Here is a 57,416-nt window from a genome sequence, read left to right as displayed (position 1 = left end):
CTTCCTGTTCAAGGGCGTGCTCGATCCGAAGGAACTGGAATCGAAGACGGGTCTTTCGGTATTCGCGACGATTCCGGACAGCGAGCGTCAGAAGGAACTCGCGAAGCGCATCGCCGAGAAGAAGCCGGAACAGCTCGCGCTCGCCTCGCGTTACCCGACCGATCCGGCTGTGGAAGGCCTGCGCATGATGCGCTCGTCCCTGCAGTACGCCTTGATGGATGCGCCGAACAACGTCGTGATGCTCGCGGGTCCGCTGCCCGGCATCGGCAAGTCGTTCGTCTCCGCGAACCTGGCGACGCTGCTCGCCGCCGGCGGCAAGCGCGTGCTGCTCGTCGACTGCGACCTGCGCCGTGGCCACCTGAACCAGTACTTCGGCCTGCCGCGCGGCAAGGGTCTCGTGGATGTCGTGAACGGTTCGGCCACGCTCGAAGAGACCGTGCATCGCTCGGTGCTGAACAATCTCGACTTCGTCCAGTGCGGCTTCTATCCGCCGGACCCGGCCGAGCTGCTTTTGTCGGACGCATTCACGGAATCGGTGAATCGCGCATCGGCGGAATACGACATCGTGCTGCTCGACGCACCGGCCATTCTGGCGGTGTCCGACACGGCGATCATGGCGCCCGTCGCGGGCTCGATCTTCCTGGTTGCGCGTTATGGGGATACGCGTTCCGGGGAAATCTCGGAGTCCGTGAAGCGGCTCGAACAATCGGGCGCAAGCGTCACCGGCGTGTTGCTCAACGGCTTCAAGGTGCACTACGGCAACTATGCCCAGGCGCGCCAGTACGGCGGCTACGCCTACGCTGCCTACAAGGCCGACAAGGAAGACTAGAGACTGACTCATCCGGCATTTGCTTCAGCTGGACCCCGAATCGAACAGCAGTACTAAATAAACGTCCTGAGTTGCATAACGAGGAGAAGTGAATATGTTCTCGCCGCAAGAGTTGAAACTCGGCATTGTCGGATTGGGCTACGTTGGCCTGCCGCTCGCCGTCGAATTTGGCAAGCGCCATCCCGTCGTGGGCTTCGATATCAATCGTGCGCGCATCAACGCGCTGCGCGAAGGGCGCGATGTCACGCTCGAAGTCGACGATGCCGAGCTGGCTTCCGCGACCTTCATGCAGTACAGCGCCGATGTAGAAGACCTGCGCAGCTGCACCGTGTTCATCGCGACCGTGCCGACACCGATCGATCACTACAAGCGTCCGGACCTGTCGCCGCTGATCGGCGCATCGACGACCATCGGCAGCGTGCTCAAGAAGGGCGACGTCGTCATCTATGAATCGACGGTTTATCCCGGCGCGACCGAAGAAGAGTGCGTCCCGGTGCTCGAAAAGATGTCGGGCCTGAAGTTCAACGAAGACTTCTTCGTCGGCTACAGCCCCGAGCGCATCAACCCGGGCGACAAGTCGCACCGCCTGCCGGACATCAAGAAGGTCACGTCCGGCTCGACGCCCGAAGTGGCCGATTTCGTCGACGAGCTCTATCGCGGCATCATCACGGCCGGCACGCACAAGGCGAGCAGCATCCGCGTCGCCGAAGCGGCCAAGGTTATCGAAAACACGCAGCGCGACGTGAACATTGCGCTGATCAATGAACTGTCGATCATCTTCAACAAGATGAACATCGACACCGAATCCGTGCTGCTCGCGGCCGGCACGAAATGGAACTTCATCCCGTTCCGCCCGGGCCTCGTCGGCGGCCACTGCATTGGCGTGGATCCGTATTACCTGACGCACAAGGCGCAGGCGATCGGCTATCACCCGGAGATCATCCTCGCCGGGCGCCGCCTGAACGACAGCATGGGCAACTATGTCGTCTCGCAGCTCGTGAAGACGATGACCAAGCGCGACATCGCCATTTCGGGTGCGCGCGTGCTCATCATGGGTCTCACGTTCAAGGAGAACTGCCCGGACCTGCGCAACACGCGCGTGGTCGACATCATCGCCGATCTCAAGGAGTACGGCGTCCAGGTCGACGTGTACGACCCGTGGGTCTCGAAGGAAGAGGCGCATCACGAGTACGGCATCGATCCGATCGATCAGCCGGCCAAGGGCGTCTACGATGCGGTCGTGCTCGCGGTGGCGCACAAGCAGTTCGCCGATGAAGGCGCGGAAGGCATTCACGCCTACGGCAAGTCGCAGCACGTGCTGTGCGACCTCAAGTACGTTCTGCCGCCCGAGGCGAGCGACATGCGTCTCTGAGGTTCGGTGGCATCGGCATTGACCGGTGCAGGCCGTCGCACAACATCGCCGCGGTTCGGCTCCCGGAATTTCGGGGGTTGCCCGCGGCGATGTCAACCGGACGTTCGGAGTTCGCAATGAAGATGCCCAAGGTAGTTCTGTACGCCAACACCGATTGGTATCTGTTTAATTTCCGGCTTTCGTTCGCTCGCAAACTGCGCGACGCGGGTTTCGAAGTCATTCTGTTGTCACCCGACGGCGAATACGGCCCGAAGCTGCGCGATCAGGGTTTTCGCTGGCATGCGGTGCCGATGAACCGGCGCAGTCTGAATCCGCTGCGCGAACTGGCGCTCGTGCTCTGGCTCGCGCGCTTCTTCCAGCGCGAAAAGCCGCAACTGGTGCACGGCTTCACGATCAAGAGCGCGGTGTACGGCTCGTTCGCGAGCAAGCTCGCAGGCGTGCCGGCGCGCGTGAACGCGGTCGCGGGGATGGGCTACGTCTTCACGAGCCGCGATCTGAAAGCGCGTATCTTGAAGCCGGTCGTGCGCACGGTGATGCGCTCGGCGCTGAACGGCCGCGACAGCATTCTCGTCCTGCAGAATCCGGACGACATCAAGCTGTTCGAAGCCGCGCGCATCGTCGAGAAGCAGTCGATTCGTCTGATCAAGGGATCGGGCGTCGATCTGACGCGCTTCAAGGTGCGCGAGGCGTCGCCGGACGATGCGGCCAAGCCGCTGCGCATTCTGCTGGCGGCGCGGCTCGTGTGGGACAAGGGCATCGAAGAATATGTGGAGGCGGCGCGCATGCTGCGCCGCGAGAATCGCACCGTGCGCTTCCTGCTCGCGGGTTCGCCCGACGACGGCAACCCGGCATCGGTGAGCACGGCGATGGTGCAGGGCTGGGTGAAGGAAGGGCTCGTCGAATGGCTCGGTCATGTGAGCGATATGCCGAAGCTCTTCACGGAAGTGGATGTGATGGTGCTGCCGAGCTATCGCGAAGGCTTGCCGAAAGCGCTGATCGAAGCCGCGGGCTGCGCGCTGCCGCTCATCACGACGGACGCGCCGGGCTGCCGCGAAGTGGTCAGCGAGTCGGGCGTGGATGGTTTGCAAGTGCCGGTGCGCGATGCACGCGCGCTCGCCGATGCGATCCGCCAGCTCGACGACGACCGCGCGCTCGCGAGAAAGCTGGGCCTCGCCGCGCGCGAGAAGGCACTGAAGAATTTCGACGAACGCATCGTCATCGAGAAGACGCTCGCCGTGTATCGCGAGCTGGTTCCCTCGATCGCGATCGAAGACGAGCGCCGCGAACACGCCGCGCCCGTCGGCAAATTTGGAGACTTTCATGTCTGATCGTTACGAATCGATCCGTCAACAACTGACGCGCACGCCGCAGAAGTGGCTCATTACCGGCGTCGCCGGGTTCATCGGCTCGAATCTGCTCGAAGCGCTGCTGAAGCTCGACCAGGACGTCGTCGGGCTCGACAACTTCGCGACCGGGCATCAACGCAATCTCGATGAAGTGCGCTCGCTCGTGACGCCCGCGCAATGGGCGCGCTTTCGCTTCATCGAAGGCGATATCCGCAATATCGACGATTGCCGCACCGCGGTGACAGGCGTCGCGCACGTTCTGCACGAAGCGGCGCTCGGCTCGGTGCCGCGCTCCGTGAACGATCCGATCACGACGCACGAAGTCAACATCAGCGGCTTTCTGAACATGCTCGTCGCCGCGCGCGACGCGAAAGTCGAGAGCTTCACTTACGCCGCGTCGAGCTCGACGTATGGCGACCATCCGGGCCTGCCGAAAGTCGAGGATCGCATCGGCCAGCCGCTTTCGCCGTATGCGGTGACGAAGTACGCCAACGAGCTGTACGCTTCGGTCTTTGCGCGCACGTACGGGTTGAACGCCATCGGTCTGCGTTACTTCAACGTGTTCGGCAAGCGCCAGGATCCGGACGGCGCGTATGCGGCCGTGATCCCGAAGTGGACGGCCGCGCTCATCGACGACGAACAGGTGACGATCAACGGTGACGGCGAAACGAGCCGCGATTTCTGCTTCATCGACAACGTGGTGCAGATGAACATCCTCGCTGCGCTCTCCGAGCCGCAAGCGCGCAATCAGGTCTACAACGTCGCGGTCGGCGATCGCACGACGCTCAATCAGCTCTATGACGGCTTGAAGCGCGTGCTCGCGGACAACGGCGTCATCAACGAAGGCAGCCCGGTGTATGCGCCGTTCCGCGCGGGCGATGTGCGTCATTCGCAAGCGAACGTCGATAAGGCCGCGCAACTGCTCGGCTATGCGAGCGCCATTCCGCTCGCCGACGGACTCGCGATCGCGATGCCGTGGTACATCCGCTTTCTGTCGCAGCGCCGCGTGCCGGTCGAAGCCGAACTCGCGACGAGGCCCGCATGAAAATAGTCGTTTTCATCTACTCGATGCACGGCGGCGGCGCTGAACGCGTCACTGCCAATCTCGCGAACGAGTGGGCGGCGCTCGGCTGGGAAGTGACCGTCGTCACGCTGACAGCCGGTGAAGGCGATGTCTATCCGTTTCATCCGGGCGTGAAGCGCCTCGAGCTGGGGCTCGCGGGCGGCGTCGAGGGCGGCGGCTTCGTGCGTACGCTGATGTCGAACGCGAAGCGCGTGCTCGCGTTCCGCAAGGTGTTGCGCGAGACGAAGCCTACTGTCGCGCTCGGCGTCATGGCGACGGCCAACGTGCTCGCCGTGCTTGCGGGCATCGGGCTGCCGTACAAGATCATCGCGAGCGAGCACACGCATCCGCCGCGCGCGCCGCTCACGCCGTTCTGGGAGCGTCTGCGGCTCTTGACGTATCGCTTCGCGGACAAGGTCGTCGCGCTCACCGACGAAACCCGCGACTGGATCGAAACGCATTGCCGCGCGACAGACGTCAAGGTGATTCCGCCGCCGTTCACGCTGCCTATCGCGCGAACGAATCCGATCATCGAGCCGAAAAGCGTCGTGAAGGACGGGCGCAAGTTGTTGCTCGCGGTCGGACGGCTATCACCCGAAAAAGGTTTCGACAGCCTCATCGATGCGTTCAGGAAGATTGCCGGCGCGCTGCCGCAATGGGATCTGGTGATCGTCGGCGAAGGGCTTGCGCGTGCGAGTCTCGAACGCCGTGTCGAAGAGGCGAAGCTGCGCGGCCGCGTGTTTCTGCCTGGCCGCGCGGGCAACGTCGCGGACTGGTACGAGCGCGCCGATCTCTACGTGCTGAGTTCGCACTTCGAGGGCTTCTCGATGACGCTCGTCGAAGCGATGGCGAGCGGCTGCGCGGCCGTGAGCTACGACTGCGATTCGGGTCCGCGCGTGATCGTCACGCACGGCATGAACGGCCTGCTCGTGAACCCGGTCGGCGATGCGAGCGCGCTCGCGAAGTCGCTCGAATCGCTGATGAAGGACGACGCAGAACGTCATCGCATGGCGCTGTGCGCGACGTCGGTCAACGACACGTTCGCGTTGTCGAAGACCATCGCGCTGTGGCAGGAAGTGTTCGAAGAGTCGGGCGTGAAGGTGCCGCGTCGCGCGGAACTCCACGTACCCGCAGCCGGACGATGAGGAGCCACGACCGATGAAGATCATGCTCGTGGTCAGTTCGATGGGAAGCGGCGGCGCGGAGCGCGTCGCGGCCTCGCTCGTCAATGCGTGGGCGCAACGCGGCGATACGGTGACGCTCGTCATCACGTATAGCGGCCGTGGCGCGTGCTTTTATCCGCTCGCGCCGAACGTGCGCTGCGTCTTCCTCGCCGATCGCGTGAAGGCCGGCGCGCGCATGCTGCAATATCCCGCGCGCTTTCGCGCGCTGCGTGCGCTGATCCGCGAAAGCGCGCCCGATGTGGTCGTGTCGTTCCTCTCGAACGTGAACATCACGACGATTCTCGCGACGCGCGGCCTCGGCATTCCGGTGATCGCGAGCGAGCACATCGATCCGTCCGCCGACGGCCGTTCGCAGCTCATGAGCCAGATGTGCCGCTTCGTTTATCCGAGCGCGGACCTGCTCACGCTGCTCACGGACAACATGGAGGCATCGTTCAGGAAGATGGTGCCGCGCGTGAAGCGCATCGAAGTGGTGCCCAATCCGCTGCCGGACGAGTTGTTGCTGTTGCAGCCCGAAACCATCGAGAAGAGCGCGCGCAAGCGGCTCGTCGCGGTCGGGCGTCTCAACACGCAAAAACAGTTCGATCTGCTGATCGATGTATTCGCGACGCTCGCGCCCGAGTTTCCGGACTGGGATCTGTGGATCTGGGGCGAAGGCCCGGAGCGCGCGGTGCTCGAAGCGCAGGTCGCGCAACTGAAGATGAACGAGCGCGTGCTGATGCCCGGCAAGACGACGACGCCTTGGGAAGAGATGGCGCGCTCGGATGCGTTCGTGCTGTCGTCGCGCTACGAAGGTCTGCCGATGGCGATGCTCGAAGGCATGGCGCTCGGCCTCGCGACGGTCGCGTTCGACTGCAAGAGCGGCCCGCGCGAACTCACGCGCGACGGCCAGGACGGTCTGCTCGTGCCTGCCGGCGACAAGGCCGCTCTGATCGATGCGCTGCGCCGCGTGATGTCGGACGAAGCGTTGCGCGCCGAGCTCGGACGCAAGGCGGCGGCATCGGTACGGCAGCGTTATTCGTCGCCGGCGATCCTGCGTCAGTGGGACGCGATCTTCGCGCAACTCGGCGCACGCTCGCGCGGCGGCGAAGGCAAGAGCACGGCTTATGCGCGTGCGGTGACGGGAGAGAAAGCGTAATGGTCGACCGGCGACAAGTGATCCGCTCGCTGCTGATGGGCGCCGTCGCCAGTGGAGCGGGCGTCGCCGGCTTCGACGCGCGCGCGGCGCAGAAACGCGATGTCGTCACCGACAAGTCGTTCGGCGTGAAGGGCGACGGCAAGACGAACGATCGCATCGCGCTGCAGCGGGCCATCGATCAATCCGTCGATTCGACCTTGCTCATCACGGGCAAGTGCCGTATCGACGACAAAGGGCTCGACCTGCGGCGCGATAGTCACCTGCGCTTCGCACCGGGCGCGTCGATCAAGCTGCTGCCGCACGATACGTCGTTCTATTCGATCTTCCGCATCTGGGACGTGAGCAACGTGCTCGTCGAGAACGCGGTGCTCGACGGTAGCAAGGAGCTTAACGCCGCGAAACCGGCGCTGCGTGAAAACGGTCACGGCATGGGCTTTTCGATTGCGGGAAGCACGGAGGTGACGCTCATCTCGCCGAAGACGATCGGCTGCTGGGGCGATGGCATCTATATCGCCAACAGCTACAACGTCGCGTTTAAGTACAGCAGCGGTATTCGCGTGGTGAATCATCATGCGGACCGCTGCCGCAGACAAGGCGTGTCGATCATCAGCGGACGCAACATCGTGTTCGAGAATCCGCTGTGGGAGAACATCGGCGGCACGCAGCCGGAAGCGGGGCTCGACGCGGAGCCGAACAGCAACGCCGATATTCTCGAGAACATTCGCATCGTCAATCCGACGACGCGCAATTGCCGGTACGGGATCATCGTCTGGCTGGAGGAGATCGTCGGGCCGATGCCCAAGCATGTCGATATCGGCATCACGAATCATCGCGACGAAGGCGCGAGCGATGCCGCGTTCGCCGTGTCATCGCTCAAGCTGAATGGGCGCAAGGTGTCCGGGCAGATCGCGAGTCATTCGCCGACATGGGTGAGTCCGAAGATGTCGACAGTGGAAAGCATCGATTACGACAAGGCGGGACCGAAGATCATCGTCACCAACCTGAGGCTCGTGCCATGAAAGCCGCGCCCACACACAATAACTAAAGCGGAAAAAAGGCCAATACGATGCAAGCAACGACAATGAACAATACGGCGCAGCAAAGCGCACAGAGCGCGCAGAGCGAACCGATACGACGCATGACCGGATTCGCGTACTTCATGACGCCATCCGGCTGGGCGTTCCTTGTGCTCGCGGCCACGGCGCTCTCGATCGTCGCGTTCCGCGAGCGCAGCGTCGGCCTGATCTTCGACCAGGAAGCGTACATCCAGTACTTCCGCTCGACCGACTGGCACTGGCTCGTGCAGTTCTATCAGAACCGCGAGTCGGATATGGGCTTTCTCATCAGCCTTATCACGGAAGAGCTGGGCTGGCGCTCGTGGGTCATCCTCCTCAATGCGTTCGGCGTGTCGCCCGAAGGCGGCATCCGCATTACGGTGGTGCTGCTTAACCTGGTCGTGATGTATTCGCTGTTGCAGACGCGCAGGCCGCTCATCGGTCTCGTTCTGTGGCTCGTGATTCCGTATGCGCTCGCTACGGTCGGTCTGTTCCAGATCCGCCAGGGCTTCGGTCTGGCCATCGCGATGCTCTTCGCGCTGCGCTTCAATAAGCCGACCATCGGCATGGGGCTCGCGAGCTTCGTGCACACGACCTTCGCGGTGCCTACAGCGTTCCTGATGACCGCCGGTTTCATCGGCGAGCAAAGGAAAGCGCGCGCGCTCGTCGCGGTGAGCGTGGTGGCGATCGTGCTTGCGTCGGCGGCGAAGTTTCTGTTTGCGACCTACGGCGGCCGTCGTATCGACGAGTACTCGGGCTATCAGGAAAACTTCACGATCAAGCTGCTGTCGCTGCTGCTGTTCTACACGATGGCATCGGTCATGGTGCTCTACTCGACGTGGCGCGCGCAGGATACGCAGCGTCAGCGCGCATTCACGCGGCTGTCGATCATGCATGTCGGACTCTTCGTGTATCTCGTCGTTGCGTTCTTCGTGTTTCCGTTCGCGAAGGGCCGCGTCTGGTATTGCGTGCCGCTGCTGCTGCCGTTCCTCGCGCCCGAGATCAAGTTCAAGAACGCGATGGTTCTGGTCATCACCTTCGGCGTGTTCGTGGCCGTCGCAGCCGACGCCACGAAGAGTTATTTCGAAGGCGTCTATCACTACTTCCTGATGCCCTGACGACGATGTCCTACTTCCTGATTTCGCTCGATTTCGAACTGATGTGGGGCGTGCGCGACCATCGCTCGATCGCCACATACGGAAAGAACATTCTCGGCGTGCGCGAGGCGATTCCGGCGATGCTCGACATGTTCACGAAGTATCGCGTGAAGGCGACGTGGGCGACGGTCGGCATGCTGCTGTTCGATAACAAGAAGGACCTGCTCGCGAATCTGCCCGACGTCCGGCCGACTTATACCGATACGAAGCTGAGTCCATACGCCAACGGTTATCTCGATTCGATCGGCGATAACGAAAAGAGCGATCCGTACCACTATGGTCTGTCGCTCGCGCGTCGGATCGTCGATACCGAAGGCAGCGAGCTCGCGAGCCATACGTTCTGCCATTACTACGCACTCGAAGCAGGGCAAAACAAGGCGCAGTTCGCCGCCGACATGGAAGCATCGGTCGCATCGATCCGGCGTCTCGCCGATCCGCCCGCGAGCATCGTGTTTCCGCGCAATCAGGTGAACAACGCGTATCTGTCGGTGTGCGCGGAGCAAGGGCTCGTCGCGTATCGCGGCACGGAGCGCAGCTGGATGTATCGCGAAACCTCGCGCGCCGATGAAGCGGCGATGCGCCGCGCGGCGCGTCTCGTCGATACGTACATCAATATCTCAGGCGATCACGCGTTCGATCCGCGCCCGTCTCGCGGACTCATCGACGTGCGTTCGAGCCGCTTCCTGCGTCCATATGCGCGCAACAAGCGCGCGCTCGAATGGCTGCGCATCCATCGGATCAAGCAGTCGATGACGTCGGCGGCGCGCACGGGGCGTTCGTTCCACTTGTGGTGGCATCCGCATAACTTCGGTGCGAATCTGGCCGAGAACCTCGGCGTCCTCGAAGCGGTGCTGAAGCATCACGTGTACTTGAGAGAGACCTACGGCATGCAGCCCGCGACCATGGCGGAAGTCGCGCGGGCGACGCAATCGGAAGAAAGCCGGCTTGCGGAGATGGAATTCGGTTTGTTCGTATGACGAAGTAATCAGGAAAGACAAGACGCTAGAAAATAACCCGCACCGCGGGCGCGATGCAATGGCGATGTCCATTGCATCGCGCTGGCGCGTGCGCGGCAAAAAAGAAGTTCTTGGGGGAAGCGCGATGAACTTTCGTAACGACATCAACGGCCTGCGCGCGTTCGCGGTTCTCGCGGTCGTCCTTTTCCACTTCGATGTGCCCGGCTTCAAAGGCGGCTTTCTCGGCGTCGACGTGTTCTTCGTGATCTCCGGTTATCTGATGACGAGCATCATCTTCAGACGCCTTTCGAAGGACAGGTTCTCGGTGCTCGAATTCTATGGCGATCGAGCGCGGCGCATCATTCCGGCGCTCGCGTTTCTTTGCTTCGCGCTCGGTGTGTTCGGCTGGCTGATATTCCTGCCTTCCGAGTTTCGCGCGTTCGGCAAGGCGGCGGGATCGAGCCTCGGCTTCTTTTCGAACATCGTTTACTGGCGCGAAGCGGGTTACTTCGATACGCGCTCGCATCTGAAATGGCTGCTGCATACGTGGTCGCTTTCCGTCGAGTGGCAGTTCTATCTGCTGTATCCGCTCGGCATTCTGCTCGTGCGCAAGCTCTTCGGGCGACGCGGGACGAAGATCGCGCTCGTCGGCGCCGCGCTCGTTTCGTTCGCGGCGTGCGTCTATCTCTCCGATCCGACGAAATGGCCGACGGCCGCGTTCTTCCTGCTGCCGACGCGCGCATGGGAAATGATCGCGGGCGGGCTCGTCTATCTGTTCCCGTTGACGGCGGGCAGGCCCGTGCGCCGCACGCTGGAATGCATCGGCCTCGCGATGATCGCGTACGGCGCGGTCATGTTCAACGAGAACAACGAATGGCCGGGCTACCTCGCGCTCGTGCCGGTGCTCGGCACGGCGTTCGTGATTCTCGCGGCGCGCAGGCATTCGATCTTCACGGGCAATCCGCTCGCGCAGTTCATCGGCAAGATTTCGTACTCGGTCTATCTCTGGCACTGGCCGTTCGTCGTCGCGCTCACGTACTTCGACAGGGAAGGTTCGCTGCGCTGGCGCGCGGCCGCGATCGCGGGCGGCTTCGTCATGGGCTATCTGTCGTATGCGCTCGTCGAGTCGAAGACCAGGAAGCCGCCGGCGCGAGACGAGGCGCGCGCCTTTCCGCGCTTCATCACGCTGCGTCCGATTCTCGCGTTCACGCTGCTGCTGGCAATCGGCGGCGGCAGCATCTATGCGAGCCAGGGCGTGCCGAATCGCTTCGACCGTTCGGTGTTCATCGCCGATAGCGAGACCTACGACACGAATCCGCATCGCACGAAGTGTCACATGATGATCGATCCGTGCGATGTCGCCAACAAGCAGAAGGAGAGCCGCGTCGTGGTGCTCGGCGACAGTCACGCGGAAGCGATCGCCGAAGCGGTCGTCGACGCCGTGCCGAACGGCAAGCCCGATGATGTGCTGCTCATCACGATAGAAGGTTGCCCGACGATCTACGGCATTCGCCGCGGCAATGGCGATTGCTTCGATCAGGACCGCAAGTACATCGATATCCTGAGCCGCGATCAGAGCGCGAAGACGCCGGTCATCATCGCGAATCACTGGTCGCAGTACTGGTCCGGTCCGACGATGGACGACTTCGCGTTCGTCAATCCGGAGCAGCCGGCGCAGACATCGACGCCGTTCACGACGGAGTTGTATCGCGAGCACTTGCTATCGACCGTTTGCCGCATCTCGAAGATTCGCCCGGTCTATCTCGTCGAACCGATTCCCGAGTTCGACTTCAACGTGCCGCTGACGCTCGCGCGCGAGAAGATGCGGGATCCGAAGGCGCCCGATCTGTCGATCACCATGTCGGATTACGTTCAGCGCAATGGCGCGTTGCTGCAGGCGATGCATCAGGCACACGATCAATGCGGCATCCATCTGCTCGACCCGCGTCCGTTCCTGTGCCCGGACGGCAAGTGCATGGGCTCGCACGATGGCCGGCCGCTTTATTCCGACTTCCATCACATGAGCGAATACGGCAACCGCTTCCTCGTGCCGATGTTCCGGCGCGTCTTCGAACAAGGTTGAAAGCAGGTGCTTATTGCGGCGTGCCGGTATCGTGCTGCGCGTCGTTGCCGGTGAACGGCGGCGCATAGCGCGTCCAGAAGATATAGCTCGCGAGCACCGCGATCGCGCCGATGCCGGTCGCGAGCAGCACGCCCTGCGCGCCGTAGTAGCGCACGAGAATGACGTTGCCGATGATCTTCGTCGCGAAGCCGATCAGCGAAATGACGGAGATCGCGCGATAGCGTGTCTCGCTCGCGAACAGCTGCACGAGCACGCACATGCCGAAGTAGAACGGCACTTGCAGCAGCCCGTAGCGAAAGAGCGTGGTGACGGCGATGGTGTCGTCGGCCGTGAACGCGCCTTTCTGAAACAGCAGCTTCACGACGTACGGCGCGAGCGCATACGCGAGGATGCTGCCGGTCAGGCCCAGTACGGTCATGATGCCGGACCACTTCAGCGCGGTGCTGCGTGCGCGCGCATGATCGCCGCGATGAAGAATCTCCGCGAGAATCGGCAAGGTCGCGCGCGTGATCGCAAGCGCGCCCATGCTGAGCACGAGCGAGAGCAGCCGGTTCGCGTAGCCGAGCGTCGCGATGGCGCCGTCGCCTTGCTGCGCCATGAAGTACTGATCGATCGGAAGCCACAGACTCGCGACGACCGCGCCGATCGTGAGCATGCCCATCGAGCGGATCGTCGATGGCCACTGCTTCGCGCGCATCGAAACGCGCGGCCGGGCGGGCATCGTGTCGGCGCGCCTGGCGAGCACGCGCAGCCACGCGGCCTGCACGACGAAGCCGAGCGACGTCCCCATGACGAGCGGAAAAATCGATTCGTTGTTGCGCGCGGCAAGCACGAAGACCAGCAGGCCGATGGCCGGCACGCATTCGAGCAAGGTGTTGATGTGCTTGCCCGACGCCTGCAGCCGCGACGACGAAATGCAGATCGTGAAGGTCAGCACACCGACCGGCGTCATGCTGATGATCATCGCGCGGCACATGTCGCGTGTGGATTCGGCGAGACTGCCCGCGATGACATCGGCGAGATGAGGCCAGAAAAGCCATAGCAGAAGCGACGAGCCGAGGCCGAGCACGAGGCCCACGCCTTCCAGCTCGCCGAGAAAACCGTTGCGCTGCGACTTGTCTTCCTGAAGCGAGACGAGCGCGGGAACGAGCAGCACGGCGAGCACGTTCGTGAGCATCGTCGGCAGCCAGGTGACGAGCGTGAGCGCGAACTGATAGGCGTCGACCGTGCCGCTGATCCCGTAGCGATACGCGATCGCCATTTCCTTCGACGCGCCGATGCACTTCCCGGCGATCACGAAGATCAGCAGGACGACCGCGCTTCTTGCGATTCTCTTGTGATCCTGATGCACGCCGCCGAGACGTCGTCTCACCGATTGCACTGCTGCGCTCAGCACGGGTCCTCCTGCGTGGGAGCCTTTCGCCGCATGGCCTGACGTCGAAACGAAAGCGCCATGCGACAGAAATCACGCGAAGGCCCGCGGCTTTCGCGTGAGAGAGGAGAGCGTGCACCAAAACGGGCGGCGTGACTGTTCGCTAAGGCACCTCGCCATGCCGAAGCCGGTCCTTCATACCGCGCCTGTCTGCCACGGACGCATGATGTAGCGCGCCGCCCGCTCGGGCGTGGCGTCGTCGGTCAGAATGCGCGCCGGGCAGCCGGCCACCGTGACGTTCGGCGGAATATCCTTCGTCACGACGCTGCCCGCGCCGATCGTCACGTTGTCGCCGATGGTCACGTCTTCGATGATGCAGACGTTCGGCCCGATATACACGTTGTTGCCGATGGTCGCCGCCTTGCCGTGATTCGATCCGATGGTCACGCCCTGCGAGATGTTGCAGTTCGCGCCGATGACCGCCGTCGGGTTTACCGCGATCGTGCCGATATGACTGATATAGAAGCCCGGCCCGATGCGCGTGCGCGGACTGATCACGAACCCGAAGCGGCGCTGCTTCAGACGCACGATGTGGTTGAGCACGAGGCGCATGGGCCGCGACGACGCGGCGCTCGCGAGGCGCAGCCAGAACATGTAGTTGAACCCTTCGTTCAGCATCAGTTGCTCGAGAAGGAGCATGACGCTGTACTCGCCCGTATAGCGATAGAGATCGCTTTTGATCAGATCAAAGGTTTTCATCGCGGTGTATCCGCTGGTCGTGTGATTTCTTGTAATACCTCCGGCCGGAATCGGCCGTTCCCCCAACTGTGCTGAGCGCACCAAATCCGAGACTAGTCTTTCTGTCCAACCGGATCAGTGCGAAACGGAACATATGACCGGCTGGCAATCGAAACGATTCCAACTTTCGCCCGTTTTGTCTGTTGAATAAACCCGTTTCTTTAATCAGATCATTAGCGTTTCGGTCGAATCCCAGGCTGCGCGCGGGATTCAGCGGAAAATGATCCGATTCGTAAAAACCCGATAAGGGTAAGCCCTGTAGGGTCTTTCGTCTTTTGAATGAAAAAAGTTTTTGGACCGCACTTACAAAATCCGATTCGTCGGATGAAATCGTTTAAAACGGTGCTTACTTGAATGTAATGTTGGGACTGCAACCGTGCAGAAGCGGCAATTTTGGTGCGCGTCTGGATAATCGTCGGCGGACTGACCGGTCAATAAGGCGAAATAATGGGCGGATTGTTGCTCGTTTCGGCATACGAAAGGCGGTCTGCAAGCCCCGCCGGGCCTTCCGAGACGATAGGTCACATTCTTGGCGGGTGAACGGTCGTGTCGTTATAATCGATTCTTCAGATGATTATTAGTCATCGTACCTCAACTGGTTTGAAGTGGTGTTATTCATCTACCGTATTAACATTAAAAAAGCCGTAGATTAATTTGCTCGCCGCCGATTAAAAGCGGAAATGCACAGCAATAAAGACGCGAAAAAGCAAAATAATAAGTTACAAGCGTACATTTTGTAACAAGTGCCGGGTAGAAACGCCTCGTAACAATCTGTAGGATTTAAAAAAGACGGTAATTACTGCCGTCAGACTTCAGCGCTTCATCAGCCCGTTCGCGGGCCAATCAAGCGCGGGGTTGAGTGGGTACTTCCGGATTATCTGGCTCTCCCGACTCTGGTTCGTCCAATCCCGAAGTCGTCATGTTTTTCGCCGAGATGCCTTTCGGAGTCGCCGTGTGCGGCTGTCGAGCGCTGAGCGGCGCAATCGTTTGCGCCTGCTGAATTTGCGTTGGTCATCTCACGCCCATAAAGAAACGTTGCGTGCGGCCGTAGTCGCATGAACGGGTCCGCCCGTCGACAACGCACAACCAACTCGGAAAGACAATGCTTTCGAACAACACTCAGGCAGACACCCAGGCAGACAACACCGTCGTCGACACGCGTATCGCAACCCGTCGCAAACTCCTGACCTCGCTTATCGCGGGTAGCGGCGCGTTTGTGCTCGCCGCATGCGGCGGCGGCAGCGACAGCGCGGCCCCCGATTCGGTCGCCGATCGCTGGAGACGCCGTAACACCGGCAGCGGCGCCTCGACGGCGACGCCCGCGAGCTCGGCTTCGTCGGCAAGCGCCACGACGACCGCCAGCGCTCCGGCCGCGGCAAGCTCGACGAACGCCGCCAGCACGAACACCGCAGGCACCATCAACGCATCGTCGTTCGGCGTGAAGGCCGACGGCTCGACCAACGACCGCGCCGCGCTGCAAGCCGCCATCGACGGTTCCGTCGGTCAGATTCTCCTGATCTCGGGCCAGGTCCGCATCGACACGACGGGTCTCAAGCTGCGCACGAACACGCACATCCGCTTTGCGTCGGGCGCTTCGATCAAGCTGCTCCCGCACAACGCCGACATCTACCAGATGATGCTCATCGAAGACGTGAGCAACGTCATCGTCGAAAACGCGTACCTCGACGGCAGCAAGGAGCTGAACTCGGCTTCGGGCGGCGAGCACGGCATGGGCTTCTCGATCATCGGCGCACAGAACGTGCACCTGATCGCGCCGACCACGATCAACACGTGGGGCGACGGCATCTACATCAACGACAGCCAGAGCAAGAAGAACACGCCGACGTACAACCTCGTCGTCGACAACCACAAGGCCGACGGCTGCCGCCGTCAGGGTGTGTCGATCATCTCGGGCGACACGATCACGTTCAACAGCCCGATTTGGCAGAACATCACCGGCACGGCGCCGGCTTGCGGTCTCGACTTCGAACCGAACGACAACTCGGCCGTGTTCAAGAGCATCACGATCAACAGCCCGACGACGGCGAACTGCAAGGGCGGCGGCATCAACGTGTGGTTCGGCTCGCTGCCGGGTCCGATCAGCAAGACGGTCACGATCGCGATCAACAACCACGTCGACACGACCAGCCCGGGCGGTTCGTTCGCGGTTCAGGGTCTGTCGCTCGACGGCTACATCGTCAACGGCCAGATCAGCAGCACGAATCCGAAGTGGAAGTACCCGCTGATCGTCGAGCAGTGGGACAACGCGGGTCCGCGCATCAACGTGCAGAACCCGACGATCGTCAAGTCGTAATCGGCGATGAAATGAAAAACGCCATGCGGATGAATTTTCCGCATGGCGTTTTTTGCTTTTCCGCGCCGCCTACTTGAGCCAGTTGAGATTCACGGAATTGGCGATCGCCTGCAGCCCCGCCTGATTCGGATGCAGATGGTCGCCGCTGTCGTACGCACCGAGCATGACAGGCGGATTGGCCGGATCGCCGAGCGCGGCGGCCTGATCGAGCACGGCGTCGCAGCCGCTGTCGGGCGTCGCGACGAACGCGTTCACCGCTTGCCGCGTCGCTTCGATGTCGGCCGTCCACGGCGACACGCCCTCGAACGGCGTGAGCGTCGAGCAGATCGCCTTGACGCCCGCCGCGTGCGCGCTCTGCGTCAGTTGCGCGAACGCGCTGTTCAGGCGCGCGGCCGTCGGCGGCGATCCGCCGATCAGGTTGTTGACGGCATCGTCGGAAATGATGACCCACTTGACGTTGTACTTGTCGAGCACGTCGCGCTGGAAGCGCGTGAGGCCGGCATCGCCCGCGTCGTTCGTGAAGAAATCGTTGCCGGCGATACCCTGATTCAGCACGCCGACCGTCATGCCCGCCTGCTGCAGACGCGCGGCGAGCAGGTTGGGCCAGCGGCCGTTCGTGTTCGGCGGCGAATCGATGCCGTCCGTGATCGACGCGCCGAACGCGACCACCGCGCCCGTCGCACTGGCGTTCTGCACGACGACGTCGGTGAGGAAGTAATACGACTGCGCGCCGAGCGCGTTGACCACGCCGCCCGCGAATTCGGTGTCGGCGCTGACATCGCCGGGCGCGACGTACACGTCCTGCAGGCCTTCGGCGTGACCGGTGGTTTCCGATGGCGTCTGCTGCGGGAGATAGGCGCTGACGACGATGTCCGACATCGCCGGCACCGCGATCGCGATCGGATCGCTCATCTCCGTCTTGCCGGGCGGAATCGTCACGAAGGGCTGACCGTTGAAGGTGACGGCCCGGTCGCTGCCCGGCACGGTGCGTTTGCCGTCGGCGCGCAACGCGACGCGCACGTCGCCGATCACGAGCGGCTCGCTGCCGTACTGATTGGAAAACTGGACGCCGGCGGCCGTCCCGCCGATGCTCGTGTGCACGATCTGCCGGATCGTCTGATTATTGAAGCCGCCGCCGCCGACGATCATCGGCGCGGTGCTCCAGGTGCCGGTCCACGGCAGGGTAGCGCTGATGTTCTGCGCAAAACTCGACGACGTAAGCGGCAAGGCGAGCGCGGTGGCCACGAGGGCTCGCTTGAGGCGAGGAAATCGCTTGTTCAACTTGTTCTCCGAAACCAGCCTGGAATGAGATAGACGTCTCGCAGTGCGCGAGACTTTTGGCGGGCGCATGTGGCCACAGCGCGCCGGGGTGCGCGGCGAAATCTTTGAATGCGTTTGTTTCGCCTTGGTGAATCGGAGCACCATTTGTGCGCGTGCTCTGTGCGCGCGCGCTCATTTCGGCCGATAGGCAAGTCTTTCGTCGCTAGCTCGCAACTAACTGTCTACGCAAGCACCCGCCTTTGTTCGCGGGCGGCGTAAGCGTTTACGGTTGCACGTCGGAAGCGGGCGCCGGAGAGCTTGCAGTTTCGCCGGGCGTGGGCAGGATCGGCGGCATCGTCGTAAACACTGGCGGTTGCGGCGGCTCTTCGGCCACTTCGGCGGCGGGCTCCGAAGGCGGCCGCTTCGGACGCACCGGATGCTGCGCCGCCGTCTGCGCGGTTTTCGGCTTGCCCGGCTTCGGCGCTTTCGAGAACGTCTCGTCGAACCAGGTTTTTGCGTTCGTGAGCATCGTTTGCCACATGCCCGGCGCTTCCTGCGTATCGAAGCGCGCGCGGGCATCGATCAGATGCGAACGCAGCGAACGCTGCATGAAGTCGCCGACGATCGGCAACGCGCTGTGCGCGCCTTGGCCCCAGTAATCGCTGCGCAGCGTGACGCGGCTGTCGTTGAAGCCGACCCACGCGCCCGCGACGAGTTGCGGATGCATCAGGATGAACCAGCCGTCGGCGTTGTCCTGCGTAGTGCCGGTCTTGCCCGCGACATCCGCGCGAATGCCGAAGCGCGTGCGGATCGTCGTGCCGGTGCCGCGGTTGATGACGTCGCGCATCACATCGACGAGCTTGCGCGTCGCATCGACGGACAGCGCGCGCTCGGGCGTGCTCTCGAACTGCGCGAGGACTTCGCCGTCCTTGTTCTCGATGCGCGTGACGAGCAGCGGCTCCATATAACTGCCGTCGTTCGCGATCGTGCCGTACGCCGACACCATTTCCCTCAGCGTCACCGGGCTCGTGCCAAGCGCGAGCGACGGCACCACGTCGAGATGACTGTCGCGCACGCCCATGTCACGCGCGAGCCGCGCGACGCGTCCCGGACCGACTTGTTCCATCAACTGCGCGGTGATGCGGTTCTTCGAATACGCGATGCCGTCGCGCAGGCTCACGGGACGGCCCGACGGCGGCGAGTCGTCGGTCGGGCGCCAGATTTCGTCGCCGCGTATCGGGATTTCGACGGTCTGATCGACGATCGTATCGGCCGGCTTCGCGCCGCGCTCGAACGCCGCGCCGTAGACAAAGGGCTTGAAGGTCGAGCCGGGCTGGCGGCGCGCCTGCGCGACGTGATCAAACGGATCCTGCGTGAAATCGCGGCTGCCGACCCACGCCTTGATCTGCCCGTTGCGCGGATCGAGCGCGACGAACGCGGCCTGCACGCGCGTCTTGTCCTCGCACAGCGCCTGCATGAAGGCGCGGTCCGAGCCGAGTTTCTTGATGGCGTCGGCGTCGTTCGCGCCGCCCGTGCGCAGCGCGCGGTATGCGTCCGTCTCGCGGATGAACGCGTGCCCGAGATCGGCGTTCGCGTTCGCGCAAGCGGCGCGGCCGCCCCACGCCGCGTTGGCGATCGATTGCAACTGGTTGCCCTGCAGCGCGAGCGCGTTCGTCGCCATCGCCTGCAGACGCGAATCGATGGTCGTGCGCACGACGAGGCCATCGGAATAGATGTTGTAGTCGTTGTCGTCGGCCCAGCCGATCAGCCATTTGCGCAACTGCTGCGCGAAGTGCGGCGCGCGGCCGGGCTCCTCCGTCTGCCGCTCGAAGTCGATGCGCAGCGGACGTTTCTTCAGCGCGTCGAGTTTGGTCGCCGGCAAGTGGCCGAACTTGACCATCTGCCCGAGGACGATGTTGCGCCGGTCGAGCGCGCGCTCCGGATTGATCACCGGGTTGTAGTAACTGTTGCCCTTCAACATGCCGATGAGCGTCGCGCTTTCGAGCACGTCGAGCTGGCCAGCGGATTTGTCGAAGTAAGTGCGCGCGGCCATTTCGATGCCGTACGCGTTGTACAGGAACGGCACCGTGTTCAGATACGTTTCGAGAATCTCGTCCTTCGAATAGAGCGCTTCGATCTTGAACGCCGTGATCGCTTCCTTCAGCTTGCGCGTGAGCGTCTGCGAGCGGCCGATTTCCTCGGGATACAGATTGCGCGCGAGCTGCTGCGTGAGCGTCGAGCCGCCTTGCCGGTCGCCCGAGAACGTGCGCAGCGCCGCGCCCGCCGTGCGCCGGAAGTCGATGCCGTGATGCTGATAGAACCGCCGGTCTTCGGTCGAGATGAGCGCGTCGATCACCTGCGGCGAAATCTGCTTGAGACTCACCCATTCGCGATGCGTCGGCTTGAATTCGGCGAGGAGCTTGCCGTCGGCGGAATAGATCTGCGCGGGCTGATCGACTTTTGCACGGCGGATATCGCGGATACCGGGCGTGAACGGAATCAGCACCAGCACATAGATAAGAAAGAGCGCCGGCAGAAGGAGCAGCGAACGCGCACGCAGATGCGGACGCAGCCGCGATGCGAGGCGAGCCAGAATCGCCTTGGCCCAGGCTTTGAAATCAGACGCGGTCACAACGAAACGGGATGCCCGGACATGGAAAACCCTGAATCGTAGCGTAATTTTTCAGCAGGTCTTTCGCAAAAGTGTCGCCGACGCTACACCGCCCGCGTTCCCGCCGATTCGCCGATTGGAAACGCCGTCGTCGAAAGCACCTCACGCAACACGACGAACGTGCGGATCTGCCGCACGCCCGGCAGATAGAGCAGCTTTTCGGCGTGGAGCCGGTTGAAGCTTTCGCTGTCGCGCGTGCGGATCAGCATGAAGAAGTCGAATTCGCCGGTCACGACGTGGCATTCCATGCAGCCGGGCACTTTCTGAGCGGCTTTCTCGAAGGCGTCGAAGGAATCGGGCGTCGAGCGGTCGAGAATCACGCCGATCAAGACGAGCATGCCGGCATCGAGCGCTTTCGGATCGAGCAGCGCGACGGTCGCGCGGATCAGCCCCGCTTCGCGCAGCCGCTCGACGCGTCGCAGACACGCGGGCGGACTCAGATTGACCTTCTCCGCGAGCGCGACGTTCGAGATCGACGCATCGCCCTGCAACTGACGCAGGATCGCGCGATCGACGCGATCGGTCTGGACGCTTGCCGGATGCGGGTTTGGAGCGGATGCGGTTTTTTTCATTGCTTCAACAGGCTCTTGTGCGAAATAAAAGTTAGCGAACAGCGTCTCGCGTCCAAAAACGTTAGGCCGAACGGCATTTTTTCGCAACCCGATCCGTCACGAGAATCTCTACGATTCTGTCCATGCAGTCCCACCATCACGAGGATGCCGACATGAATCTGCAACGTTTTCCCCGCTATCCGCTCACGTTCGGACCGACGCCCATTCAGCCGCTCAAGCGCCTGTCCGCGCATCTCGGCGGCAAGGTCGAGTTGTACGCGAAGCGCGAGGACTGCAACAGCGGCCTCGCGTTTGGCGGCAACAAGACGCGCAAGCTCGAATATCTGATTCCCGAGGCGATCGCCGAAGGCTGCGACACGCTGGTTTCCATCGGCGGCGTGCAGTCGAATCAGACGCGCCAGGTCGCCGCGGTCGCGGCGCATCTCGGCATGAAGTGCGTGCTCGTGCAGGAAAACTGGGTCAATTACTCCGATGCCGTCTATGACCGCGTCGGCAATATCCAGATGTCGCGGATGATGGGCGCGGACGTGCGCCTCGTCGCCGATGGCTTCGATATCGGCATCCGCAAAAGCTGGCAGGACGCGATGGAAAGCGTGCGCGCGGCGGGCGGCAAGCCGTTTCCGGTGCCGGCGGGTTGCTCGGAGCATCCGCTGGGCGGCCTCGGTTTCGTCGGCTTCGCGGAGGAAGTGCGCGCGCAGGAAGCGGAGCTGGGCTTCAAGTTCGACTACATCGTCGTTTGCTCGGTGACGGGCAGCACGCAGGCGGGCATGGTGGTCGGCTTCGCGGCGGATGGGCGCGCGCGGCGCGTGATCGGCATCGATGCATCGGCGAAACCGGAGCAGACGCACGAGCAGATTCTGCGGATCGCGAAACACACAGCGGAACTCGTCGATCTCGGCCAGGACATCACGCGCGACGACGTGATTCTCGATACGCGCTTCGGTGGCCCCGAATACGGCCTGCCGAACGAAGGCACGCTCGAGGCGATCCGTCTGTGCGCGCGGCTCGAAGGCGTGCTGACCGATCCCGTCTACGAAGGCAAATCGATGGACGGCATGATCCAGATGGTGCGCAACGGCGAATTCCCCGAAGGCTCGAAAGTGCTCTACGCGCATCTCGGCGGGGTGCCCGCGCTCAACGCGTACAGCTATCTGTTTCGCAACGGCTAGAACGCGCTGCGGAATGCGTCGAACAATGCGGCGACGCGTTCCGACGTATCCGCTTCGAAGACTGGCATGCGCGAGCCGAGCATGTGCGTCAGGATCGGCGGCGCGGGATCGCCGGGGCGCAGGATCGCGAGAATCTGCGCGCGGAGGTTTTCATCGACGAGCGCGGCCGTGTCGCGGCCGAGAAGCGCCGCGCCCGCGATATCCGGATCGTGTCCGTGGCGCTCGACGAGATCGAAGGCATCGGCATAAAGACGATCGAGGTTGCCGGCTTGGGCGTAACGCGCCATCAGAAAGAGCAGGTCGATCGCGTCCTTGCGGTCGGCGGCGTGCCGGTCTTGCCACGCGATGATCTTCAGCATCGCCTGCGCGGGCAGCGAAGCGACCGGCACGACGAGATCGCGCGTGACGCGCACGGCGAGCGCCGCATCGAGCGCCTGGCGAAAACCCGCGACGTTCATCCGCACCGAACCATCCGGCGGCCACGCGATTTCGCCGTGCGCGTCCTGCACGCCGCCGAAGGGCACGATATCGAGCCACGTGCGCTCGCCGGTCTGCGGCGCGTTGAAATTCAGCCGATGCGCCGAGCCTTTCGGCGCGGTGAAATGCCCCGACGCGACGAGCGCTTGCCGCAGCGCGTCGTGGCCGGTCCAGCTTTGAATCGAGATGCCGATATCGACGTCGGCGGTGGCGCGCGTCGCCTCGATGTCGTGGACGTGCGTGAGCAGGATGTCGCGCGCGCTCGCGCCGCCGACGAACCACGCGATGTTCGTCGCGTGCGACGCGGCGACGACTTCGCGCAGCATCGCGGAAAAGACGCCGGCGAGCGGGCGATGCGGCAGCAGTTCAAGCGGCAAGATAGCGTTCACGCAGCATCCTGGCGGTTTCGAGATTGCGCGGGTCGCCGCTCGCGACGAGATCCGCATAGACGATGAGCGGCGCGACGACGTTCGGCGGAAGACCATCGACGGGCGCGAGCGCCACGGGCGCGCGCAGGAATTCGACGTTTCCGGCGGGATCGGGCCGCAACCGCGCCGCCTTGATCCATTCGCGCGGCGCGGCGTCGGCGCAATACGCGGTGACGGTCGCGGGCTTCAGGTATTCCGTGAGTATCGCTGCGGCCGGCTCGCCGCCGAACTGGCATTGACCCGGCAGGCCGGGCACGTCGCGCCACCAGTCGTTCGACTCCGCGCGATAACGCCCGATCAGCAGCGATTCGCGCAATTGCCGCGGATACAGCGTCACCCATTCGTCGATGAGCCGTTCCTTGTCGGCGAATTGCAGGCCGGCGCCGTCGGGCCGCTCGAATACATCGCGATGATCGATGAGCGCCCGCACCGCGTTTTGCACCGTGCCGTGGCTCACGCCCGCGTGTTGCGCGATATCGCGATAGCCCCGTTGCAGCAGCGCGGGCGTGATGAGCAGGGCGGCCGTGACGCGCAACGTCGACTTCGTCCAGGTTTTCGAGCGGCGCGCCTTGCCGTGCGCGACGCGCGGACGGCCCGACACGATCACGATGACGCCATCGCCTTCGATGACGCTCGCGTTGCCGGCGAGATCGAGGGCATCGACGTTCAGATCGCGGCAGGCGCGGACCATGTCGGGTGAGAGATGCGCGGTAACGAGCGCGGGTTTCGCGCCGCCGTTCTGCGCGACCGAGGCGCTGAACGCGGATAACGCGCTGAACCGGTCGATGTTTTCCCGCACGATGACAGGGCGCTTGAAGCGCGCGCCGCCGACGCGGAATTCGATGGCGGCGTCGTAGCCGCCGCGCGCGGGTGGTTTGACGCTGCGTGCGGCGAAGCCGGTCGCCTCCGTGAAGGCGGCTGCGGCGGCTTCGGCGAGTTGGTCGGTGGGTGGCATCGGCGGGTTGGGCGTCCAATTTTGGTCAGTGTACACGAAACGTGGACAGACATAAAAGTTGGACGGAGTTCGTCTTGCCGAAATCCACTCTAAGAATCATGAGGTGCGGAATCCCTACCCGACACCGCATTTCCCCTTCACGCCAATCAAAGATAACTACAAACGTAATCCAGCGTTTCCGTCACGTCGATATCGAATCGGCTTTTGCCCGGCACCGAGAACGATTCGCCCGCCTTATACGTCTTCCACTCATCGCTGCCGTCGAGCCGAATACGGCACTGGCCTGCCTGCACCTCCATGAGCTCGGGCGCGTCGGTGCCGAAGTTGAGCGTGCCCGGCAGGATCACGCCGAGCGTTTTCCTGGTGCCATCGGCGAAGAGAACCGTGTGCGACACGCACTTGCCGTCGAAGTAGACATTGGCGCGTTTGATGACGGAAACCTGATCGAATTGCGTTGCGGCGGTCATGATGATGGTCCTTTGGACGGTTGCGAGGGATGGTCCGCCATCATACAAAAAAGGCGATGCGACTCACATCGCATCGCCTGTTTCGAGCCAGCAGGAACAATCAGCGATTCACGAGCCGTTTCGGCATCAGGATCCAATGCAACCGCATGTGGAGGCAAGACAGTCGCGAGAGCGTTTCAGGTATAAATCGCGATTGTCAGAGTTCCAAAACCGATACGATAGAATCGCGAACCAACTTCTGCTCGCGTTGGCAACGTTAGCGATCTTTCGCTTCATCTATTTATTCGCCGGTCAATAGCTAGTTCGGACAGACCCATGGCAATAGCGATTCGAGGCGCTGGCATGCCCTTCAAGACATGCTGACGCTGTCGGCATACGGAGGATTGTTTCTTGCCGCATTCGGCGCAGCCACCCTTCTGCCTCTTCAATCGGAGGCTGTGCTTGTGGGCTTGCTGCTGAGTAAAAGCTATTCAACTGCAACGTTGATACTGGTCGCGACGATCGGCAACGTGTTGGGTTCACTGGTCAATTGGGTTTTGGGGCGATACATCGAGCGCTTCAAGAGCCGCCGCTGGTTTCCAGTGTCAGATGAGAAATTGGACCGCGCGCAGCGCATGTATCAACGTTTAGGGAAATGGTCGCTCTTGCTTAGTTGGGCGCCCGTCATTGGTGATCCTCTTACTCTCCTGGCTGGGGTGATGCGTGAGCCTCTTCTGCCATTCGTCGCGTTGGTCACGGTTGCGAAGCTCGGACGTTACCTTGTCTTGGCGGCTGTGACGATGCGATTGATCTAGATCGGTCGGCATCTTCAGATGTGTCCGCGCGCTGCTACCCAGGCGACGCCGGGAACGCTTGTCTCGACGTAGTCATGGGGAATCGCCTCGCCTTTCTCCGAAGGCGAGGGGCTGCAACATAATGGAATCAGTCGAACATGTCGGGCTGCGTGGCGACGAGATCGTTCCAGATCGTCTGGAAGTGCAGCCAGCCGATGTAGTCGCTGCCCACATGCTCCCGGCTATAGCGCGCGCGGTCTTCGGGCACGAGCTTGGGCGTGATGCCGGTCGCTTCGATCATCAGTTGTTGCTGGCAGCAACGCTCGAGCGCGATGAACCAGAACGCCGCCGAATCGATGCTGTGGCGGCTCGCCGTGAGTAGGCCATGATTCTGATGGATCGCGGCCTTCACGCCCTTGAACGCATTCGCGACCTTGTTGCCGCCCTTCACTTCGACGGCGACCTTGCCGGCTTCATCGCCGATCACGACGTGGTCTTCGAAGAACGCGCACGCGTCCTGCGACATCGGAATGAGCGGCTTGCCGAGCGCCGCGAAGGCGGTGCCGTAGACGGTATGCGCGTGGCACATCGCGACGATGTCCTGATGCTGCTCATGCACGGCCGCGTGCAGCACGAAGCCCGCGCGATTGACCGCGTAATCGCCTTCGACCACGTTGCCCTGATGATCCGCGCAGATCAGGTTAGACACCTTCACTTGCGCGAAGTGGACGGCCATCGGATTGGTCCAGTAAAGCGACGGATGCTCCGGATCGCGCACGGTGAGATGGCCCGCGAAGCCGTAATCGAAGCCCTGCAGCGCGAAGGCGCGGCACGCGGCGACGAGGCGCTCCTTCAGGTACAGACGATGTTCCGCGTGGCTCGCAAACGTGGGCAGCTCGGGGAAGATCAAGCCTTGCTGCTCCGGCTGATAGATCGATACGCGGCCCTTGAGATCGATGGCCTGATCGGCGGTCTTTGCGGGGGTCTCCATGACGTCGCTCATCTTTTCGCTCCATGCGGATAGAAGTGGGTATGTCACGCATGGTGCCGGTAGCGATGCTTGCGCACAAACGAAGGTTGTTCAACGTGGCATGAGTCACATTCATGCGCCAAAGGTTTGAAGCGGCTGCCGAATTCGAAATTCGCCGAGGTTTAGACGATGCAACATTTTTCGCCGCGCCGCGAAACCGCGACGGTTCACGTCCGCATCCTGTGCCAAGCCTTTGAGAATCCCGCGGACGCCTGTCGCATAAGGCTTTCGCGCGACTCCGCATCGGGGCCTTAAAAACGACGCGCATCGCCGTTAACCACCTTTGCAACATTTTTAGCGTGCGGGCTGTTTCTGCTACGACAAGGCTTTCGAGCCTCCGATTGGCTTCGTTTCGCTAGATGAGCGCATCGGCGGAGCCTGCTCTGACAAGACATTCGCCAGACGAAAACGTTTGGCGTTCTGCCGCCATCGCCCGAGATCCGTCTGAAGGTCGCTTTTCACGGGTGAATCAATTTTCTTCGTACTTGAGCGCACGTTCTCCGCGCTTTGCGTGGGGAATCGCGCAAAGTCCTGTTGGTATAAGGATTGGCGTTCGCTGGCACACCTCTCGCTAATGTATGACCACGCACGAACATCGCTGCGGTATCAAACAAGAAGAAGCAGCGGGTTCGTACTACGGGGCTGGACGCAACAGGTTCGATGTATGCCATCAGATGCATGCGCGAATCCTGTTGCGAGCCAGAAGAAATCAAAAGCGCGAAGCGCAAACGCACGAGACTAAGAAAAATGTTGACACTTCAATCCGATCTGCACGGCAATCATCTGTTGGGCGCGCTTCCGGCGCAGGAATGGCAGGCTATCGCACCGCATCTCGAGCTGGTCCAGTTGCGCACGGAGCAGTTGTTGTGCGATTCCGGGCAGCGCATTCACCACGTGTATTTCCCGACCACGGCGATCATTTCGCTGCTGCATACGATGGAAGACGGCGGTTCCGTTGAAGTCGCGGCGGTGGGACGTGAGGGAATGTCGGGGGTTCCGGTGCTGACGGGCGGCGACACGATGCCGACGCGCGTGCAGGTGCAATGTGCGGGCTTTGCGTATCGCATGAGCGCGGGTGCGTTGCGTGAGCACTTCGGCCGTTCCGACTTTCTGCGCCGCGTGATGTTGCTGTACATGCAAGCCCTGCTGACGCAAGTGGCGCAGACGGCCGCGTGTAATCGTCATCACTCGCTGTCGAAGCAACTGTGCCGTTGGTTGCTGATTCAGACGGATCGCACGCCGTCGGATCAACTGCGTGTGACGCAGCAGATGATCGCCGATATGCTCGGCGTGCGCCGTGAAGGTGTGACGGAGGCGGCTGGCAAGCTGCACGATGCGGGGCTGATTCATCATAGCCGTGGGTGTATCAAGATTCTCGATCGTGCGGGACTCGAGGAGCGGGCTTGTGAGTGCTATGGCATCGTTAAACGCGAGTTTGATCGGATGTTGCCGCGGCGTGCGGCCGAGGCGTTGGCTTAAGCTGTTTTTGGTTCTGTCGCTGGATCCCGCTTTCTTAGTGATCTATTGGCACTGCCCCTGTGCGGGGCGGCAGTCACCTTCTTTGCCGTCGACCAGAGTTAGCGCTTTAGTGCTTACTCTGGTCCTGTGCAAAGAAAGCAACCAAAGAAAGCAGCTTTTCAGGCCCGCGGTCACACGCACGTTGGGTAATTCTCTCGTCGCGGATGGCACTCGCCTAAAGAGTGCCCTCATCACAATAACGGGGCTTGGATCGCGCACGGTCTGACGAGCTAGTTTTCCAAGGACACTGGTTCAGCACGAAAGAGCTTCGGCACAGCGCTACGCGCTGCCGCCGGGTATGCAAGGGAAACCAAGGGGGCGGCGATTGCAGTGAGATGGAGACGTTAGTAGAGAAGCACGCGCGGACCCGATTGACCGGTCGGCCGCGAAGCGGGCCGGAGCTATTTGGTGCTGAACCCATTTGTTATGTGGTGCGATGTGGCAGACCGTGCGCGAGCCAAGCCCGGTTGGGCCTATGAGGGCACTCTTTAGGCGAGTGCCGCCTAGGACGAGAGAACTACCCAAATTGCGTGTGACCGCGGGCATCAGTAGCTGCTTTCTTTGCTTACTTTCTTTGCAGCAGCAAAGAAAGTGAGTGCCGCCCCGCACAGGGGCAGTGCTAATAGACCGACGCGAAAGCGGGATCCGGCGAAAGCGAAAGCACGGCGAACAGAGGGCGATTCAAACTTCAAACAAGAGCCCGACTAGCCCGCCCCCGCAACCAATTGATGCTGGCAAAGAGCAGAACAGCAAACACGATCAGCATCGTAGCAACAGCAAGAATGGAAGGATCGATGGAATCGCGAATACCGCTCCACATCTGCCGCGGCACGGTTCGCTGATCCGGCCCGCCGATAAAGAGAATGACGATAACTTCATCGAACGAAGTAGCAAACGCGAACACGCTGCCGGTAGCCACAGCCGGCGTAATGAGCGGCAAGGTCACGCGCCGGAAGGCGATCCACGGCGTCGCCCCGAGCCCCGACGCCGCACGCAAGAGACTTTGATCGAAGGACAACAACGACGCCGTCACGGTAATCACGACAAAGGGCGTGCCAAGCGCCGCATGCGCGAAGATCACACCGGGATAAGAGTTGACGAGCCCGAGCGGCGCAAAGATCAGATAGAAGCCGGCCGCGACAACGACAATCGGCACGATCATCGGCGAAATGATGATCGGCATGATGACCGAGCGCAGCGGAAACTGCGAACGCGAAAGGCCGAGCGCTGCAAGCGTGCCGAGACACGTCGCGATCAACGTCGACGCCGCACCAATGCCGATGCTGTTCAAAAGCGAGCGCTGCCAGTCGGGACTCGTGAGCGCCTGCTCATACCAGCGCAACGAAAACCCCTGCAACGGATAAGAAAAGTAGGATCCCGAATTGAACGACAAAGGGATGATCGCAAGAATCGGCGCGACGAGAAAGAACAGCACGAGCGCGGTATGCACGCGCACCCATCGGGAAGCGATGCGTTCGGTCAGCACCCTGTTGCGTGATTCCGTCATGGAAGAATGGCCCCTTAACCGAAGCGCAACCGGTCGATGCCGACGATGCGGTTGAACAGGAAATAGAAGATCGCGGTGAAGATCACGAGGTACGCCGAGAGCGCGCCCGCAAGCCCCCAATTGAGCTGCGTATTCGTCTGCAGCGCGATGAGCTGACTGATCATTTCATCGCCTGCGCCGCCGAGCAGCGCTGGCGTGATGTAGTAGCCGAGCGCGAGCACGAAAACGAGAAAGCATCCCGCGCCGACACCCGGCAACGTCTGCGGTATGTACACGCGCACGAACGCGGTGAACGGATGCGCGCCGAGCGATTGCGCCGCGCGCAGATAGACCGGCGACACGCCTTTCATCACCGAGAAGATCGCCAGAATCATGTACGGCAGCAACACATGCGTCATGCCGATCAACACGCCCGTGCGATTGAAGATGAGCGGCAGCGGATGCGTCGCGAGACCGAGTCCCATCAAGAGGCCATTGATGACACCGCCCGGCTGCAGCAACACATACCACGCAGTCGTGCGTACGAGCAGCGACGTCCAGAACGGCACGATCACGAAAAGCATCAGGCGGTTGCTGCTTTGCGTCGGCAGATTCGCGAGCAGCCATGCGACCGGATAACCGAGCACGAGGCACAGCAGCGTGACGGACGCGCTGATCGATATCGTGCGCAGAAACGCCTGTCGATACACCGACGAGTTATCCGCCACGAACGCGACGTTGCCTTGCGGCGTCACTTGCGCATCGACGGCGGCAAGCAGATAGTCCGGCGTCGGCGACGTGGCCGCGCGTTTCAACAGACGCCAGATCTCCGGCGAATTCCAACGTTCATCCATGTCGATCAAAACCGGCTTCCACGCGGGCGGCGTCTCCTCGCGCACGCTGCGCGCGGTCCGCATCAGCAAGCTGCGAAACTCGGGCTGCGCGAAGTTGAGCCTGCGCGCGACGGTGCCGAGTTGCCCTTTCTGTTGCGCATCCTTCAGGCCCGAGGCGAGCAGCGCGAACAGATGTTCATCGGGCACGCCGCGGCCGTCCCAGGCATCGAGAGCACGAGTGAGCGCCGGCATGCTGTCCGGCACCTCCTTGTTCTCGACACTGCGCGCAAGCAGCATCGCGATTGGCGCGATGAACGTCGACAGCAAAAACACGATCAGCGGCAAGGCAAGCAACAACGCCTGCACCGATGCGCGGCGGCGCGCTCTTTGATACGAGGCGCGGCCATCGGCTCTCGTCGGAGAACCGGCGGCGTGCGCGTGAATCGATGCAGGCATGTCGTTACTCTCATCCATGAACAGCGTTATTGCGTGAGCCAGACCTGGAAGCGCTTGTTGATCTGATCTGCGTTGTCGGCCCAAAAGTTCGCGTTGATCTGCACCGCGCGCTTGAAGTTATCCGGCGCGGTCGGCATGTCGGCGAGTCGCTGCTTGTCGACGAGCGCGACCGCATCCTTACGCGGCGGCGCATACGCGATGTACTTCGAGAGATCCGCCGAAGCCTTCGGCTGCGCTTGCGACACGATGAACTTCGCCGCGGTATCGGCGTGCTTCGCGCCCGTCGGAATAGCCCACCACTCGAAGTCGTAGACTTGCGCGTCCCACACGGCCTTGAACGGCTTGTTGTCTTTCTTCGCGGCGTCGTCGATGCGGCCGTTGTAGGCCTGCACCATCACGACCGCGCCATCGGCGAGCAGTTGCGGCGCCTGCGCGCCCGATTCCCACCACACGATGTTCTTCTTGATCGTGTCGAGCTTCTTGAACGCGCGATCGACGCCGGCGGGCGTGCCGAGCACCTTGTAGACATCTTTCGGGTCGACGCCATCGGCGATCAGCGCCCATTCCATCGACACCTTCGGCGACTTGCGCAGGCCGCGCTTGCCGGGGTATTTCTGCAAATCGAAGAAGTCGTTGACAGTGGTCGGCGCGGTCTTCAGCTTGCTAGCGTCATAGGCATAGACCGTGGACCACACCATGCTCGCAACCGCGCAATCGCTGATCGAGCCGGGGATGAAGTCGCTCGTCTTGCCGAGCATCTTCTTGTCGAACTTCTGCAGCAGGCCTTCATCGCATGCGGTGATCGCGTCGTTGGTTTCCAGATCGATGAGATCCCACGTCGTGTTCTTCGCCTGCTCCATCGCGGAGAGCTTGGCGAGGCCGCCGTCATACGATTCGGTCGAGAAGTTCACGCCCGTTGCCTGCGTGAACGGTTCGAACCAGGCTTTCTTGGCGGCGGCTTCGAACGCGCCGCCGAACGTCACGACGGAGAGTGTCTCCGCCGCCTGTGTCGAGATAGTTGCAAATGCAAATACTGCGAGTGCGGCGCATTGTGCTTTGATGTGATTGCGCATGTCAGTTGGCTCCTGCGGGTGCGGTCGGGATGAGAGAAGGTGAGGGCGGTGTGCTCGGGGCAATCGCGGGCGCGTTTTTTGGCGCCATCATCGCGAGAATCTTGCAGTCGTCGTGACGCCACGCGATATCGATCGTGCTGCCTGCGCAGGGCAATGCGTGACGCTGGGTATTGGGCACTTTGACGACGATGGAATCGCGCGAGCCGAGCTTCAGATGCACGCGATGATGATCGCCGCAGTACACGAGTTCCTCGACGCGTGCGCGCACGACGTTGCTGTGCTCGTCCGCGTGCGCGTCTTCCGTGCCGGGAATGTGCGCGCGTTCGGGGCGCAGCGCGAGCATCGCTTCATCGCCGGCGCGCAGGCCGTGCTCGCAACGTCCGCGAATGACGCTGCCGTCCGATAACGCCAGCGTCGCCCATTCGCCGTTCGCACTGGCGACGCGCCCCGTGAGCCCGTTGTTCTCGCCGACGAAGTTCGCAACGAACGCGTTCTGCGCGTTCTCGTAAAGCTCGCTCGGCGTCGCGGCCTGCTGGATGCGGCCATCGGAAAAGACGGCGACCCGGTCCGACATCGTCAGCGCTTCGGCCTGATCGTGCGTCACGTAGACGATCGTCAGCGAAAGCTCGCGGTGCAGCCGCATGATTTCGTATTGCATCGTTTCGCGCAGGCGCTTGTCGAGTGCGCCGAGCGGCTCGTCCATCAGCACGACGCTCGGTTCGAACACGAGCGCGCGTGCGAGCGCGACGCGCTGCTGCTGCCCGCCGGAAAGCTGTGAGGGTCGCCGGTTCGCGAGATGGGGCAACTCGATCATCTCCAGCGCGCGCTTCACGCGCGTCTTCTGCTCGGCGCGGCTCACGCGTCGCACGGAAAGCGGAAAGGCGACGTTCTCCGCGATCGTCAGATGCGGAAAGAGCGCGTAGTTCTGAAAGACCATGCCGATGTCGCGCTGATGCGGCGGCTTGTCGTCGAGACGCCTGCCATCGAGACGAATCTCGCCTTGCGTCGGCGTTTCGAAGCCCGCGAGCATCATCAGCGTCGTCGTTTTACCGGAGCCGGACGGACCGAGCAGCGAAAGAAATTCTCCCTTGCGCACGTCGAGGTTCAAATCCTCCACGACGTAATGGGCGCCGTCATACGATTTGCTCACGCCGGAGAAGGAGATGAAGGAAGGGGCTGACATCGTGTTCGTGTCCTGTCTTTCAGTGCTGTGCGAGCTTCGTCGCGATATAGCGCGCAAAGTCGAAATTGGGCCGTTCAAGGTGGCTCAGATTTCCGGGCTTCGCGAGCGGCGCATGCACGCCGCGAAACACCGCTTCCACGCCGCGCCTGTCTTCCGCGTTCACTTCGTCGAGCAGCTTCTTCAATGTCGACATATGCGCGTTCGCTTCCGCGTCGGCGATGAATTCAGGCGCGAGACCGCCGCCGAAGCGGATATGCACTTGCCCGACGCCGCGCGGCTGCAACACGAGATACCAGAAATAGCCGGGCGTAAGCGTGACGAGATGCGTCGGATAGATCGCGAGCAGTGCGGTCGTCTTGCGCCAATGACCCGATAAACGCGGGTTATCCGGATGAGCATTGCCAATGGGCAAGCTCGCTTCCTTCGTGATCCAGTGATAGTTGAACGCGGGATAACCCGGTGGACATTCCATCTCTTCGAGCTTCGAATGCGGCCCTACGGTCGCGCGATGCAGCATTGGCAAGTGATAACTTTCCATGAAGTTTTCGGCGAGGATCTTCCAGTTGGTATCCCACACATGCTCTTCATAGAAAGTTTCGATGTAGTCCGTCATGCCATACGCGCCGATCAATTCGCTCAGTTCGGCTAGCTGCGTTGCGACGGGCGGCGCGCTTTCATCGAGCGTCACATAGATCCAGCCTTGCCATTCCTCGCAGCGCACGGCGGGCAGCCTATAACTTTCCTTGCAGAAGCCTTCTTGCCGGTCCATGAGCGGCGCGCCCTTCAATTCGCCGTCGAGTCCATAACTCCACGCGTGATACGGGCACACGATGCGCCGCTTGTTGCCGCGCCCTTCCAGCAGCACCGACATGCGATGCAGGCACACATTCGACATCGCCTTGAGCTGCATCTGCTCGTCGCGCAATACGACGATCGGCTGCGCGCCGATCTGCGCCGTCAGGTAATCGCCCGGTTCCTTCAACGCGCTCGCGCGGCCGACGCATTGCCATTCATGCGCGAAGATCTCGCGCTCTTCGAGTGACAGGAAGTCGGGCGATGTATAGGCGCCAGGCGGCATGGCGTGCGCATCGCTGAATGGTCGTTCGCAATTCGACCGTAACTGGTCGATGAGCGTGTCCACTGCGATCATGAAGCCCTCCTTGTCTCGACTCGTGAGAGCGCGCTGGCGCGGGCTTTGACCGCATTGCGCTCGACATGGACATCAATCTATCAAGCCAAATTGCCAGCCAAAATATTGTTTTCGGATACAAAGCAAAGCTTTTATCTATGCAGCGCCGATAACTTCACGTATCGATATGCAGTCGCCTAATATAGTTCTCGCAGAACGACGAGAAGCGATGCACCACTTGCCGCGGACGCATCGTGCGAGATTGCGCGATGCCTAACGTAGTCGCGTTGACGTTGTCCTTGAAGCGCTTAATCACGAAGTCCTCGCCATCCACCGTGCGATTCGACTTCAGCGGAAAGTTGAGGATGCTATAGCCGAGGCCGTTCGCCACCATGCCACGCACGACTTCCGGTTGCGATGACCGGAACGCGGGCACGGGACGGCTGCCGACCGCATCGAAGAGCGCGGCGAAATACTCGCGGCTATGCGGCAGATCGAGCATCACGTAAGGCTCCGATTGCAAATCGGCGAGCGATACCTTGCGCGCTCGCGCAAGCCGATGCGTCTTCGGCAAGATCGCATAAGGCGGCAACGAAAGCAGCGGCGTGAACGCGATGTCTTCGGTCAAGTCCAGACTATAGGTGAGGGCGATATCGAGCGAACCGTCATGCAGGCCGCGCAACAAGCCGTCCTGATGCGCTTCGACCGTGCGAAACGAAATGCCCGCGTGCCCCGCCGTGAAGCGGCTGATGAGTCCCGGCATCAACGGCGGTGCGAGCGACACGAGACAGCCGAGCGCGATGGAGCCGGTCATGCCGCCATCCATTTCTTTCGCGGCCATTTGCAGTTCTTCCGCGATCTTCAGCAGATTGCGCGCTTGCCCGAGCAGATCGCGGCCGGCCTGCGTGAGCGACAGACCGCTCGCATGATGGCGAATGAATAGCTGCACGCCGAACGATGCTTCGAGATCGGCGAGGGCGGTCGATATCGACGGCTGCGAAATATGCAGTTTTTTCGCGGCGGCGGTGAAGGACAAGGCTTCGGCAGCGACCACGAAGTAGCGCAATTGCCGCAGCGAATAGCGCAAGGGATGGCTTTCCATCGATGACATTCCGGAAATGGAGCTTCGATGAGCCGCATTGTGAAGTGCTCAAAATTCATTGCATAGCCAAATCCGATGCCGTGCATTTTTTAAATATATTTTTCGGATTCGATCGGGACGCGTAGATTTTCACGAAGACATCACGGATACAACGGCCTTTCAGAAGGACATAGCCATGACAGTGGAAACAACGTCTATCGACACGCTCGTGGTCGGCGCGGGCCAGGCTGGCGTCGCGATGAGCGAACACCTGAGCAAGCTCGGCGTGCCGCATCTCGTGCTCGAACGCGATCGCATCGCCGAACGCTGGCGCACGGGCAGGTGGGATTCGCTCGTCGCCAATGGTCCCGCATGGCACGATCGTTTCCCTAATCTCGAGTTCGCGGATTTCGACCCCAATGGTTTCGCATCGAAAGATCAGGTCGCGGAATACTTCGTCGAGTACGCGAAGAAATTCGATGCGCCCATTCGCACCGGCGTCGAAGTGAAGAAGGTCGTGCGCAATGCGGGGCGGCCGGGCTTTACCGTCGATACATCCGACGGAACCATCGAAGCGAATCGCGTGGTCGTCGCGACGGGTCCGTTTCAGCGCCCCGTGATTCCGCCGATCGCGCCGTCGTCCGCAAAGCTCACGCAGATCCATTCCGCCGACTATCGCAATCCGCAGCAACTGCCCGAAGGCGGCGTGCTCGTCGTGGGCGCGGGATCGTCGGGCGTGCAGATCGCCGATGAATTGCAGCGCGCGGGCCGGCGCGTGTATCTGTCGGTCGGCGCGCACGATCGTCCGCCGCGCGGATATCGCGGACGCGATTTCTGCTGGTGGCTCGGCGTGCTCGGCGAATGGGACGCGGAAGTGATGAAGCCGGGCCGCGAGCATGTGACCATTGCCGTGAGCGGCGCGCGCGGCGGCCATACGGTGGACTTCAGGCGCCTCGCGCATCAGGGCATCACGCTCGTCGGTCTGACGAAATCGTTCGACGATACGCGCGTGAGCTTCGAAGCCGATCTCGCGGATAACATCCGTCGCGGCGACGAGAACTATTTGTCATTGCTCGATGCCGCCGATGCCTATGCGCAACGCAACGGCCTCGATCTGCCCGAGGAGCCCGAAGCGCGCCATATTCCCGCCGACCCGGAATGCATGACGCATCCGCTTCTCGAACTCGATCTCGCGCAAGCGGGTGTTACGTCGATCATCTGGGCGACCGGTTATGCCGTCGATTTCAACTGGCTGCAAGTCGATGCATTCGATGACAAAGGCAAGCCGAAACATCAACGTGGCGTCGCCAAAGAACCGGGCATCTATTTTCTCGGCTTGCCGTGGCTTTCGCGGCGCGGCTCCGCGTTCATCTGGGGCGTGTGGCACGACGCGAAACATATCGCCGATCACATCGTCACGCAGCGCAAATACCTCGCTTATTACGACGCGCCGCAACGTGCTGTCGAGACGAAGCGCGAAGAAGGCGTGACCGATGCATCGCGCGTCCACAAGGTCAGCGAGATGGGCGTCAACTGATCAGAAACTATCCGGAATCAAGGTGCATTCGATGAGCCAACCTACGCATACCCGTATCCGCATGTTCAACACGAAGGATACGTATCCGAATCAGACCCTCGATAACGATCTCTGCCAGGCCGTTCGCGCGGGCAATACCGTTTATGTGCGCGGTCAGATCGGCACGGACTTCGACGGCAATCTCGTCGGTCTCGGCGATCCGCGCGCGCAGGCCGAGCAGGCGATGAAGAACGTGAAGCAGTTGCTCGAAGAAGCGGGCAGCGATCTCTCGCATATCGTCAAGACGACGACTTATCTCACCGATGTGCGCTTTCGCGAGCCGGTGTATCGCGAAGTCGGCAAATGGCTGAAGGGCGTGTTTCCGATTTCGACGGGCCTTACCGTCGTCGCGCTCGGACAACCTGAATGGCTGATGGAGATCGATGTGATCGCCGTCATCCCCGATGGATGGACGCCGCCTCAGGAGCGCGCATGACATTCTCGATCGTCGGACGATGTGAAGAGACCGGGCAGCTCGGCATCGCGATCAGTTCGTCGAGCATCGCGGTGGGCGCGCGCTGTCCGTGGGTGCGCGCGGGCGTGGGCGTCGTCGCGACGCAGAACGTCACGCTGCCCGCGCTCGGTCCGCAAATTCTCGATTACATCGAAAGCGCCAAGCTCGATGCGAACGCCGCACTCGAACGCGCGTTGAGCGCGAACGAATGGAGCGAGTATCGGCAGGTGACGGTCGTCGATGCGCAAGGCCACACCGCGTTCTTCAGCGGCAAGCAAGCGCTCGGCACGTATCACGCGGTCGCGGGCAGGCAATGCGTCGCGGCGGGCAACATGCTCGCGGGCGTGCATGTCATCGAAGCGATGATTCCCGCATTCGAGAACGCATCGGGCCAGCTTGCGGATCGTCTGCTTGCCGCGATGCATGCGGCGATCGCGGCGGGCGGCGAAGCGGGGCCGGTGCATTCGGCTGCGCTGAAGATCGCGGGCGAGCAAAGCTGGCCGCTCGTCGATCTGCGCGTCGACTGGGCCGATGACGATCCCATCGGCAAGCTCGATGACCTGTGGCATGCGTACGAGCCGCAGATGCAGGACTACGTGACGCGCGCATTGAACCCGACCGCTGCGCCGAGCTACGGAGTGCCGGGCGATGAGTGACACGACGAGCCGCGATCTGCTCGACAAGCTGATTAGTTTCGCGACCGTCAGCCGCGATTCGAATCTCGCGCTGATCGAGTTCGTTCGCGATTACCTCGCGCAGTTCGACATCGAAAGCGAGCTGTTCTACAACGCGGAGCGCACGAAGGCGAATCTGTTCGCGACGATCGGACCGCGCGATCGCGGCGGCATCGTGCTCTCGGGGCATACGGATGTCGTGCCGGTCGATGGCCAGCCGTGGACCGGCGATCCATTCCGTCTCACGGAAAAAGATGGACGGCTCTATGGCCGCGGCACAGCCGACATGAAGGGCTTTCTCGCGTCGGTGCTGGCCGCCGTGCCGATGTTGATCGAGCGCGAACTGAGATTGCCCGTGCATCTGGCGTTTTCATACGACGAGGAAGTCGGATGCCTCGGCGTGCGGCCGATGCTCGCGCAACTGGAGAAGCGCGCGCACAAGCCCGTTCTGTGTCTGATCGGCGAGCCGACATCGTTGAAGCCGGTGCTCGGTCACAAGGGCAAGCTCGCGATGCGTTGTCAGGTGAAAGGCGCGCCTTGTCATTCCGCCTATGCGCCGTATGGCGTGAACGCGATTCAATATGCAGCGCGCCTCATCAATCGGCTTGAAGAAATCGGCGAACGGCTGGCGCAGCCCGAGCATCACGACGAGCGCTTCGATCCGCCGTATTCGACCGTGCAGACGGGCGTCATCAAGGGCGGTCGTGCGCTCAACATCGTGCCGGCCGAATGCGAATTCGACTTCGAAGTGCGCGCGCTTCCCGGCTTCGAAGCGAGCACGGTCGCCAAGGATTTGCAGGCGTACGCACAAGCCGAACTGCTGCCGAAGATGCGCGCCATTGAACCCGAGACGGACGTTCGCCTCGAAGCGCTATCCGCGTATCCCGGACTCGCGACATCGCCCGAAAGCGAAGCGGCGCGTCTCGTCGCGCTCTTGAGCGGATCGTCGGAATTCGGCACGGTGGCGTTCGGCACGGAAGGCGGACTCTTCGATCAGGCAGGCATTCCGACTGTCGTATGCGGTCCCGGCAGCATGGATCAGGGACACAAGCCCGATGAGTACGTAACCCTCGAACAACTCCACGATTGCGACGCGATGCTGATACGCCTCGCCGATCATCTTTCGACCACAGCCTGATTTCTCACACGCCGCAGGCGATACGGGCGCGATGCGCGTCAGGGCATCGCTTTGCCGCGCACAAACTGGAGACGACTTTGACTAGTGCACCACGCAACGCTTCTCCGTTGATCGAGAAGCACACCATCGGCTATGTGCCGCCCGAGGATCGTCACGGCAAAGTGCGCGACCTGTTCACGCTATGGTTCGGCGGCAATATCGCGCCCTTGCCGATCGTGACGGGCGCGCTCGGCGTGCAGATCTTTCATCTGAACCTGCTGTGGGGCATCGTTGCGATCGTCGTCGGACAGGCGGTCGGCGGCGTGCTGATGGCGTTGCATTCCGCGCAAGGGCCGCAAATGGGCATTCCGCAGATGATCCAGAGCCGCGCGCAGTTCGGATCGTGGGGCGCGTTGCTCGTGACCGTCATCGCGGGCGTGATGTACGTGGGCTTCTTCGCGTCGAACATCGTGCTCGCGGGGAAGTCGCTGCATGGCATCGAGACGTCGGTGTCGGTGCCCGTGGGCATCGTGATCGGCGCGCTGGGATCGGGACTGATCGGCATCATCGGATACAAGTTCATTCATATCCTGAACCGCATCGGGACGTGGGTCCTCGGCATCGGCATTTGCGTGGGCTTCGGCTACATCCTCACGCATGTCTCGACGGACGATTTCCTCACGCGCGGCGGCTTCAACTTCGCCGGCTGGCTCGCGACCGTATCGCTTTCCGCGCTGTGGCAGATCGCGTTCGCGCCTTACGTGTCCGACTATTCGCGCTATTTGCCGGAGACCGTGCGCGTCTCGTCGACGTTCTGGGCGACGTATCTCGGCTGCACGATCGGCTCGACGCTCGCCTTCGTGTTCGGCGCGGTCGCGGTGCTCGCGGTGCCGCCCGGCGCCGACGCGATGGATGCCGTGAAGCTCGCCACCGGACCGCTCGGCCTGCCGATGCTCGTGTTGTTCCTGTTGAGCGTCATCAGCCACAACGCGTTGAACCTGTATGGCGCGGTGCTCGCGGTGATCACGTCATTGCAGACGTTCGCGTATCGCTGGATTCCGACGGCGAAAGCGCGCGCCGTGTTGTCGGTCGCGATTCTCGTCGCGTGCTGCTATGGCGCGATCGGCGCATCGACGAACTTCGTCGCGAATCTCGTCGATCTCGTGCTTGCGCTGCTCGTCGTGCTGGTGCCGTGGACCGCGATCAATCTCATCGACTTCTATGTGATCCACAAAGGCAAGTACGACATCCAGTCGATCTTTCAGGTAGACGGCGGCATCTATGGACGATTCAATCCGCAGGCGTTGATCGCTTATGCGATCGGTATCGTCGTGCAGATTCCGTTCATGAACACGCCGATGTATGCGGGCGCGGTGCCCAAGTATCTCGACGGCGCGGATCTGTCGTGGATCGTTGGATTGCTGCTGACGTCGCCGGTTTATTACTGGCTTGCATCGCGCGATACGAGTTATCGGCGCAGACAGAACGGTGCGCGTGTGGCGTCGAACGTGGCGCGGTGATTCATTAGCGATGTCGGGCGGGACTCTTTCCCGCCCGACAATTCTGTTGTAACCCCGGCTGCATTTACGTCGAGTGTGTACCTTCACATAATCGCGTCACCTGCTGCGAAAACCCTTCGCGGCGCATCGAGGCGGTGACGATCCCAGGCTTGCCGAACGGCGGCCTGCAAGTGCGGTTCAGTGATTCTGATTCGTTGCGGCACACATCGCTCCTCCTCGCACACGCATTCAGGAGCTTGTCATGTCGAACGATCTTCCTCTCCGGACGGCTTCGCGCCGTCATTTCATCGGCGTCGCGGCGGCGAGCATCGCGGCGAGCGCATTGAGCCGCGTCGCATTCGCCGATTCGATCCAGAGCACGGCGGACATCGTGCAAGTGAAGAGCGGCGACAAGACCGCGATTCGCCCGCTTCGCGTCCACGCAACGGATGCGCAACTCGCCGATCTGAAGCGGCGCGTGCAGTCGACGCGCTGGCCCGAACGCGAAACCGTCGCCGATGCCTCGCAAGGCGTGCAACTCGCGACGATGCAGCAACTCGCGCGCCATTGGTCGACCGCTTACGACTGGCGCAAGGTCGAAGCGCGGATCAACGCGGTGCCGAACTTCGTCACCGAGATCGACGGACTCGACATCCACTTCATCCACGTTCGCTCGAAACATGCGAACGCGTTGCCGATGATCGTCACGCACGGCTGGCCCGGCTCGATCATCGAGCAACTGAAGATCATCGATCCGCTGACGAATCCGACCGCGCATGGCGGCAATGCATCGGATGCGTTCGATGTCGTGATTCCGTCGCTGCCCGGCTACGGATTTTCCGGCAAGCCGGCGACGACCGGCTGGGACCCGCAGCGCATCGCGCGCGCATGGATCGCGCTGATGCAGCGGCTCGGCTACACGCGCTATGTCGCGCAGGGCGGCGACTGGGGCAACGCGGTGACCGAGCAGATGGCGCTTATCGCGCCGCCGGAACTGATCGGCATGCACACGAACATGCCGGCGACGGTGCCGGACGATATCGCCAACGCGCTGAAGTACGGCAATCCCGCGCCCGCGGGTTTGGCCGGCGATGAAAAGCACGCGTTCGATCAACTCGATTACTTCTACAAACACGGCCTCGGCTACGCGCAGGAAATGGCGAATCGGCCGCAGACGCTGTATGGCATCGAGGATTCGCCGATCGGTCTCGCGGCATGGATGATCGATCACGACGCGGCGAGCCAGGCGCTTATCGCGCGTGTGTTCGACGGACAGGCGGAGGGTCTCACGCGCGACGACATCCTCGACAACATCACGCTTTATTGGCTGACGAACACGGGCGTTTCATCGGCGCGGCTGTACTGGGAAAACAAGCTCAACTTCTTCGCGCCGAAGCATGTTGCGATTCCGGTGGCGGTGAGCGTGTTTCCGGACGAGATCTATGCCGCGCCGCAAAGCTGGACGGAGAAGGCGTATCCGAAGCTGATTCACTACAACCGTCTGGCGAAAGGCGGGCATTTCGCGGCATGGGAGCAGCCGCAAGCCTTCACGGATGAAGTTCGCGCGGGCTTCCGTCCGCTGCGTTCGGCGTAAAGGCGGCGCATCGCGGTCAGCGCGCGCATGGACGCGCGGCCGATGCATCGGGCGGAACCCTGTCACAATCGCAATCTCCGACGTTTCTCGACGATGCGCTCGGGAGTGCGATTGACCGGGCCGTCTCATCCGATTGCGGCGCGCGAGGTGCGCCGCGCGTGTTTCTCCATGACAAGGAGCAAGCGATGCCAACGATGCAGGCAGTGCAGGTAACGAAAGCGAATGGTCCGCTGGAAGTCGTCGAGCGCGATGTGCCGGAACCGCCCGCCGGACACGTGCTCATCAAGGTGCAGGCGTGCGGGATCTGCCACAGCGATTCGCTGACCGTCGAAGGACTCTGGCCGGGTCTGCAATTTCCGCGCGTGCCGGGACACGAGATCGCAGGCGTGATCGAGAAGCTCGGCGCGGACGTCGAAGGATGGGAAAAGGGTCAGCGCGTCGGCGTGGGCTGGCACGGCGGGCATTGCGGCCATTGCGAGCATTGCCGGCACGGCGACTTCGTGCTTTGCCAGCGCGCGCTGGTGCCGGGCATCAGCTATGACGGCGGCTACGCGGAATACATGGTGGCGCCGCAGGAAGCGCTCGCGCGTATGCCCGACGATCTCTCCGACGTCGATGCCGCGCCGCTTCTTTGCGCGGGCATCACCACGTTCAATGCGCTGCGCAACAGCGGCGCGCGCGCGGGCGATGTGGTCGCGGTGCTCGGCATCGGCGGGCTCGGTCACCTGGGCGTGCAGTTCGCGCGCAAGATGGGCTTCCAGACGGTGGCCATCGCGCGCGGACAGGACAAGGCGCCGCTCGCGAAGCAACTCGGCGCGCATCATTACATCGACAGCGAATCGCAGAACGTGGCCGACGCGCTCAAGGCGCTCGGCGGCGCGCGCGTGATACTCGCGACGGCGACGAGCGGCAAGGCGATGAGCGCGACCATCGGCGGGCTGGGGCTGAACGGCAAGCTCATCATGGTCGGGATATCGGAAGAGCCGGTCGAGGTGCCGATCACGCAGTTCATCATGGGGCGCAACTCGGTGCAGGGCTGGCCGTCGGGCACGGCGGCGGACTCGCAGGAAACGCTCGCGTTCAGCGCGCTGTCGGGCGTGAAGCCGATGATCGAGGAATATCCGCTGTCGCGCGCGGGCGAGGCGTATGAACGGATGATGAGCGGCAAGGCGCGGTTCAGGGTTGTGTTGACGCCGGGGAAGTGAGGTGAGCGAAGCCCCGCTGGGCGGGGCTTCGAAAGCCGCCTAATCCCCCTCCCTCGTCAACAGACACCAGATCGCGAAAAACGGCACATCACCCGACCGCATCGCGTGCGGATTATTCCGCACGTTATGAATCCCGCCGCCGATGCCCGGATCGCGCCATTCTCCGCCGTTCTGCCGAAACTCACCCGGCGTGAACAGCACATAAGCTTCCTCGGGCGGATGACTGTGATCCGGATAACGCGTATGCGGCAGCATCAGCGAAAAGCCCAATTGCACGTCATAACGGCTCTCCGCGCCGCCGGGACCGCAGATCATGCCGTGCACGTGTGCATCGATATAGCCGTCGCTACCGTTCACGCCCGATGATCGGCGCGACCAGCCGAGATCGGGTTCGAGCGCCTTGATCGCGCGCGCGGCGGTGCCGAAGCCGGTGTCATCGTCGATGAAAGGCGCGAGCGTCGCGTCGAGCCATTCGCATGCGGGATAGCGCGTGCGATGCCGCGCGCCATCGTCGGATGGCGTCTGCAACCGCTCGAACACGCGCGCCGCGACGCGACGTCCCGCTTCCGGCAGCTTCTCCGATTGAAACAGCTTCTCCGCGATGGCGATGTAAGCCGCCACGTTCTGCGCACGACGAATCATGAAGCGCTCTCCGTCACAACCAGTCGGTCTCGAAGCTGCATGCCGTGAGCGGCACGCAGCCGTGCTCCGTAAGCACCACTTGTTCCTCCAGTTTCACGCCCTGACATCCGCCTTCCGCTCCGATATAGCTTTCGATGCACAGCGTCATCCCCGTTTCGAAGACGCCGTCATAGCCCGCGCTGTCCCAATCGACCTGATGCGCGATGGCCGGCGCTTCATCGACCATGCCGATGCCATGCGCGATGCAGCTATACCGGTTCTTCACGTACGGCGCGGGAATCTTCCACGCCTTCTCGGAGAACTCGCGATAGGTCATGCCCGGACGCAGCAGGTCCATGTTGAAATGCACCTGAGAATAAGCCAGTTCGTACAGCTTGCGTTGCTCGTCGGATGGACGCGTGTCGCCCACCGTCCAGGTGCGCGAAATGTCGGAGCAGTAGCCGTGCGGGCCGACCATGTCGGTATCGAAGGCAAGCAGTTCGCCGTTTTGCAGCACGCGCGACGAACATTCGCGCATCCACGGATTGGTGCGCTCGCCGGACGCGAGCAGCCGCGTCTCGATCCATTCGCCGCCGTGACGGATGTTCTCGAAGTGAAGATGCGCCCATAGCTCCTGCTCGGTCATGCCGGGCCGAAGCTCGCGACGCATCCGTTCGATACCGGCCTCGCACGCGCGCAGCGATTCGCCGATCAGCACGAGTTCGCCCGCCGACTTGATCGCGCGGGCGTCTTCCATCATCGCCTGACCGTCGAGCAAGGTAAGGCCGCGATTGACGAGCAGCGCCGAGCCGATCGGATCGAGCCGGTCGACCGCGAGCCGGCTGTCGCCGCGCGCGTGCGCGCGAAACACATCGACGATTTCGTTCGCCCACGCTTCGGCGCGGCTTTCCGCTTCGTGGCCCGCGCTGAAATAAATCCAGCTCACCGCGCCGCGCATTTCGACGTTCAACTCGATGCCGTCCCAAACGTGCTCGCAGCTATGAAACTCCCACGCGACGATGCGGCCATCCGCGAACACCATGATGTAGCGCGACGGATTGCGCGCGGTCCATATCTGCATGTTGGACGTGTCCGTCGCATAGCGGATATTGACGGGGTCGTACAGCAGGATCGCGGGACATTCGTGTCGCTTCAATTGCGCAAGCACGCGCGCGAGCCGATAGGTTCTGACATCGCGCATCGTCCGCACCGGGTCTTCGACCGCCATGTGCGCGTCTCCTCACAGTTCCAGTACGAGGTCCGAAGTCGGACGGCTGCAGCACAACAGGCGAAATCCCTTCTGGACTTCCCTTTCGCGAATGCCGCCGTTGTGATTCATGTCGACGGTGCCTTCGAGCACCTTGGTCTTGCACGTCCCGCACATGCCCTGACTGCACGAAGACGCCACCGCGACGCCCGCCTTCTTCGCCGCCGACAGCACCGTTTGCGATGCGTTCATCGTGAACGATTTCGACGAGCGCGACAGCTTCACGGTGAAGGTTGCCTGCGCATCGCCGGCTTCGTTCGGCGAAGGCGCGGGCGCGACGCCCGCACCGATATCGAAGCTTTCCTGGTGATAGCGCGCCGGATCGTGACCGCCTTCGCGAAGCAACGTCCGCACCGCGCTCATGTAGCCGACGGGGCCGCACGTGAAGACCTCGCGCTCCAGATAGTCGGGCGCCCATTGCGACAGCAATTGCAGGCTGAGACGGCCGATCGGACCTTGCCACTGCGTCTCGTCGCCGATGCCTTCGCACACGAAGAACACGCGCAGGCGCGGCGAGAGCTTCGCGAATCGCGCGAGTTCATCGCGGAACACGATATCCGCAGGCGTACGCGCGCTGTGGATGAACACGATGTCGCGATCCAGCCCAAGGTCGATGCTCGCGCGCGTCATCGACATGAGCGGCGTGACGCCCGATCCCGCCGACAGATACAGCGATTTCGTCGCGGGCGCGACGCTCGGCGTGAAAGCGCCGGAAGGACCGTATGCACGCAGGTCGCTGCCGGGCTTCATGTTGTCGTGCAGCCAGTTGGACATCGTTCCGCCCGGCACGCGCTTCACCGTGATCGAGAGCAAAAACGGGCGCGTCGGTGCGGAGGAGATCGTGTAGCAACGCTCGACCGATTGCCCTTGCACCTTCGCCGACACCGTCATGAACTGGCCCGGTTCGAACCGCACGGGCAGGCCGTCGGCGGTGCGGAATTCGAAGCTCTTGATATCGTGCGTTTCGTCGACGACGCGGCGGCACGTCAGCGTCTGTTGCTCGCCGCTCGGCCATAGCTTGCCGCCATGTTCCCAGGTGGCGGCATCGGCGAGGCGATCGTCGAGATCGACCGCGGGAGCAAAAATTCTGTCGACGGAATTCATGGCGCGAAAAAGAGTGCGTTGGCGATGAGCGAAGTATTGGATCGCCCATAAACACCGTCAACGCGCTTTATTTTCCGCGTTCCATTACTTGATGTTATGCGTCAGCCGTCGACCGGCGCGACGGGCGTTTCGAGCTTGAGCTGATAGAACGCCGCATCCAGCCAGCGGCCGAATTTGAACCCGGCTTCGGTGATCGTTCCCGAATGCGTGAAGCCGAGCCGCGTATGCAGGCGGATGCTGCCCGCATTCGTCGCATCGACGCAGCCGACGAGCACATGCACTTGTGCTTCGCGCGCGCGCCGGATCAGTTCGCGCAGCAGCCGCTCGCCGAGCCCGAGGCCACGGCAATCGCGATGCACATAGACGCTGTGCTCCACGGTGTACTTGTAGGCGGGAAACGCGCGGAACGTGCCCCAGCTCGCAAAGCCCATGAGCTTGCCCGACGCATCGACGGCGCCGACAACCGGAAAGCCGCCCGCGCGTTTCGCGGCGAACCACGTCGACATGGCTTCTGCTGGGCGCGGCACGTAGTCGTACAGCGCGGTCGAGTTGACGATGGCTTCGTTCAGTATCTCGAGGATGGCCGGCGCGTGTTCGGCCTCGTTGCAATCGATGAGGCGCACGTCGTCGTGCGGATCGGTGGTGTTCATTCGATATCCGTTCAGGCTGAAGATGAATCAGTTGGCGGACGCGTCGCCGATGGCGAGAATGTAGCGCGCCGCTTTCGAAGCCGGGTTGCTGAAGATGAGCGGGCGGTCGAGGCGCATCGCGAGGCAGTCGCCTTGCTGAAGCGCGTGAAGCTCGTCGCCGATCACGATGTCGATGCGTCCGCTCATCACCCAGACTTGCTGGTGCATGTTCGATTCGCGTCCGCCGGTTTCATACGCGACGCGCGCGCCCGGCGGAAAGTCCACTTCGACGAGCTGAAACGGCGACGGCCAGCCCGCAGGCGATAGATTGCGGCGCGTATAGCCGGATTCGGGATCGCGCCATTTCAATTGCTGGCGGCGCCGCGCGAGCGGTTGCGCGGGCGCGCCTTCCGCTTCCCCGCCGAAAAGGCTCGCGAGCGATACGCCCAGGCCCGCCGCGAGCTTGTCGAGCACGACGGCGGTCGGGCTGGCCGCGCCGCGCTCGATCATCGAAATCATCGAGCGGCTCACGCCGCAGCGCGCCGCGAGCGCGTCCAGCGTGTAGCCGCGCGCGGCACGCAACTCGCGGACGCGATCCGCGATGCGCTGGTTGATGTCGGCTTCAGCGGAACGCTTGGCGGTATCTAGCATAGTGGACGGAGTGTCCAATAAACCAGACGTCGATGTCAAGCGAAAGCGGGCTTCGCTGCACGAAGACAGCGAAGCCCGCCGATGACGCCTATAACCGGTTCAGATCAGCCGTACACGGGGAAGCGCTTCGTCAATTCCGCGACCTGCTGACGAACGCGTTCGAGGTTGCCCGCGTCTTCCGGGCTTTCGAGCACATCGGCGATCAGGTTGCCGACGATCTCCGCTTCCTTCGTGCCGAAGCCGCGCGTGGTCATCGCGGGCGAGCCGAGGCGCACGCCACTCGTGACGAACGGCTTCTCCGGATCGTTCGGAATCGCGTTCTTGTTGACCGTGATGTGCGCGGCGCCCAATGCGGCTTCCGCGGCCTTGCCGGTGATTTTTTTCGCGCGCAGATCGACAAGCATCACATGGCTTTCCGTGCGGCCCGAGACGATACGCAGACCGCGCTTCACGAGCGTTTCGGCCAGCACGCGCGCGTTGTCGACCACGCGCTGCTGATATTCCTTGAACTCCGGCGACAGCGCTTCCTTGAACGCGACGGCCTTCGCGGCGATCACATGCATCAGCGGACCGCCTTGAATGCCCGGGAAAATGGCCGAGTTGATCTGCTTCTCGAACTCAGCCTTCATCAGAATGACGCCGCCGCGCGGGCCGCGCAGGCTCTTGTGCGTGGTCGTCGTGACGAAATCGGCGTGCGGCACCGGATTGGGATACACGCCCGCCGCGATCAGGCCGGCATAGTGCGCCATGTCGACCATCAGATACGCGCCGACGCTCTTCGCGATCTTCGAAAGACGCTCGAAATCGATCTTCAGCGCAAACGCCGACGCGCCCGCGACGATCAGCTTCGGCTTGTGTTCATTCGCGAGTTGCTCGGCCGCTTCGTAGTCGATGTCTTCGGCTTCGTTGAGACCGTAGCTCACGACGTTGAACCATTTGCCCGACATGTTGACCGGCGAGCCGTGCGTAAGGTGGCCGCCGTGCGCGAGGCTCAGGCCCATGATGGTGTCGCCGGGCTTGAGCATCGCGAAGAACACGCCCTGATTGGCCTGCGAGCCGGAATTCGGCTGCACGTTCGCGGCTTCGGCGCCGAAAAGCTCCTTCACGCGATCGATCGCGAGCTGCTCCACCACGTCGACATATTCGCAACCGCCGTAATAGCGCTTGCCCGGATAGCCTTCCGCGTACTTGTTGGTGAGCTGCGAGCCTTGCGCGGCCATCACGGCCGGGCTCGTGTAGTTCTCCGACGCGATCAGCTCGATGTGATCTTCCTGGCGTCGGTTTTCATTCGTGATGGCCGCCCAGAGTTCCGGATCGACGTTTTCAACGGTGCTGGCTGCGCGATTGAACATGATGGTACCCATGTAAGAGAGAAGCGGGTTGCTGCGGGAACGCGTGACTGTCCCGTATTCCATCGAAAGCCGGCTCGCGCGGATAGAAGAATTACGACATTGCGCTGGAATGCGGGCACCTGCGCATTCGCCGCAAGTGAATGCTTATTTCATCGGGCGGCTGATTCGCATCAACGTGAACGCGTGACGCAGCTCGAAGCCGAGCCGTTCATACAGCGCGATGGCGCTTTCGTTGTGACTGAAGACATGCAGAAACGGCGTGTCGCCGCGCTCGCCGATTTCCTTGCGCAGGATGTTCATGAGCCGTCCGGCCAGGCCGCGTCCGCGGCAACGTTCATCGACGCACACCGCGCTGATCTCCACATGGCCGTCGATGGCCATGCGCTCGCCCGCCATCGCGATGAGTTCGCCTTGCTCGCGAATCCCGATGTAGCGACCCATTTCGCGCGTGCGCCTGCCGAACGGACCGGGTTTCGTGCGTTGCACGAGCGCGAGCATGGCGTCGATATCGGCAGCGCCGAGCGCGATCACGTCGCGGTCGTCGATGCTTCGCGTGAAACGCGACGTCGCGATCATCTGATGGATGGTGCCGACGCGCTCCGCGTCCAATGCGCCGATGTCCGCGAGCGCACCCGCCGAGAGCATCGCGACGTGTTCGCCGGGTTGCAGCAGCGCGTGCAGCGCGCGCCAGGCATCGGGTGTATCGGAGGCGATGGCCCCGAACGGCGCGACATCCGGATGGAAACGCCGCGCGAGTGTGTCGCCGAGGCCGAGATGCGCCTGCTTCGTGGTCAGCGCGGTCCAGATCGGGCGGTCGAGTGCGGCGTGGGTCGGGCGGATCATATCGGCTCCGGTTGCGAAAGGTGATCGAATGCCGATCACTTTAGGCAATTCCGAGCGTTCCGGCTATTGTCGGAAATGACAGTTTCGGGGGCATTTGCGCCAAACGAAACGCGTCAGGGGTAGCGCGCTTCGTCCAGATCGGCGATGAGCGTCGGGCCTGTCGGTTTCCATCCGAGGCGCGCCTGCGTCAGCGCGCTCGACGCGGGCATGTCCAGGCCGACGAACATCGCCATCCAGCCGAAATGCGCGGCTGCATCGTCCGGAGAAATCGACGTGACCGGCAGCTTCAGCCCGCGTCCGAGCGCTTCGGCAATCGCGCGGCTCGCGATGCCTTCCTCGCCGACCGCGTGATAACGCGCGCCGCTTTCCGCCTTCTCGACGGCGAGCCGGTAGAGCCGCGCGGCATCGGAGACATGGCCCGCCGGCCAGCGATTGCCGCCATCGCCCACATAAGCGACGACGCCCTTGTCGCGCGCAATGCCGATGAGCGGCGTGATGAGACCCTGCTTCAACGGATCGTGAACCTGCGGCAGTCTCACCACCGACACGTTGATGCCGGAATCGAGCAGCGCGTTCCCCGCCAGCTCGGACGCGATGCGCGGATTCGGATGACGCGTGTTGAAGACGTCCTCGCGCGCCGGTTCGCCGTGCTCGCCGCTGCCCATGCCGGTGCCCGACGTGATGACGAGCGGACGATTCGTGCCCGCGAGCGCCGATCCGAGCGCGGCGATCGCGCGCTTGTCCTTTTCGCAGTTCTCGACGAAGCGCGAGAAGTCGTGATCGAAGGCCGTGTGGATGACCGCATCCGCCAGCGCCGCGCCGCGCGCGAGGCTTTCCGGATCTTCCATCGTGCCGCGATGCACTTCGGCGCCGGCATCTTCGAGCGCCCGCGCGCCCGCATCCGAGCGCGTCATGCCGATCACCCGATGACCCGCGTTGATCAATTCGTGCACCAAGGCCGAGCCGATGAAGCCGGTCGCGCCCGTCAGAAAAATTCGCATGGTGAAGCTCCCTGGTCGAATGGCGCTCACTATCCGACGTTTTTTTATCCCGTTAAAGTAGTGACGTCATCCTATTAAAACGACTAACAGGGTTTCATATCCGTGGATACGGCCAGATCGCTCGGCGATTTTCTGCGCAGCCGGCGCACGCGTCTCGATCCGGCGAGCTTCGGTTTCGCCGGACGCCGCCGCACGCCCGGCCTGCGCCGCGAAGAGGTCGCCCAGCGCGCGAACATCAGTCCGACCTGGTACACGTGGCTCGAGCAGGGACGCGGCGGCGCGCCGTCGGCCGATGTGCTGGAGCGCATCTGCGGCGCGCTGTTGCTCACCGATGCCGAGCGCGAGCATCTCTTCATGCTCGGGCTGGGACGGCCGCCGGAAGTCCGTTACCGGTCCGCCGATGGCGTCAGTCCGCGGCTTCAGCGTCTGCTCGATTCGCTGCAGACCAGCCCGGCCATCGTCAAGACGCCGACGTGGGATGTCGTCGCGTGGAATCGCGCCGCGGCCGTCGTGCTGACCGATTACGGCACGCTGCCGCCCGGCGGGCGCAATATCCTGCGATTCCTGTTCCGCAATCCCGATGTCCGCGCGCGGCAGCACGACTGGGACAGCGTCGCGCGCTTCGTCGTCGGCGCGTTCCGGGCGGATGTGGCGCGCGCGGGGCTGGTGTCGGAAGTCGGCGAGCTCGTCGAAGAGCTTCGGCACGCGAGTCCCGAATTCGACGCGCTCTGGCGCGACAACGACGTCCACAGCCACGAAGAAGGCGGCGGCATCAAGCGTCTGATGCATCCGGCGCTCGGATCGGTCGAGCTGGAATATTCGGCGTTTTCCGTCGATGGCCGGCCGGATCTCGGCATGATCGTCTACACGCCCGTCGACCGCGCGATGGCCGAGCGGATCGGCCAGCTCGCCGCGAGCGCGTGACGCTTCAGAACTTCTCCACCCACGGCCGCAGCTCGATTTCCCACGTCCACGCGCTGCGATGCTGGCGCAGCACATCGAGATAGGTTTGCGCGATGGCGTCGGGATCGAGCGTGCTGTCCGGCGCGTCGGGCGGATCGGCGCGATGTTCGGCGCGCACGCCGCCGTCGATCACGAAATGCGCGACGTGAATGCCCTTCGGCGCCAGTTCGCGCGCGGCGCTTTGTGCGAGGCCGCGCAACGCGAACTTGCCCATCGCGAAGGGCGCGGACAGCGCGAAACCCTTGACGCCCGCCGTCGCGCCCGTCAGCAGGATCGCGCCTTTGCCGGCGGGAATCATGCGGCGCGCGGCCTGCTGGACGGCGTGAAACGCGCCGAGCGCCGAGACGGCGACAGCCTGCGCGACTTCTTCGGCATCGAGTTCCGGGATGGGTCCGCGCACGCGCCCGCTCGCGTTGTAGATGACGATTTCCGGCGCGCCGATGCGGGCTTCGGTCTGGGCGAAGAGCGTTTCCATCTGACCGGCATCGGATGCATCGACGGGTAGCGCGATGGCGCCGGTTTCATCGACGAGCGCCGCGAGCTTTTCGACATTGCGCGCCGCGATGACAACCGGAATGTTTTCGGCGCGCAGACGCCGCGTAAGAGAGCCGCTGATGCCTGGCCCGGCACCGACGATGAGGGCGCTGCGGTAGGGAAGTGTGCTCATGGTTTCACGCTCGGACGAGAGGTGGAACCGATGATAACTGGGGTGGGAAATCGGCGCGCGGATCGGCTGCTGCGGGGCTGTTTTTGATGAAAGTCGATGGGTTTCTCAGCGCGACGTGATCGTCGCTACATCCGGCGCGCTGACGAACGGTGGCACGCTCGCGGCGCAGCGGAATACGAGCGTCAATGCGGGCAGCGCAAGACCGATGCAGGTCATTGGCGCATCAGCAAAAAAGGGATTCTGACTCGGCAACGCGGCGCGTGTCGGACGTTGGTGATCTGAACATCGTCAGCGTGCAGGATGTGACCACGAGCAGCGCGCATCGGAGCAGCACGGGCGGCGGGTTCACGATTAGTCAAGCGGAGGCAGCGCGAGCTTCGGCGCGCAGAACGCGTGTTGTATGCGCTTGATCGTGATCACGTAGATCCGTGATCACGGCCCTCGATGTCGCTGTACGTCAGCGTGCCAGTGTACTCAAGCTGTTCTGCGATGCGTCCGCGGCACTTGCAATCGCCGCGCCTTTCAGATCGATGTTGCCCTTCACATTGACGTTACAGCCGCCTTCGCCGGCCAGAATCTCCGCCTGCTGATTGACCTACGGATAGTCGCCGTCGGCGTGACGCGCGAGGCCGCACCGCAGCCGACAGCACGACGGAATGACTCTCAACATCTGACCCGTATTGAAATGGTCCAACGATAGTCACAATCTTTTTCTGATTGAATGGAAAGATCAGGAAAGGATTATTTACGGCCACGACGGAGACGGCGATAGTAAGAAGTTTCCGTCGGTCGTCCAAGAAGACGAAGAAAAAGTAAAAGGACGGATCGTAGTTAATCAGAGCACGGCTCATTCACCGGGCCGGGTTCAGGCGCTCATGAGCGTCGTTCATGGTAATGACGACGCTCTCTCCACGTCCGACACACGCATCAGCAGCGGCGTTCTGCTCGGCCTTGGTCGGGTAAGTCGCTCGGGTTTGGCGTATGGATGTTGTCGCCGCCCGCGACGGTTTTTTTGTTCCATTCAGACCTAGAAGTTAGTTGATGATTTACCGAAAAAGGCTTGCGGCTCTGTCGTTCACAGCCCTGATGTCGCTCGCAGCAAATGCGCAGCAAATTCCATTCACAGACGAAGCCGCCGCCGCGCGCGCGAATGCGATACAGGATCAGCAAATCCAGCAACAACGCGAGGCACAGCAACGCGAATCGGCGATTCGAGCGCCGGCCTTGCGCTCGGAAATCCCTGACGAGAAGCGATATCCGTTGCTTCCTTCAGAGACGCCGTGCTTTCGCATCGACGCCTTCGAGCGCGATGTGCCGCAAACGCTGCCCGAGCCGATTCGGAAGCAGGGCGCATCATCGCTGCCGCTCGATCCGTTCGCGTTCGCCCGCGAGTGGCTCGACCACTACAAAGGTCAATGCATCGGCAAGGACGGCGTGAACGTACTGACCAAGGCGCTTCAGCAGGCAATCCTGAGCCGCGGACTGATCACGACGCGTGTGCTGCTGCCCGAACAGGACCTGTCGACCGGCACGCTCAAGTTCGCTCTGATCCCCGGCGTGATCCGCGAATTGCGCTTTGCCGATCCCAACACGTCGGGCACATGGAAGACCGCTTTTCCGGCGCGTCCCGGCGACGTGCTGAACCTGCGCGATCTCGAGCAAGGCCTCGAGCAGATGAAGCGCGTCGCGAGCCAGGACGTCGACATGAAGGTCGATCCGACCAGCTCGCCCGGTGAGAGCGATGTCGTCATCACCGTCAAGCGCGCCAAGCCTTGGACGTTCGTCGCCTCTGTCGACAACTCCGGCAGCCGTGCAACCGGCAAGTGGCAAGGCAACGTCAGCCTGGGCATCGACAATCTTCTTGGACTGAACGACATCCTGAGCGTAGGCGCGAATCAGGACCTGTACTTCGACGACAAGACTTTGGGCTCGCACGGCTTCAACGGTTCCTACTCGATCCCATGGGGCTATTGGACCGCGACGCTGTATGGCAACACGAACACTTACTATCAGCAGATCGCCGGTGTGAACCAATCGTTCGTGTCGAGCGGCAATTCGCAGAGCGCGGGGCTCAAACTGCAGCGCGTGCTGCGCCGCAGCCAGAGCGACGTGCTCAGCAGCTATATGCAACTCTCGAAGCGCTTCGGTGCGAGCTTCATCGAAGACACGGAGATCGAGCTACAACGACGCAACAATACTTTCCTCGAACTGGGACTGACCGATCGACATTACTTCGGCGGTGCACAGTTCGACGCGACATTGGCATATCGCCAAGGCATCGGTGGTCTGGGCGCGAGACCCGATCCGGAACCGGATCCTTACTCCATATCCACGCGCGCACCGACCTACCGCTTCAAGATGGCCGTGCTGGATATGAACCTGTCGATGCCGTTTGCCATTGCGAAGCAAAGCTTCCGCTACGTGACGACCGTACACGGGCAATACACCAACGATCAGCTTTACTACATCGACGACCTGACGATCGGCAGCCGCTACACCGTGCGCGGCTTCGACGGCGAACAAATGTTGGCCGCAGAAAAAGGCTTCTACTGGCGCAACGAATTGCAGATGCCGATCGGACAGACGCGCCAGTCGCTCTACGTCGGCGTGGATTACGGTCGCGTGTTCGGCCCGAATACCGAGTTTCTCGCGGGCACGCAGCTCGTCGGCGCGGTGATCGGCGTTCGCGGCGGCATTCCGTCGAAGTACGCTGGGTTCAGCTATGACTTCTTCGCGGGCACGCCGATTTACAAGCCGTCTTCACTCGAGACATCGCGCGTGACGGTCGGATTTCAGATGACCGCGCAATTCTGACGCGCGATCGACCTCGGGCTGCATTGCATGGTCAAGACACTGCGGCCCAAATAACAAAGGAGAAAACATGGCCAACGAGAAGAGTCTGACGCTCGCGTCGATTCATTCGACAGCGAAGGCGCTCACTGCCGGACTGCTGCTCGCGCTCGCCGCATGTGGAGGCGGAAGCGGCAGCGGACTCTCGGCTGTCGAGAACAACGGCAACGGGGCGACGGGAGGGACATCGTCGAATTCGGCGGATACGGCATCGACTTCATCGGACGCGCCCACATCATCCAGTGCGGCCGCGAGCTTCTTCAACAGCATCTTCTTGAAGGACAGCGGCAGCGGCTTCTATCAGTTCGATGCGAACTATCCCGGCAGCGGAGGCTACACGCCCGTCGCTTCGGGCAGAACCCGGTTCTACGTCGACAGTGATAGCGACGACAACTTCATCGCAGAGACCACAACGATAGCGGGCGCATATACGCAAGACTATGAGACGCAGCTGTATATCACGGCGGAAGGTGCGTTCACGTCGCGATCGACCCCCTACATCCATTTCGGTTCGAACTCGAAGATCTTCCAGAAGCTATCGCAAGGTTATGAGCTCGGCATGCGAGGCATGTCGACGGCCTTGGAGCGAATCACGATCAAATTGGACGACGTATCGGGTCTGCCGATCTCGGATGCCATTCGCAAGGACGAGGGTCCGGCCATCAACGGACTGCCGTTTCTGCTTGCCGCCGACAAATCGCCGATGCCGAAGGGATCCATCATCTATCAGTTGCCGTACACGGTCGTGACCACGCACTTGTGGGCGAACCTGACAAAGGGGAAGGATCCGTTTGCGTCTCTGGAGGAGATCCAGGCCAGGACCGGAGGGGCCATCCAATCGTTGGGCGGCTATCGCTATCTGCAGCCCGCGCCGAACAGCATGATTCATATCGAGTACGACGGGGCTCTGTACCACGGTGAACTGGTGAAGGCGGGTGACATCCACGATGTCGTTCCGGCTGCGTATAACGGCATTGCCGCGGATTTCATCGCGCAGCGCGAGGCAGTTGCGCTCGCAAAGTAGTGAAGAAAGGAGAAGGAAGCACAATTGTTCCTTCTCCCGTCGACGGTGCGGCTTCAGTTCTTCACGCTTTCACGCCGTGTAGCAGGCTGCCGATGGCGTCGAGCGACTTCGTCACGTTGGTCAGATCGACCTTGGTGTACTGCGATGCATCGACCTGCGTCACCGGCGCCACGTTGATCTGCGGGCTCGCGAACGCGAAGCCCGTGATCGAGTTGGCGTTGATGCCGTTGTTCTGGAAGATGCTCGCGCCGCCGACGATGGCGCCCATTTCAGCGCGACCAAGTTCCTTGCTGACCGCGAGGTTTTCGATTCTCAACATGATGTCTCTCCTGATGACGTGAATGGCTGTGTGAGGGCTTAGAGCTTCACGCCGCCGAGCACGCTGCCAACCGCATCGATCGACTTCGTGACGTTGGTCAGATCGACGTTCGTGTGCGTCGAGGCATCGACTTGCGTGACGGGCGCGACGTTGGTCTGCGGGCTGGCGAACGAGAAGCCGCCGTTGACATTGGCGTTGACGCCGTTGTTCTGGAAGATGCTGGAGCCGCCGACGATAGCGCCCATTTCTTCACGGTCGAGTTCTTTGCTGACTGCGAGGGATTCGATCTTCAACATGATGGTTCTCCGGATGCGTGGATGATTGCGATGAGATGGGGAATCAGAGTGCGACGCCGCCAAGCAGGCTGCCGACCGAAGCGAGCGACTTGGTGATGTTCTTCACGTCGACGTCGGTGTGTTGGGAGGCATCGACTTGCGTGACGGGCGCGACGTTGGTCTGCGGGCTGGCGAACGAGAAGCCGCCGTTGACGTTGGCGTTGACGCCGTTGTTCTGGAAGATGCTGGAACCGCCGACGATGGCGCCCATTTCAGCACGGCCGAGTTCTTTGCTGACAGCGAGGTTGTCGATCTTCAACATGATGTAGCTCCTGACTTGGTTGGTTGGATGAGCACCAATCGTTGCGCTCGCAGCTACATATGCGAGGGCTGTGCCAGCGGCTACTAGAGGATCTGTTCGGTTAATGCAAGTCGTTGATCGACATACAAAATCGAGGTACTCAAAGCAGATCGCTACGCGCAGTCCAGGTCGCTATTGGTCG

General features: G+C 62.2%; 52 protein-coding genes (1 of these 52 only partly in view). 24 read left to right on the top strand and 28 right to left on the bottom strand.

What is annotated here, in order from left to right; genetic code table 11:
- From QCE49_RS18515 to QCE49_RS18470, 10 genes are all read left to right on the top strand, one after another.
- On the top strand, positions 1–829 hold the final stretch of the coding sequence (locus QCE49_RS18515; protein ID WP_033536895.1) for a polysaccharide biosynthesis tyrosine autokinase. 1,412 nt of this gene lie to the left of the window's left edge; only the last 829 of its 2,241 coding nucleotides appear in the window; its start codon lies beyond the left edge, outside the window; its stop codon occupies positions 827–829.
- Between the two features lie 94 nt (positions 830–923).
- Complete coding sequence (gene tviB, locus QCE49_RS18510) at positions 924–2,201, top strand: Vi polysaccharide biosynthesis UDP-N-acetylglucosamine C-6 dehydrogenase TviB (RefSeq protein ID WP_008346170.1); 1,278 nt, start codon at positions 924–926, stop codon at positions 2,199–2,201.
- Between the two features lie 116 nt (positions 2,202–2,317).
- Entirely contained in the window at positions 2,318–3,529 is a 1,212-nt protein-coding gene (locus tag QCE49_RS18505; protein WP_008346171.1) for a glycosyltransferase family 4 protein, read from the top strand.
- Entirely contained in the window at positions 3,522–4,592 is a 1,071-nt protein-coding gene (locus QCE49_RS18500; RefSeq protein WP_175980293.1) for an SDR family oxidoreductase, read from the top strand. Before QCE49_RS18505 ends, QCE49_RS18500 begins: the two co-directional genes overlap by 8 nt.
- Positions 4,589–5,755 (top strand): glycosyltransferase family 4 protein, encoded by a 1,167-nt coding sequence (locus tag QCE49_RS18495; RefSeq protein WP_008346175.1) that lies wholly within the window; start codon positions 4,589–4,591, stop codon positions 5,753–5,755. The genes QCE49_RS18500 and QCE49_RS18495 overlap by 4 nt, the downstream gene beginning before the upstream one ends.
- A 13-nt stretch (positions 5,756–5,768) precedes the next feature.
- Entirely contained in the window at positions 5,769–6,932 is a 1,164-nt protein-coding gene (locus QCE49_RS18490; RefSeq protein ID WP_008346177.1) for a glycosyltransferase family 4 protein, read from the top strand.
- Positions 6,932–7,951: a hypothetical protein gene (locus QCE49_RS18485; protein ID WP_008346179.1), complete on the top strand. Its 1,020-nt coding sequence runs from the start codon at positions 6,932–6,934 to the stop codon at positions 7,949–7,951. Before QCE49_RS18490 ends, QCE49_RS18485 begins: the two co-directional genes overlap by 1 nt.
- A 47-nt stretch (positions 7,952–7,998) precedes the next feature.
- Positions 7,999–9,105 carry an EpsG family protein gene (locus tag QCE49_RS18480; RefSeq protein WP_235366307.1) on the top strand — a complete coding sequence of 369 codons (1,107 nt, stop codon included), beginning with the start codon at positions 7,999–8,001 and terminating at the stop codon, positions 9,103–9,105.
- A 5-nt stretch (positions 9,106–9,110) separates the two neighbouring features.
- Positions 9,111–10,121 carry a polysaccharide deacetylase family protein gene (locus QCE49_RS18475; RefSeq protein ID WP_250482054.1) on the top strand — a complete coding sequence of 337 codons (1,011 nt, stop codon included), beginning with the start codon at positions 9,111–9,113 and terminating at the stop codon, positions 10,119–10,121.
- 124 nt (positions 10,122–10,245) lie between these two features.
- A complete protein-coding gene (locus QCE49_RS18470) occupies positions 10,246–12,183 on the top strand; it encodes an acyltransferase family protein (protein ID WP_250441634.1) in 1,938 nt (645 codons plus the stop codon).
- A 10-nt stretch (positions 12,184–12,193) separates the two neighbouring features.
- Here QCE49_RS18470 and murJ read toward each other — a convergent pair whose 3' ends face one another.
- From murJ to QCE49_RS18455, 3 genes are all read right to left on the bottom strand, one after another.
- The gene (gene murJ, locus QCE49_RS18465) at positions 12,194–13,579 is read right to left on the bottom strand and encodes a murein biosynthesis integral membrane protein MurJ (protein ID WP_250457766.1); all 1,386 of its coding nucleotides are present in this window, start codon (positions 13,577–13,579) and stop codon (positions 12,194–12,196) included.
- Between the two features lie 171 nt (positions 13,580–13,750).
- Positions 13,751–14,314 carry a serine O-acetyltransferase gene (locus QCE49_RS18460; RefSeq protein WP_008346189.1) on the bottom strand — a complete coding sequence of 188 codons (564 nt, stop codon included), beginning with the start codon at positions 14,312–14,314 and terminating at the stop codon, positions 13,751–13,753.
- Between the two features lie 1,158 nt (positions 14,315–15,472).
- Positions 15,473–15,814 carry a hypothetical protein gene (locus tag QCE49_RS18455; protein ID WP_241814146.1) on the bottom strand — a complete coding sequence of 114 codons (342 nt, stop codon included), beginning with the start codon at positions 15,812–15,814 and terminating at the stop codon, positions 15,473–15,475.
- On the opposite strand from QCE49_RS18455, the gene QCE49_RS18450 reads away from it, so the two are divergent.
- Positions 15,792–16,667, top strand: coding sequence for a hypothetical protein (locus QCE49_RS18450; protein ID WP_239295288.1), 876 nt, complete (start codon positions 15,792–15,794; stop codon positions 16,665–16,667). The genes QCE49_RS18455 and QCE49_RS18450 overlap by 23 nt on opposite strands.
- 69 nt (positions 16,668–16,736) lie before the next feature.
- On the opposite strand, the gene QCE49_RS18445 is transcribed toward QCE49_RS18450, so the two are convergent.
- From QCE49_RS18445 to QCE49_RS18435, 3 genes are all read right to left on the bottom strand, one after another.
- On the bottom strand, positions 16,737–17,912 hold the full coding sequence (locus QCE49_RS18445; protein ID WP_250437547.1) for a GDSL-type esterase/lipase family protein: 1,176 nt from the start codon (positions 17,910–17,912) through the stop codon (positions 16,737–16,739).
- A gap of 298 nt (positions 17,913–18,210) precedes the next feature.
- Entirely contained in the window at positions 18,211–20,559 is a 2,349-nt protein-coding gene (locus QCE49_RS18440; RefSeq protein WP_409017294.1) for a transglycosylase domain-containing protein, read from the bottom strand.
- An 83-nt stretch (positions 20,560–20,642) separates the two neighbouring features.
- On the bottom strand, positions 20,643–21,170 hold the full coding sequence (locus QCE49_RS18435; RefSeq protein ID WP_250457764.1) for an Lrp/AsnC family transcriptional regulator: 528 nt from the start codon (positions 21,168–21,170) through the stop codon (positions 20,643–20,645).
- A gap of 152 nt (positions 21,171–21,322) precedes the next feature.
- Here QCE49_RS18435 and QCE49_RS18430 point away from each other — a divergent pair, with 152 nt between their 5' ends.
- Positions 21,323–22,339: a 1-aminocyclopropane-1-carboxylate deaminase gene (locus tag QCE49_RS18430; protein WP_008346198.1), complete on the top strand. Its 1,017-nt coding sequence runs from the start codon at positions 21,323–21,325 to the stop codon at positions 22,337–22,339.
- Here the strand turns inward: QCE49_RS18430 and QCE49_RS18425 are convergent.
- From QCE49_RS18425 to QCE49_RS18415, 3 genes are all read right to left on the bottom strand, one after another.
- Positions 22,336–23,205: a nucleotidyl transferase AbiEii/AbiGii toxin family protein gene (locus QCE49_RS18425; protein WP_033536896.1), complete on the bottom strand. Its 870-nt coding sequence runs from the start codon at positions 23,203–23,205 to the stop codon at positions 22,336–22,338. The genes QCE49_RS18430 and QCE49_RS18425 overlap by 4 nt on opposite strands.
- Positions 23,183–24,199 (bottom strand): type IV toxin-antitoxin system AbiEi family antitoxin, encoded by a 1,017-nt coding sequence (locus QCE49_RS18420; protein WP_250457763.1) that lies wholly within the window; start codon positions 24,197–24,199, stop codon positions 23,183–23,185. Before QCE49_RS18420 ends, QCE49_RS18425 begins: the two co-directional genes overlap by 23 nt.
- A gap of 146 nt (positions 24,200–24,345) precedes the next feature.
- Positions 24,346–24,666 (bottom strand): pyrimidine/purine nucleoside phosphorylase, encoded by a 321-nt coding sequence (locus tag QCE49_RS18415; RefSeq protein ID WP_008346204.1) that lies wholly within the window; start codon positions 24,664–24,666, stop codon positions 24,346–24,348.
- A gap of 356 nt (positions 24,667–25,022) precedes the next feature.
- On the opposite strand from QCE49_RS18415, the gene QCE49_RS18410 reads away from it, so the two are divergent.
- On the top strand, positions 25,023–25,460 hold the full coding sequence (locus QCE49_RS18410; protein ID WP_008346207.1) for a YqaA family protein: 438 nt from the start codon (positions 25,023–25,025) through the stop codon (positions 25,458–25,460).
- Between the two features lie 127 nt (positions 25,461–25,587).
- On the opposite strand, the gene QCE49_RS18405 is transcribed toward QCE49_RS18410, so the two are convergent.
- Entirely contained in the window at positions 25,588–26,442 is an 855-nt protein-coding gene (locus QCE49_RS18405; RefSeq protein WP_250457762.1) for a class II aldolase/adducin family protein, read from the bottom strand.
- Positions 26,443–27,216: 774 nt separating this feature from the next.
- Here QCE49_RS18405 and QCE49_RS18400 point away from each other — a divergent pair.
- Complete coding sequence (locus QCE49_RS18400; RefSeq protein ID WP_008346211.1) at positions 27,217–27,948, top strand: Crp/Fnr family transcriptional regulator; 732 nt, start codon at positions 27,217–27,219, stop codon at positions 27,946–27,948.
- Positions 27,949–28,675: 727 nt separating this feature from the next.
- On the opposite strand, the gene QCE49_RS18395 is transcribed toward QCE49_RS18400, so the two are convergent.
- The 6 genes from QCE49_RS18395 to QCE49_RS18370 form a co-directional block, all read right to left on the bottom strand.
- Positions 28,676–29,494 (bottom strand): ABC transporter permease, encoded by an 819-nt coding sequence (locus QCE49_RS18395; RefSeq protein WP_008346213.1) that lies wholly within the window; start codon positions 29,492–29,494, stop codon positions 28,676–28,678.
- 14 nt (positions 29,495–29,508) lie between these two features.
- The gene (locus QCE49_RS18390; protein ID WP_250460495.1) at positions 29,509–30,762 is read right to left on the bottom strand and encodes an ABC transporter permease; all 1,254 of its coding nucleotides are present in this window, start codon (positions 30,760–30,762) and stop codon (positions 29,509–29,511) included.
- Between the two features lie 26 nt (positions 30,763–30,788).
- A complete protein-coding gene (locus QCE49_RS18385) occupies positions 30,789–31,835 on the bottom strand; it encodes an ABC transporter substrate-binding protein (RefSeq protein WP_250441637.1) in 1,047 nt (348 codons plus the stop codon).
- Position 31,836: 1 nt separating this feature from the next.
- Entirely contained in the window at positions 31,837–33,018 is a 1,182-nt protein-coding gene (locus tag QCE49_RS18380) for an ABC transporter ATP-binding protein (protein WP_250460496.1), read from the bottom strand.
- Between the two features lie 19 nt (positions 33,019–33,037).
- The gene (locus QCE49_RS18375; protein ID WP_250460500.1) at positions 33,038–34,168 is read right to left on the bottom strand and encodes an aromatic ring-hydroxylating dioxygenase subunit alpha; all 1,131 of its coding nucleotides are present in this window, start codon (positions 34,166–34,168) and stop codon (positions 33,038–33,040) included.
- A 154-nt stretch (positions 34,169–34,322) separates the two neighbouring features.
- The gene (locus tag QCE49_RS18370; protein ID WP_008346221.1) at positions 34,323–35,249 is read right to left on the bottom strand and encodes a LysR family transcriptional regulator; all 927 of its coding nucleotides are present in this window, start codon (positions 35,247–35,249) and stop codon (positions 34,323–34,325) included.
- 175 nt (positions 35,250–35,424) lie between these two features.
- On the opposite strand from QCE49_RS18370, the gene QCE49_RS18365 reads away from it, so the two are divergent.
- The 7 genes from QCE49_RS18365 to QCE49_RS18335 all read left to right on the top strand — a co-directional run bounded on the left by QCE49_RS18365 (position 35,425) and on the right by QCE49_RS18335 (position 43,347).
- Positions 35,425–36,765 carry an NAD(P)/FAD-dependent oxidoreductase gene (locus tag QCE49_RS18365; protein WP_008346223.1) on the top strand — a complete coding sequence of 447 codons (1,341 nt, stop codon included), beginning with the start codon at positions 35,425–35,427 and terminating at the stop codon, positions 36,763–36,765.
- Between the two features lie 31 nt (positions 36,766–36,796).
- Positions 36,797–37,240: a RidA family protein gene (locus QCE49_RS18360; protein WP_008346225.1), complete on the top strand. Its 444-nt coding sequence runs from the start codon at positions 36,797–36,799 to the stop codon at positions 37,238–37,240.
- Positions 37,237–37,914 carry a DUF1028 domain-containing protein gene (locus QCE49_RS18355; RefSeq protein ID WP_008346226.1) on the top strand — a complete coding sequence of 226 codons (678 nt, stop codon included), beginning with the start codon at positions 37,237–37,239 and terminating at the stop codon, positions 37,912–37,914. Before QCE49_RS18360 ends, QCE49_RS18355 begins: the two co-directional genes overlap by 4 nt.
- A complete protein-coding gene (argE, locus tag QCE49_RS18350) occupies positions 37,907–39,070 on the top strand; it encodes an acetylornithine deacetylase (protein ID WP_250460502.1) in 1,164 nt (387 codons plus the stop codon). The genes QCE49_RS18355 and argE overlap by 8 nt, the downstream gene beginning before the upstream one ends.
- A gap of 77 nt (positions 39,071–39,147) precedes the next feature.
- Positions 39,148–40,569, top strand: coding sequence for a cytosine permease (locus QCE49_RS18345; protein WP_250460504.1), 1,422 nt, complete (start codon positions 39,148–39,150; stop codon positions 40,567–40,569).
- A gap of 241 nt (positions 40,570–40,810) precedes the next feature.
- Positions 40,811–42,142, top strand: a complete 1,332-nt coding sequence (locus QCE49_RS18340; RefSeq protein ID WP_008346232.1) for an epoxide hydrolase family protein — start codon at positions 40,811–40,813, stop codon at positions 42,140–42,142.
- 185 nt (positions 42,143–42,327) lie between these two features.
- Complete coding sequence (locus QCE49_RS18335; protein ID WP_008346234.1) at positions 42,328–43,347, top strand: alcohol dehydrogenase; 1,020 nt, start codon at positions 42,328–42,330, stop codon at positions 43,345–43,347.
- Between the two features lie 39 nt (positions 43,348–43,386).
- On the opposite strand, the gene QCE49_RS18330 is transcribed toward QCE49_RS18335, so the two are convergent.
- The 8 genes from QCE49_RS18330 to QCE49_RS18295 all read right to left on the bottom strand — a co-directional run bounded on the left by QCE49_RS18330 (position 43,387) and on the right by QCE49_RS18295 (position 50,815).
- On the bottom strand, positions 43,387–43,989 hold the full coding sequence (locus tag QCE49_RS18330) for a dimethylsulfoniopropionate lyase (protein ID WP_250460506.1): 603 nt from the start codon (positions 43,987–43,989) through the stop codon (positions 43,387–43,389).
- Positions 43,990–44,002: 13 nt separating this feature from the next.
- Positions 44,003–45,196: a Xaa-Pro peptidase family protein gene (locus QCE49_RS18325; RefSeq protein WP_250460509.1), complete on the bottom strand. Its 1,194-nt coding sequence runs from the start codon at positions 45,194–45,196 to the stop codon at positions 44,003–44,005.
- Between the two features lie 12 nt (positions 45,197–45,208).
- Positions 45,209–46,339: a hybrid-cluster NAD(P)-dependent oxidoreductase gene (locus tag QCE49_RS18320; RefSeq protein ID WP_250460511.1), complete on the bottom strand. Its 1,131-nt coding sequence runs from the start codon at positions 46,337–46,339 to the stop codon at positions 45,209–45,211.
- A 101-nt stretch (positions 46,340–46,440) separates the two neighbouring features.
- Positions 46,441–46,989, bottom strand: coding sequence for a GNAT family N-acetyltransferase (locus QCE49_RS18315; protein ID WP_008346242.1), 549 nt, complete (start codon positions 46,987–46,989; stop codon positions 46,441–46,443).
- A 27-nt stretch (positions 46,990–47,016) separates the two neighbouring features.
- On the bottom strand, positions 47,017–47,619 hold the full coding sequence (locus tag QCE49_RS18310; RefSeq protein WP_250460513.1) for a helix-turn-helix domain-containing protein: 603 nt from the start codon (positions 47,617–47,619) through the stop codon (positions 47,017–47,019).
- A 104-nt stretch (positions 47,620–47,723) separates the two neighbouring features.
- Complete coding sequence (glyA, locus tag QCE49_RS18305) at positions 47,724–48,971, bottom strand: serine hydroxymethyltransferase (protein WP_008346246.1); 1,248 nt, start codon at positions 48,969–48,971, stop codon at positions 47,724–47,726.
- 144 nt (positions 48,972–49,115) lie between these two features.
- Positions 49,116–49,814, bottom strand: coding sequence for a GNAT family N-acetyltransferase (locus QCE49_RS18300; protein WP_250460514.1), 699 nt, complete (start codon positions 49,812–49,814; stop codon positions 49,116–49,118).
- Between the two features lie 113 nt (positions 49,815–49,927).
- Complete coding sequence (locus QCE49_RS18295) at positions 49,928–50,815, bottom strand: SDR family oxidoreductase (protein ID WP_250460516.1); 888 nt, start codon at positions 50,813–50,815, stop codon at positions 49,928–49,930.
- 102 nt (positions 50,816–50,917) lie between these two features.
- Here QCE49_RS18295 and QCE49_RS18290 point away from each other — a divergent pair, with 102 nt between their 5' ends.
- Positions 50,918–51,739, top strand: coding sequence for a helix-turn-helix transcriptional regulator (locus QCE49_RS18290; RefSeq protein ID WP_008346252.1), 822 nt, complete (start codon positions 50,918–50,920; stop codon positions 51,737–51,739).
- 4 nt (positions 51,740–51,743) lie between these two features.
- Here the strand turns inward: QCE49_RS18290 and QCE49_RS18285 are convergent, their stop codons facing one another.
- On the bottom strand, positions 51,744–52,445 hold the full coding sequence (locus tag QCE49_RS18285; protein WP_250460526.1) for an SDR family NAD(P)-dependent oxidoreductase: 702 nt from the start codon (positions 52,443–52,445) through the stop codon (positions 51,744–51,746).
- Positions 52,446–53,486: 1,041 nt separating this feature from the next.
- Between QCE49_RS18285 and QCE49_RS18280 the strand changes: the two genes are divergently transcribed.
- On the top strand, positions 53,487–55,259 hold the full coding sequence (locus QCE49_RS18280; RefSeq protein WP_250460529.1) for a ShlB/FhaC/HecB family hemolysin secretion/activation protein: 1,773 nt from the start codon (positions 53,487–53,489) through the stop codon (positions 55,257–55,259).
- Positions 55,260–55,326: 67 nt separating this feature from the next.
- A complete protein-coding gene (locus tag QCE49_RS18275; RefSeq protein ID WP_250460531.1) occupies positions 55,327–56,319 on the top strand; it encodes a hypothetical protein in 993 nt (330 codons plus the stop codon).
- 61 nt (positions 56,320–56,380) lie between these two features.
- On the opposite strand, the gene QCE49_RS18270 is transcribed toward QCE49_RS18275, so the two are convergent.
- Genes QCE49_RS18270 through QCE49_RS18260 form a run of 3 tightly spaced genes read right to left on the bottom strand, consistent with a single transcriptional unit; the run spans position 56,381 to position 57,235 of the window.
- Complete coding sequence (locus QCE49_RS18270) at positions 56,381–56,638, bottom strand: hypothetical protein (RefSeq protein WP_008346261.1); 258 nt, start codon at positions 56,636–56,638, stop codon at positions 56,381–56,383.
- Positions 56,639–56,676: 38 nt separating this feature from the next.
- Positions 56,677–56,934 (bottom strand): hypothetical protein, encoded by a 258-nt coding sequence (locus QCE49_RS18265; protein WP_008346263.1) that lies wholly within the window; start codon positions 56,932–56,934, stop codon positions 56,677–56,679.
- A 43-nt stretch (positions 56,935–56,977) separates the two neighbouring features.
- Positions 56,978–57,235, bottom strand: a complete 258-nt coding sequence (locus QCE49_RS18260) for a hypothetical protein (RefSeq protein ID WP_250458684.1) — start codon at positions 57,233–57,235, stop codon at positions 56,978–56,980.
- Positions 57,236–57,416 lie beyond the last annotated feature (181 nt).

The sequence above is a fragment of the Caballeronia sp. LZ008 genome, from assembly GCF_031451435.1.
Lineage (GTDB): Bacteria > Pseudomonadota > Gammaproteobacteria > Burkholderiales > Burkholderiaceae > Caballeronia > Caballeronia zhejiangensis.
The sequence above is the reverse complement of the archived record's forward strand: the minus strand, read 5'-3'. Positions and strand labels throughout refer to the sequence as shown.

What these genes read in the sequence shown, in the direction of transcription:
- tviB (WP_008346170.1), top strand. Translation starts at nt 924, where the DNA reads ATGTTCTCGCCGCAAGAGTTGAAACTCGGCATTGTCGGATTGGGCTAC.
- QCE49_RS18505 (WP_008346171.1), top strand. Translation starts at nt 2,318, where the DNA reads ATGAAGATGCCCAAGGTAGTTCTGTACGCCAACACCGATTGGTATCTG.
- QCE49_RS18500 (WP_175980293.1), top strand. Translation starts at nt 3,522, where the DNA reads ATGTCTGATCGTTACGAATCGATCCGTCAACAACTGACGCGCACGCCG.
- QCE49_RS18495 (WP_008346175.1), top strand. Translation starts at nt 4,589, where the DNA reads ATGAAAATAGTCGTTTTCATCTACTCGATGCACGGCGGCGGCGCTGAA.
- QCE49_RS18490 (WP_008346177.1), top strand. Translation starts at nt 5,769, where the DNA reads ATGAAGATCATGCTCGTGGTCAGTTCGATGGGAAGCGGCGGCGCGGAG.
- QCE49_RS18485 (WP_008346179.1), top strand. Translation starts at nt 6,932, where the DNA reads ATGGTCGACCGGCGACAAGTGATCCGCTCGCTGCTGATGGGCGCCGTC.
- QCE49_RS18480 (WP_235366307.1), top strand. Translation starts at nt 7,999, where the DNA reads ATGCAAGCAACGACAATGAACAATACGGCGCAGCAAAGCGCACAGAGC.
- QCE49_RS18475 (WP_250482054.1), top strand. Translation starts at nt 9,111, where the DNA reads ATGTCCTACTTCCTGATTTCGCTCGATTTCGAACTGATGTGGGGCGTG.
- QCE49_RS18470 (WP_250441634.1), top strand. Translation starts at nt 10,246, where the DNA reads ATGAACTTTCGTAACGACATCAACGGCCTGCGCGCGTTCGCGGTTCTC.
- QCE49_RS18460 (WP_008346189.1), bottom strand. Translation starts at nt 14,314, where the DNA reads ATGAAAACCTTTGATCTGATCAAAAGCGATCTCTATCGCTATACGGGC.
- QCE49_RS18435 (WP_250457764.1), bottom strand. Translation starts at nt 21,170, where the DNA reads ATGAAAAAAACCGCATCCGCTCCAAACCCGCATCCGGCAAGCGTCCAG.
- QCE49_RS18430 (WP_008346198.1), top strand. Translation starts at nt 21,323, where the DNA reads ATGAATCTGCAACGTTTTCCCCGCTATCCGCTCACGTTCGGACCGACG.
- QCE49_RS18420 (WP_250457763.1), bottom strand. Translation starts at nt 24,199, where the DNA reads ATGCCACCCACCGACCAACTCGCCGAAGCCGCCGCAGCCGCCTTCACG.
- QCE49_RS18415 (WP_008346204.1), bottom strand. Translation starts at nt 24,666, where the DNA reads ATGACCGCCGCAACGCAATTCGATCAGGTTTCCGTCATCAAACGCGCC.
- QCE49_RS18410 (WP_008346207.1), top strand. Translation starts at nt 25,023, where the DNA reads ATGCTGACGCTGTCGGCATACGGAGGATTGTTTCTTGCCGCATTCGGC.
- QCE49_RS18405 (WP_250457762.1), bottom strand. Translation starts at nt 26,442, where the DNA reads ATGAGCGACGTCATGGAGACCCCCGCAAAGACCGCCGATCAGGCCATC.
- QCE49_RS18400 (WP_008346211.1), top strand. Translation starts at nt 27,217, where the DNA reads ATGTTGACACTTCAATCCGATCTGCACGGCAATCATCTGTTGGGCGCG.
- QCE49_RS18395 (WP_008346213.1), bottom strand. Translation starts at nt 29,494, where the DNA reads ATGACGGAATCACGCAACAGGGTGCTGACCGAACGCATCGCTTCCCGA.
- QCE49_RS18390 (WP_250460495.1), bottom strand. Translation starts at nt 30,762, where the DNA reads ATGCCTGCATCGATTCACGCGCACGCCGCCGGTTCTCCGACGAGAGCC.
- QCE49_RS18385 (WP_250441637.1), bottom strand. Translation starts at nt 31,835, where the DNA reads ATGCGCAATCACATCAAAGCACAATGCGCCGCACTCGCAGTATTTGCA.
- QCE49_RS18380 (WP_250460496.1), bottom strand. Translation starts at nt 33,018, where the DNA reads ATGTCAGCCCCTTCCTTCATCTCCTTCTCCGGCGTGAGCAAATCGTAT.
- QCE49_RS18375 (WP_250460500.1), bottom strand. Translation starts at nt 34,168, where the DNA reads ATGATCGCAGTGGACACGCTCATCGACCAGTTACGGTCGAATTGCGAA.
- QCE49_RS18370 (WP_008346221.1), bottom strand. Translation starts at nt 35,249, where the DNA reads ATGGAAAGCCATCCCTTGCGCTATTCGCTGCGGCAATTGCGCTACTTC.
- QCE49_RS18365 (WP_008346223.1), top strand. Translation starts at nt 35,425, where the DNA reads ATGACAGTGGAAACAACGTCTATCGACACGCTCGTGGTCGGCGCGGGC.
- QCE49_RS18360 (WP_008346225.1), top strand. Translation starts at nt 36,797, where the DNA reads ATGAGCCAACCTACGCATACCCGTATCCGCATGTTCAACACGAAGGAT.
- QCE49_RS18355 (WP_008346226.1), top strand. Translation starts at nt 37,237, where the DNA reads ATGACATTCTCGATCGTCGGACGATGTGAAGAGACCGGGCAGCTCGGC.
- argE (WP_250460502.1), top strand. Translation starts at nt 37,907, where the DNA reads ATGAGTGACACGACGAGCCGCGATCTGCTCGACAAGCTGATTAGTTTC.
- QCE49_RS18340 (WP_008346232.1), top strand. Translation starts at nt 40,811, where the DNA reads ATGTCGAACGATCTTCCTCTCCGGACGGCTTCGCGCCGTCATTTCATC.
- QCE49_RS18335 (WP_008346234.1), top strand. Translation starts at nt 42,328, where the DNA reads ATGCCAACGATGCAGGCAGTGCAGGTAACGAAAGCGAATGGTCCGCTG.
- QCE49_RS18330 (WP_250460506.1), bottom strand. Translation starts at nt 43,989, where the DNA reads ATGATTCGTCGTGCGCAGAACGTGGCGGCTTACATCGCCATCGCGGAG.
- QCE49_RS18325 (WP_250460509.1), bottom strand. Translation starts at nt 45,196, where the DNA reads ATGGCGGTCGAAGACCCGGTGCGGACGATGCGCGATGTCAGAACCTAT.
- QCE49_RS18320 (WP_250460511.1), bottom strand. Translation starts at nt 46,339, where the DNA reads ATGAATTCCGTCGACAGAATTTTTGCTCCCGCGGTCGATCTCGACGAT.
- QCE49_RS18315 (WP_008346242.1), bottom strand. Translation starts at nt 46,989, where the DNA reads ATGAACACCACCGATCCGCACGACGACGTGCGCCTCATCGATTGCAAC.
- QCE49_RS18310 (WP_250460513.1), bottom strand. Translation starts at nt 47,619, where the DNA reads ATGCTAGATACCGCCAAGCGTTCCGCTGAAGCCGACATCAACCAGCGC.
- glyA (WP_008346246.1), bottom strand. Translation starts at nt 48,971, where the DNA reads ATGTTCAATCGCGCAGCCAGCACCGTTGAAAACGTCGATCCGGAACTC.
- QCE49_RS18300 (WP_250460514.1), bottom strand. Translation starts at nt 49,814, where the DNA reads ATGATCCGCCCGACCCACGCCGCACTCGACCGCCCGATCTGGACCGCG.
- QCE49_RS18295 (WP_250460516.1), bottom strand. Translation starts at nt 50,815, where the DNA reads ATGCGAATTTTTCTGACGGGCGCGACCGGCTTCATCGGCTCGGCCTTG.
- QCE49_RS18285 (WP_250460526.1), bottom strand. Translation starts at nt 52,445, where the DNA reads ATGAGCACACTTCCCTACCGCAGCGCCCTCATCGTCGGTGCCGGGCCA.
- QCE49_RS18280 (WP_250460529.1), top strand. Translation starts at nt 53,487, where the DNA reads ATGATTTACCGAAAAAGGCTTGCGGCTCTGTCGTTCACAGCCCTGATG.
- QCE49_RS18275 (WP_250460531.1), top strand. Translation starts at nt 55,327, where the DNA reads ATGGCCAACGAGAAGAGTCTGACGCTCGCGTCGATTCATTCGACAGCG.
- QCE49_RS18270 (WP_008346261.1), bottom strand. Translation starts at nt 56,638, where the DNA reads ATGTTGAGAATCGAAAACCTCGCGGTCAGCAAGGAACTTGGTCGCGCT.
- QCE49_RS18265 (WP_008346263.1), bottom strand. Translation starts at nt 56,934, where the DNA reads ATGTTGAAGATCGAATCCCTCGCAGTCAGCAAAGAACTCGACCGTGAA.
- QCE49_RS18260 (WP_250458684.1), bottom strand. Translation starts at nt 57,235, where the DNA reads ATGTTGAAGATCGACAACCTCGCTGTCAGCAAAGAACTCGGCCGTGCT.